Genomic DNA, 56,634 nt, shown 5'->3' with positions numbered 1-56,634 from the left:
GCTGGCGGTGGACACCGGACTCGTGGAGATCGAGGAGACCACCGACGGCGAGGACGGCGCCGACCTCCCCGACGACGCCGCGGCCGGTACCGCCACCCCCGGCGACGAGCTGGGCCTGCTCACCTCCGGCAGCCCGCAGGACATCCTCGACATCTGGCTCGGCGGCATGGAGACCGTGCTCGCCGACGCGGCCGCCCCCGATCTCGCCGACCTCGCCGACCAGCTCACCGAGGGCGGCGAACTGGACCTGGACGCGATCGACTGGAACCCGGAGGAAGAGGCCGAGCTGCTCGACGGCATCCTCGGCAACCTCTACCTGCTCACCGCCCTGAACGAGGGCCCCGACCAGCAGGTTCCGCTGCCCGCGCTGGCCGCCTCCATGATCGTCCCGGACGATATGGACGAGCCCACCGACGACATCCTCGAAGAGGTCTCCGAGGCGATGATGCGCCTGGACGACCAGTTCCGGGTGCTGGAGCCGATCGGTCTGGTCGCCTACCAGCCCGTCGACGAGGCGCTCATCGAGGAGCTGGACGAGGACGGCGAGACGGTCCTCTCCCCAGGTTCTTCCGGGGAGCCCACCGCCGAGCCGCTCACCGACGAGGACGTCTCCCGCTACGGCCTGGTCCGCCTCACCCCGCTCGGCGTCTACGCCGTACGCGCCCGGATGCTGGATGCCGGGGTGCACGCCCCGGCGGTCGGCGACCTCACCGACAAGGGCGCCGATGTCCTCCTGGACGCGCTGCCCGACTACCCCGAGGCGCTCGCCCAGGCCGAGTCCGAGCTGTGGCTCACCGCCCGTACGCCCCTGGACGCCGCCCGGGACCTGCTCACGGCCGCCCGCGGTGACGACGAGCGCGCCCCGCAGCGCCGGCTCGCCGCCCAGCAGACCCTCTCGCTGGTCTCGCCGGACGCCGAGGCCGCGCTGCGCGACGTGCTCGACGACCGGCAGCTCGGCGGCCTGGCCCGGGTCTGGCTCGCCGAGCGCGCGCTGCCCGGTATCCCCGAGCCGTCCCAGGAGATGATCTTCTGGCTGACGGTGGACACCATCGCGGCGCAGCTGGACAGCGCCGACGAGGACGCCACGGGCGAGCTGCGCGACCTGGTGCAGGGCCTGACCGATCAGCACAGCGGGTTCTTCGACACGGCCTGGCGGGTGGATCACCCGGGCACCGCCGACGTCCTGGAGGCCATGGGCCGGCTGCACCCGGACAAGAAGGCCGCCAAGGAGGCCCGCAAGGCCGCGTTCAAGGCGCGCTCGCGGCAGTCCGGCTGACGGGACACCGGACACGGCAGGGGCGGATCACGTACGCCCGGGGCCGGTCCGGCGGATCAGGACCGGTCCGGTCCCGGTCCGCCGGACCGGCCCCAACTGCTTCCTGGATGTCGCGCCGCGTTCAACTGGAGTTCGACGACGCACGAGAGCGTGTGCGACGCAGGCACAGGGGAGAAGAAACCGGCCCTCCAGGAGATGACCATGCCGCTCACCCGCAGAGACTTCGCCAAGCGTTCCGCCCTCGCCGGCGCGGGCGTCACGCTGGCCGGCAGCGTCGGGGTGCTGGCCACCGCGCCCGGAGCCCTCGCCGAGGAGGTGCCGGACGCCGGCCGGGACGGCGCGGCGGACGGCCACGGCATCGGCTACGGCCCGCTGGTCCCGGACCCGGACGGCATCCTCGCGCTGCCCGCAGGGTTCTCGTACAAGATCATTACCCGGACCGGGGTCACCACGCTCGACAGCGGTGAGTCCACCCCCTCCAACCACGACGGCACCGGCACCTTCGAGGGCCACCGCGGCACCACCCTCCTCGTCAACAACCACGAGCTGAAGGGCCCGCGCGCCGACTGGCCGCACCCGGTGCCGCTGGCCGAGGGGCTGGTCTACGACCCGGCGGCGGCCGGCGGCTGCACCGTCGTCGAGGTCGCCAAGGACGGCACACCGGTCGGCGAGCGGGTCGGTATCGCCGGTACGTCCACCAACTGCGCGGGCGGCACCACCCCTTGGGGCACCTGGCTCACCTGCGAGGAGAACGAGGACAAGGCCGGCCAGCACGGCATGACCAAGGACCACGGTTATGCCTTCGAGGTCGACCCGCACGACCTGCGGGCCGGCCGCGACCCCAGGCCCGTCAAGGCGCTGGGGCGCTACGCCCACGAGGCGGTGGTCGTCGACCCCAAGCGCGGCCACCTCTTCCTGACCGAGGACGCCGACACCCCCAACGGCCTGTTCTACCGCTGGACCCCGCCGCACGGATTCCGGCACGGCCGCGGGCAGCTGCGCACGCTGGCCGAGGACGCGGGTGTGCTCGAGGCCTTCAAGTGCTTCGACTCCGGTGGCCGGTTCGTCGACGACCTCTCGCGTGCCACCAAGGCCGGCACCGTCTACGGCGTCGACTGGGTCGAGGTCCCCGACCGTGACGCCCGCAAGGTCTCGGTGCGCAAGCAGTTCAAGGACGGTCAGGTCACCCGCGCCCGCAAGCTGGAGGGCCTGTGGTGGGCGGACGGCGGCGCGTACGTGGTGTCCTCGTACGCCCGGGACGAGAGCCCGGTCCAGCACGACGGGCAGGTCTGGTTCCACGACCCGCGGCGGCGGACCCTGACCCTGAAGGTGCTGCTGGGCGTCAACCAGGACCCTGCGAAGGACGGTGCGCTGGACGGCCCCGACAACATCACCGTCTCGCCCTACGGCGGGCTGATCATCGCCGAGGACGGCGAGGGCGTACAGCACCTCTTCGGGGCCACCGACGACGGACGGACCTACCCGATCGCCCGCAACGACCTCAACATCGGCACCGCGGACGAGCCGGAGTTCAGCGAGTTCACCGGGCCGGTGTTCTCCCCGGACGGACGGACGCTGTTCGCCAACATCCAGGAGCCCGGCATCATGCTGGCCATCACCGGACCCTGGAAGCGGCAGCGCCGTCAGAAGTAGCCGGCAGAAGTAGCCGTACCCCGGCGGCGGGGCGGGTGCCTCAGCCCGCTCCCGCCGTCAGCAGGTAGTAGTCCAGCAGCCCGGTCTCATATGCCGTCAGATAGCGGCGCGGCCAGTCGTCGCGGAGCTCCGGCTGCTGGGCCATATAGCGGTCGTAGTACTCCCAGACCCCGTCGCCGACCGACTGCACCCGGACCTCGCGCAGACCCGCCGCGGTCAGCGTCCCGGCGACCTCGTCCACCACATGCGGGACGTCCAGGCCGTCGGCGTACGGGGGCAGCAGCGCGGGCAGCTCCCGGGCGGCCGACCGCGTGCGCGCGAAGAAGGTCGTCAGCGCCAGCCGGCCGCCGGGGCGCAGCACCCGCGCCGCCTCCCGGGCGAAACCGGCCAGATCGCGGAAGTGCTGCGCCGCCTCGACGGAGAAGAGGCAGTCGACACCGTCGTCGGGGAGCGGGATGCGCTGGGCCGCGCCCTGGACGAACTCCAGCCGCCCGGAAGCCGTTGCGGACGCGGTGAGCAGCGCCGCGTTCGCCTCCCGGGCACGGGCGATCTGGTCGGGGTGCGCGTCCAGCCCGATGACCGTCCCCAGGCCGAATTCCCGCAGCGCCAGCGCACAGCCCAGCCCGCGTCCGCAGCCGACGTCCAGGGCGGTGCGGCCCTGCGGCCGGTCGAAGGTGCCGAGCACCAGACGGTAGAGATCCTCTTCGCTGCGCACCCGGTCGGACTCGGTCAGCAGCCGGCCCGCGGGACCGGGCAGGCCCGACCAGTAGCCGAAATTGATGAAGCCGCCGGCGAAGGCGGGGACGGTACTGAGGTCGAGTTCGCCGTAGATCCTCACCACCCGGTCGGGAAGGTCCGGGAGTGCTGGGCCGTCCGGGGGGTCCGCGGGGCCGGCCGGCGGCTGCTGCGTCATCGAACGCTCCTCGTGCGTGCCGTGGGGGATGCGCCGCGACGGGCTGGGCCCGTGACGGGGCGGGGCTGAAGGGCGTGGCGGAGAGGGGGAACGGCGGGGGCGGGCGGACGGGGAGGGAGCGGGGGTGAGCTCGACGGATACGGACGACACAATTTTCGGTCCTGGACCCTTTGCGCACCAGGGCAGGCCGTCCGGCGGGGGCGGCGCGGCGGGACGCCGTGGACCTGAGGCGGCGGTGGGACGGTCCGTGGGCGGGGCCGCCGCCGCGCGGCCCCGGCCCGTCCCTGACGGGCCCGAGGGGCCGTCAGGGACGGGGGCGTCAGCGGCTCACAGGGTCTTTGCGGCCGGTTTGACCATGCCGCGTACCGTGCGGGAGTCGACGAACTCGCCGAGCGCGGTCATTTCCCACTCGCCGGAGAACTGGCGGATGAGCTTCGCCATCATCACGCCCGTACGCGGCTCCGCGTGGGTGAGGTCGAAGCGGACCAGCTCCTCGCCGCTCTGGGCGTCCAGCAGGCGGCAGTACGCCTTGGCGACGTCGGAGAACTTCTGGCCGGTGAAGGAGTTCACCACGAAGACCAGGCCCGTCACCTCCGGGGGCAGCCCGCCGAGGTGGACGGTGATCGCCTCGTCGTCGCCGGCGCCCTCGCCGGTGAGGTTGTCGCCGGAGTGCTGGATCGCGCCGCCCAGGATCATCAGCTTGCCGAAGAAGCAGTTGTCGATCTTCTTGCGGTCCGGGCCGTAGGCGATGACCGAGGCGTCCAGGTCGATGCTCTTCCCGCGGAAGGCGGGCTCCCAGCCGAGGCCCATCTTGACCGAGCTGAGCAGCGGACTGCCGCCCTTGACCAGCGAGACGGTCTGGTTCTTCTGGAGGCTGACGCGGCCCTTGTCGAGGTTGATCTTGCCGGAGCCGGGGGCCGGGGCGGCGGCCGCGGCCGGTGCGGCCGGTGCCGGGGGAGCGGCGGCCGGCGGCGGGGCGACCGGGGACGGTGCGCCGGCGGGCGGTCCCCACTGGCCGGCGGGCGCCGGGGGAGCGGGGGGTGCCTGCGGGACGGCGGCGGGGGCGGCCGGCTCCTCCACGCTGACGCCGAAGTCGGTGGCGATCCCCGCCAGGCCGTTGGCGTAGCCCTGGCCGACCGCGCGGACCTTCCAGGCGCCGTTGCGGCGGTAGATCTCGACGACCACCAGCGCGGTCTCGGAGCCGAGCTGCGGCGGGGTGAAGGTGGCGATGACGCTGCCGTCGTCGGCGTTACGGACCGTGCCGGTCGGTTCCGTGCCGGCGAAGGTCGCGCCGGGGGCGTCCGGGCTCGCGGTGACCACGATCTTCTCGATGCCGTCGGGGACCGCGGCGGTGTCCACCGTGATGGTGTCGCCGCCGCCGGCCGCCGCGGAGTGTGTCACGCCCGGTCCGCTGGGCTGGTTGTAGAACACGAAGTCGTCGTCGGAGCGCACCTTGCCGTTGGCGGCGAGCAGCAGGCCCGATACGTCCAGCCGCACGGGGGCGGTGACGTCCACCGCCACCCGCACGGCGCTGAGCGGGAGGTTCGAGCCAGGAGTCATAGCGGTCATGCCGGGCTCAACGATCGGCTCGCCTTTGCGGTTCCATTACCTGTGGCCTCTTGGCCGCCCGGCCCGGTCACCGGCGTTCGCGGGAGTTGCCGAAGAGCAGCCGGTAGGCGATCAGCAGGACCAGGGCGCCGGCGATCGAGGCGATCCACATGGAGGGTTCGCCGAAGTCCTTCGGGATCGGGCGGTGCAGGATCTTGGTGGAGAGCCAGCCGCCGAGGAAGGACCCCACGATGCCGATCAGGGTCGTGCCGACGATGCCGCCCGGGTCCCGTCCCGGCAGCAGGACCTTCGCGATGATGCCCGCGATCAGCCCGAGTACGAGCCAGCTGACGATGCCCATGATGCGTTCCTCGTTCCTGCGCGGTAGGTGGGTACACAGAGCAGGACGCCGGCCGGGCGGCGGGGGTTCCGCGGCGTGGCGGGAGCCATGCCCCTTACGGCCGCGGGGGCAGCCGCCAGGGCCGTCCCGTCAGTGCGGCCACCGGGGCGGGTCGGTGCAGAAGGCGCCGCCGAGATGCCCGTGTTCGGGGTTGCCGGGGTCCAGTGCGCCGTGCGCGGCGAGCAGCGCCGCCGCGTACGGCTCGGAGTCGTCCTGCGGTTCGTACCCCAGGGCGCGGGCGGTCGACAGGTCCCACCACAGGCGGGTGTTGGCGGAGGAGCCGTAGACGACGGTGTGGCCGACGTCCGGCGCGGTGAGTGCGGCGTGCAGCAGCCGTGCGCAGTCGGCCGGGCTCAGCCAGATGGACAGCATCCGGACCGAGGTCGGCTCGGGGAAGCAGGAGCCGATGCGGACCGAGACGGTCTCGATGCCGTGCAGATCCCAGTACAGCGAGGCGAGATCCTCGCCGAACCCCTTGGACAGCCCGTAGTAGGTGTCGGGGCGGCGGGGTGTGCCGACGGGGATGGCGCCGGAGCCGTCCGGGGGACGCGGGGTGAAGCCGACGGCGTGGTTGGAGGAGGCGAAGACGACCCGGCGGACGCCTGCCTCGCGCGCCGCCTCGTACAGGTGGTGGGTGCCCTCGATGTTGGCGCGCAGGATCTGCGCGAAGTCGGCCTCCAGGGAGATGCCGGCGAGATGGATGATGGCGTCGACCCCGCGCACCGCCTCGCGCAGCGCCTCCGTGTCGGCCAGCTCGGCGGTGATCGCGTCCGGTTCGCCGCCCGTGGTGTCGACGGGCCGCTGGTCGAAGAGGCGCAGCCGGTACCCGTAGGGCGGCAGCAGCTCGCGCATCAGGGTGCCGAGCCCGCCGGCTGCGCCGGTGAGCAGGACGGTGCGGGGTGCGGTCATGGGCGGTGACTCCTCCGGCTGAACTCCAAGGCTGTATGCGCGGAGCATTCATATGTGTGGACACGCGAGAGAGCTGGATCTTGTCCGGTCAAGACGCTTGACGGGCCCGGTAAATCCGCTTGCGGCACGGCAGTTGTGGACCCTTGACCGGTCCAGGACGGCTACTCTAGCGTGGCCACGTTCAGAAACGTGGACGTTGATCAGAGACATGCACATGCATGCCAGGGAGAGCCCGTGACCCCAGAATCTCCGCTCGCCGACCGCCTCGACGGACTGCTGTTCTTCCCCGTGACCGCGTACGCGCCGGACGGCGCCCTGGACCTGGCGGCCTTCCGCGCCCATGTGCGCGCCGGCATCGACGCGGGCGCGGCCGCCGTCTTCGCCTGCTGCGGCACCGGGGAATTCCATGCGCTCACCCCCGAGGAGTTCACCGACTGCGTCGCGGCCGCGGTCGAGGAGGCCGAGGGCCGGGTGCCGGTCGTCGCCGGTGCGGGCTACGGCACCGCGCTCGCCGCCCGGTTCGCCCGTCTCGCCCACGACGCGGGCGCCGACGGGCTGCTCGCCCTGCCGCCCTACCTCGTCGTCGCCGACCAGCAGGGACTGCTGCGGCACTACACCGAACTCGCCGCCGCCACCCCGCTCCCCGTCATCGTCTACCAGCGTGACAACGCCGTCTTCACACCGGCCACCGTCGCCGCCCTGGCCCGGACCGAGGGCATCATCGGCCTCAAGGACGGCGTGGGCGACCTGGATCTGCTCCAGCGCATCATCAGCACCGTCCGCACCGAGTCCCCCGACGAGGACTTCCTCTACTTCAACGGGCTGCCCACCGCCGAACTCACCGGCCCCGCCTACCTGGGCCTGGGTGTCCGCCTCTACTCCTCCGCCGTCTTCGCCTTCGCCCCCGAGATCGCCCTCGCCTTCCACCGGGCGCTGACCCGCGGCGACGACCACACCGTCCAGCGGCTGACGGACGGCTTCTACCGCCCGCTGGTCGAACTGCGCAACCAAGGCCGCGGCTATGCCGTTTCGCTGGTCAAGGCGGGCGTACGGCTGCGCGGCCTGGAGGTCGGCGAGGTCCGGCCGCCGCTCAGCGAACCGGCCCCCGCGCACGTCGAGGAGCTGGCCGGGCTGATCGAACAGGGCCTGGCCCTGGTCGCGGACGGGCCGGGGGCCGGCGTCTGATGCGCACCGCCGCGTTCCTCTACCCCTGGGACGTGGTCGGCGACCCGGCCGCCGCGGACCGTCTCGCCGGCCTCGGCATCCAGCAGGTCACCCTGGCCTCCGCCTATCACTCCACCCGCGCCCTCACCCCGCGCCACCCCCGCCACCGCATCGTCACCGCCCGGCACGCCGCCGTCCTGTATCCACCGGACCCCGCCCGCTGGGCCGGCCGGGCGCTGCGCCCCGCCACCCAGGACTGGACGGCCGGACCGGACCCGTTCGGCGCGGCCGCGCGGGCGCTGGCCGACGCCGGTCTGGAGGTGCACACCTGGGTCGTCCTGGCGCACAACTCCCGCCTGGGCGCGGAGCATCCGGCCGCCGTCGTACGCAATGCCTACGGCGACCCGTACCCGTGGGCACCGTGCATCGCCCGGCCCGAGGTGCGCGAGTACCTCGTCGACCTGGCGGCCGAGGCGGCCGTACGGCCCGGAGCTCTGGGCACCGAGCTGGAGTCCTGCGGCTGGTACGGACTGGCCCATCTGCACGCCCACGACAAGACCGGCGGAGTGCCGCTGACCGGCGCCGCGCAGTATCTGATGTCGGTGTGCTTCTGCACGGTGTGCGCCGCGGGGTACACGCGGCTGGGCGTGCCCGCACGGGAGGTGCGGGCCGCCGTGGTGCGGGCCCTGGAGCCGCAGTGGTCCGCCGGCCGGGCCGGACCGGGGGGACGGGAGGGGGAGTGGGCCGCGGTCGAGGAGCTGCTCGGCGCGGAGCTCGCGCGGCTGCTGCGCAGCTGGCGGGACGGGGCCGCCCGTACGTTGCAGCGGGCGGCGGTCCGTGCGGTACGGGACGCCGCGGCGGACAGGTTCCGGGTACTGCTGCATGCCGACCCCGCCGCACACCGCTGTGGCGCCAACGTCGGTGTCGACCCGGCGGACGTACTGGCGCACGCCGACGGAGTGGTGCTGCCGTGCACCGGCGACGCCGCCGCCCGCGCGGACGTACTCGGCCCGTTCGCCGACCGCTGGGCCGGGGGTGCTGACTGCCTGGCCGGGGGCGCTGACCGCCTGGGCGGGGGCGCCGATTGTCCGGCCGGGGCCGCCGCGGCCGCCGGGGCTTCCGTGACCGCGCCCGGGGCCTCCGCCTCAACGATCGCTGCCAATGTCACCGTGGTCTCCGGCCTGGGCGGCAGCCCCGGCACCCTCGCCGCCGACGCCGCGCACGCCGCCTCCCTGGGCGCGACGGAACTGCGGCTCTACCACGCGGGCCTGGCGAGCGACCGCGATCTGGCGGCCGTAGGGGACGCGCTGCGCGAGATCGGGGACAACTCCGGGCAGCGGACCGCCTGCTGCCCCGCCCCGACGGGCAGGCCGGATACCGGGGGCCCGGTCACCCCGTAGGGGCACCCCGTACGGGCCGTACGGGACCGCCCCGGTGCTCCCTCCGGCGCTCCCTCGGCGCTCAGCCCGGCCGGACGAACCCGCACTCGTACGCGGCGATCACCGCCTGGGTCCGGTCCCGCACCCCGAGCTTGGCCAGCACCCCCGCCACATGCGTCTTGACCGTGGCCGGGCCCACCCCCAGCCGTTGCGCGATTTCGGCGTTGGTCAGCCCGGCCGTCATCAGCCGCAGCACCGCACGCTCCCGCTCGGACAGCCGGGCCCGCAGGGTCCGGGCCGCGTCCGCCGCGGCCCGCTCCCCGGCGTGCCGGGCGGCCAGCCGGCGCACCGCCGCCGGGAACAGCAGCGAGTCGCTGCGCGCCACCAGCCGTACGGCCCGGATCAGGTCCTCCGCGCCGGACCGCTTGAGCAGGAACCCGCTGGCGCCGGCCCGCAGCGCGTCGTAGACGTAGGCGTCGTTCTCGAAGGTCGTCACCACGATGATGCGCGGCGGCTCGTCCATCCCGGCGAGCACCTGCTCGGTCGCGCGGATCCCGTCGATCTCCGGCATCCGGACGTCCATCAGCACGATGTCCGGGCGCAGTTCACGGATCAGCGGCACCGCCTCGGCGCCGGTCGACGCCTCGCCGACGACCTCCATGTCCGCCTCGGCGCCCAGGATCACGCGCAGCGCGGTGCGCACCATCCGTTCGTCGTCGGCGAGCACGATGCGCAGGGGGCGCGGGACGTCCCCGTCGTGGGTCCGGTGGTCGTCGTCCTGCTTCGTGGTCATGCCCCGCTCACCCGGTCTCCGCTCACCCTGTCACCTGTCACCTGTCCCGGTCTCCGGTCACCCTGTCCCGGGCTTTCGGTTCCGTGCCATCCGTCGGCCCCGATCAAGGGCCGCTCATCGGGCCGCTCGTCGCGCCCTCAACGCCCCGCTCCTCGCCCCCGTAGTTCCCCCGGGCGGCAGCCGGACCATCAGCCGCCATGCGCCGTCATCGGCCGCGGCCGTCGCCTCGCCGCCCAGCAGCCGTGCCCGCTCGGCGATCCCCCGCAGCCCGCGCCCCCCGCCCGTACGGGCCGTCGCCGCGGGGGAGCCGCCCGCGGGACCGGTCACAGGATTCTCCAGAAGGATCGTCAACTCCCCCTCCTTCAGCCGGAGATGGAGTCGGACCGGCACCGGACCGGCATGCCGCAGTGCGTTGCTGAGGCCTTCCTGCACGATCCGGTAGGCCTCCCGCGAGACCACCGGCGCCAGCGTCGCGCACGGCCCCTCGACCGTCGCCTCCACCGCCACGCCCGCCGCCCGGGTCCGGCCGAGCAGGGCTTCCAGGCCGTCCAGGGTCGGTGCGGGCGCGGCCGGATCGGCGCCGTCCTCCTCGCGCAACAGGCCCAGTACGGTGTCCAGTTCGGCGACCGCCTCGCGGGTGGTCTCCTCGATGGCGGCCAGTGCCTGGCGGGCGAACTCCGGGTCCGCGTCCAGGACCCGGCGGGCCGCGCTCGCCTGGAGGGTGACTGCGCTCAGCGCATGTCCGACGGCATCGTGCAGTTCGCGGGCCAGGCGGTTGCGGGACGCCAGATCGGCCGCCCGGCGTTCGGCGGCGGCCAGCCGGTCGGCGGGCGTCGGCCCCAGCAGCACCGGGGCCCAGCGGCCCAGCAGTGCCCCGGCCCCCCAGGCGGTGCCAGTCACCAGGGCCAGCAGCGCGAGCCCGGCGAGCGGCCCCAGCACGCCGTGGAAGGCGTCCGGCCACCCCAGCGCGGTGTGCCGCAAAGGGCCGGAGAACGGCAGCACCAGCAGCAGGACCGCGGCCGGCGGCGCGGACAGCGTCATCCCGCTGACGATCCCCCCGGCCAGCAGATGCGCCACGAACCACAGCGCCGTACGCCGCCGGGCCGCCCACGAGACGGCCGGTCCCTCGGCCAGCCGCTCCGCGGGCACCCCGCACAGCGACCGCACGGCGGCCACCTCCAGCGGCCGCAGCAGCGGGAAGAGCAGTGCGGTCAGGGCGGCCGGCGGCAGCGCACAGCCGAACGCGACGAACTGCCAGCCCACTTGGCGCAGCGGGTCGGCACCGTCCGCGAAGAGCGGGAGAACGACCGACGCCAGCAGGAAGAACGGCATCAACAGCGCACCGCCCAGCACCAGATGGACCCAGCGCCGACCCGTCAGTCGCACCGGACGGCCTCGCGTTCGGCGAAGGACTCGGCGAAGAAAAAGGCCCCGGCCACGACCACGTCCACCATCGTCCCGACGGTCATCCGGACAGCGTAGATGAGGCTCATCAGCGGTGTGGGCGGCTTCGGGCAGGTCTCATGACTCACGGCGACCAGCCTTGCCGCGGCCGCCCCTGCGCGCCTCGGCCGCGACGACGATCCCCCTCCGCCGTACGGGGGAGGGGGTACTCAGCCGGACCGACGGGGGAGGAGACGCTCAGCCGGACCGGTGGAGGTGTCTCACAGCCGCCGGGTGGCCAGCGTCAGCCGGTCGCGGGCGTCGAACAGGGTGTCCTTGATCATCTGCTCATGGGCCGGGGTCAGCCGGGCCACCGGCACCGAGCAGCTGATCGCGTCGCGCGCCGGGGTGCGGTAGGGGATCGCGACGCCGAAGCAGCGCAGGCCCAGGGTGTTCTCCTCGCGGTCGACCGCATAACCCTGCTCGCGCACCGTATGCAGCTCCTCGATGAGCTGCTCGCGGTCGGTGAGGGTGTGCTCGGTCAGCTGCGCGAGGGCCGGCGGCAGCATCGCCCGCACCTGGTCGTCGGTGTACGTGGCGAGCAGCGCCTTGCCCAGCGAGGTGGAGTGCGCGGGCAGCCGCCGGCCGACGCGGGTGAAGGGCCGCAGATAGTGCTGCGACTGACGGGTGGCGAGGTAGACGACGTTGGTGCCGTCCAGGCGGGCGAGGTGGATGGTCTCGGTGGTGTCGTCGGAGAGCCGGTCCAGCGTCGGCCGGGCCGCGGCCACCACCTCGTCGCCGTCGATGTAGGACGTGCCGACCAGGAGCGCGCGGACGCCGATACCGTAGCGGGTGCCCGTGGCGTCGGTCTCGACCCAGCCCAGGTCGACCAGGGTGCGCAGCAGCATGTAGAGGCTGGATTTCGGGTAGCCGACAGCTTCCTGGACGGAGGCCAGACTGTGCATACCGGGACGGCCCGCGAAGTACTCGAGCAATTCCACCGTCCGCACCGCGGACTTGACCTGAGATCCACCGGTCTCGGCAGCTGACATCGCCCTTGACCCCTCTGTTCGGACAGCCATAGAGTCCCAGTTGTTCACTATCTGGGACAACGTTCAGCATATCGAACGCGCTCCGAAGTGCGGCAGGACTCGGAAAGACCCGGCAGGCATCGTCCGGAAGGAATGCACGGTGGCAGCAGCACCAGTCTGGAGTGTCGACCCCCGAACCGGGAAGCAGCGGGAACAGGTTGCGGTGGAGGCCACAGCCGACGAGGTGGATACCGTCGTCCGCGCGGCACACGCCGCCCGCGGCACGCTCGCCGACCGTGCCGTACGCACCGCCCTGTTGCGCCGCGCCGCCGATCTGCTCGACGAGGCGGGCGAGGCGGTCATCGAGGCCGCCGACGCCGAGACCGCGCTCGGCCCCGGCCGGCTCACCGGCGAACTCGGCCGCACCACCTACCAGTTGCGGGCCTTCGCCGACCTCGTGCAGGAGGGCGCGTTCCTCGACGTACGGATCGACCACGCCGATCCCGGCCTCGCCCCGCCCCGCCCCGACCTGCGCCGTTACAAGATCCCGCTGGGCCCCGTCGCGGTCTACTCCGCCAGCAACTTCCCGCTCGCCTTCTCGGTGCCGGGCGGCGACACCGCCAGTGCCCTCGCGGCCGGCTGCCCCGTCGTGGTCAAGGCGCACCCCGACCACCCGGCCACCTCCGAGCTGTGCGCCGCACTGCTGCGCCGCGCCGCCGCCGAGGTCGGCCTGCCGGAGGGCGTGCTGAACCTGGTCCACGGCTTCCAGGCCGGTATCGACCTGGTGCGCCACCCACTGATCACCGCGGCCGGGTTCACCGGCTCGGTGCGCGGCGGCCGTGCCCTGTACGACGCGGCCGCGGCCCGCCCGCACCCCATCCCCTTCCACGGCGAGCTGGGCAGCCTCAACCCCGTCGTGGTCACCGAGGCCGCGGCCGGGGAGCGCGCCGAGCAGATCGGCGCCGGGCTGGCCGGTGCGATGACGCTCGGCGTCGGCCAGTTCTGCGTCAAGCCGGGCCTGGTCCTGGCGCCCGCGGGCGCCGGCGGCGACCGGCTGCTGAAGTCGCTGACCGACGCGGTCAGCAACACCGAGGCCGGGGTGCTGCTCGACCACCGGATGCGGGAGGCGTTCCTCGACGGGGTCCGTACCCGCGCGGCCCTCCCCGACGTCGAGGCGCCGGTGACGCCGGGCGCGGGCGGCGAGCACACCGTCAGCGCCGGCTTCCTCGCCGTCCCCGCCGCCCGCCTCGCCGCCGAAGGGCCGCACGACCTCCTGCTGGAGGAGTGCTTCGGCCCGGTCACCGTCGTCGCCCGCTACACCGACGAGGCCGAGATCGGCGCCGTACTCGCCCGCCTGCCCGGCAACCTCTCCGCGACCGTGCACCTCGGCGACGCGGAGGGCGCCGGCACCGACGACGAGGGCCGCGGTGCCCGGCTGCTGGCCGAGGTCACCCCGCTCGCCGGACGGGTGGTCGTCAACGGCTGGCCGACCGGTGTCGCGGTCGCTCCCGCCCAGCACCACGGCGGCCCCTACCCGGCCACGACGTCCACCTCCACCTCCGTCGGCGGCACCGCCGTCGAACGCTGGCTGCGCCCGGTCGCCTACCAGGACACCCCGCCCGCGCTGCTGCCGCCCGAGCTGCGCGAGGACAACCCGCTCGGCCTGCCACGCCGGGTCGACGGCCGGCCCGAGGGCGCCCACGACCGGCCCGAGGACGCCTAGGACCCGTGCACCCCACCACCGACGAGGCCTCCGTCCAGGTCCGTGCGGCAACCCGCGCGGACCTGGCGGCGATCGCCGCCCTGCACACCGGTGCCCGTGCCGCCTCGCACCGCGCGCGGTTCCCGGACACGCCCTTCGACGTCCCGGCCGAGCACGCCCGCGAGCACGAGGCCTGGTCGCGCGTCCTGGAGCGGGACGACACCCCCGCGCTCTGCGCCGCCCGGCACGGCACGGTCGTCGGCGCGGCCTCGTACCGGCACCGTGACGGACACCGCCGGCCGGCCGTCACGCTCCACCAGCTCCATGTCGACCCCCGCCACTGGGGCACCGGCATCGGCCGCGCCCTGCACACCGCCTGTCTCGGGGCCTGGCGCACGGCCGGTTTCTCCCGGGCGGTCCTCGACGTCCGCTGGTACAACCACCGCGCCCGTGCCTTCTACGACGCCCTGGGCTGGCGCCCCGACCCGGAGCGCCGCCCCGCCCCCGACGCCACCCACCTCACCCTGACGCTGGACCTGGCGGCGACTGCGGCGCCGCCGGCTCCCTGCGGGCGATGAGCTGAAGCCGCTCCGCCGTCCGCCCGTCCAGCGTGCCCACCACACCCACCCGTTCCTTTTGCACCGAGAAGCCCGCCTCCCGCAGCAGCCCCCGCAGTCGCTCCGGCGGATGGTGCCGGAACACCCCGCCATCGGGCGTCTCGAACACCCCGTACGTCCCGTAGCGCTCCGCGAACCGCGCATACCGCTCCCGGTTGAGCGCATCGTTCTGCAAGGGCACATCGCTCAGATACAGCACCCCGCCGGGCCGCACCAGCCGCCCCAGCTCCCCGACGATCGCCGTCTGGTCCGCGTCCCCGGGAACGCAGGTGAGCACCGCGAAGAGCAGCGCCGCGTCGAAGGCGCCGTCCTCGAAGGGCAGCGGCAACCCGGGGCACCGCATCAGCTCCAGCCCCGGATGCTCCCGACGCCCCCGCGCGATCAGCGCCGCCGAGACATCCACCCCGCGGACCGCGCCGTACCCGAGCCCGGCCAGTTCGGCGGTCAGCCGCCCGTAGCCGCAGCCGTAGTCCAGAAGCCGCGCGCCCCGCGGTACGTAGGCATCCAACAGCGCCGGATCGAGTGGATGGGTGAAGGTCTTGGCGGACCCGGTCGTCTCCCAGAAGCCGAGGAATCCCTGTGGCGAGGTCATGCCCGGACCGTACCCACGGGACAGCCGGCCATCCTGAGTTGCCGGGTCACTCGGGCGGGGTGCTGTACTGCGCCAGCGCGGCCTTGCCGGTCGAGCGGTCCACCAGGCGCAGTTCCCAAGGACCGGTGTTCACGTCGAATTCCTTGCCGAAGCCGACCCACTTGCCGGTCATGCGGCGGCCGGTCGGCTCGACCAGCATCTGAACGGCGCCGTGGTAGCGCGCGCCGTTGTAGTAGCCGTCGGCGGCCGTCTGCTCCACCCAGGAACCGGTGATGACGTTCCGGTCCACGGTGAGGTCCAGCGTGAGCGGGCTGTCCGGATTGCTGCTCGCACCGGGCAGGCTCTGCGCGGTCAGCCGGTTTCCGTGCTGGACGATCACTACGTAGTGTCGGCCCTCGTACGCGGCATGCCGGCTGGAGGAGTAGAACTCGTACCGGCTGAGCCACACGCCCATGAACGTCACCTCGCCCGCACGCTGCGTGGCCTTCTGCGGGCCCACGACCGCAGCGGTAACACCTTCCGCCCCGGCATCCATGTCATGCCCTCCTGTCCCATCTGTGTGAACCCGTGCCATCGGTAGCGGCAGGGAGAATCCGAGGGCTTCCACCGGGCGGCCTGTGACCCGCTCCAAGGCTCGCGCGTACACGCCCCGCGGCGTCCTGCTGACACCGGATTCCCAGCGCTGCACCAGGCGCTTTGATGCCTCGTTGGGCTCTCCCAGCTCGATGCCCGCGCGCCGTAATGCGGTTGCGAACTCGTCCTGACTCAGGCGCAGCCCCAGTCGTACGGCCCGCAGCACATCATTCGGCACAACAGTGGTCGTCGTCATGACGTCAAAACTAGACCGAACCACCTCCGAATGACACCGCTTTGACGCCCACTCAGGTGTCTTTGACGCCTTCCCGAGTGACGCCCTGGCGACGCCTGAAGCGTCGTCGTTATCTCCCTCCTGCGCCGAGAACATCGAAGCACCGAGGAGACAGCCAGGGAGAGAGGCGGAGCACATGGCCAAACGCAATGAGGGGGCACCTGGAGGCGGTGTCGGCGCAGCGGTCTCCCTTTCGCTGCCGGAGCTGCAACCCACCCCGTGGAGGGCTGTGCCGTCTGCGCCGACCTCGCCGTGCAGCGCCAGGAAGCTCGCGAACGCGGTGACCTGTCCGCCGCAACGGACGCGAACGTGCGACTCCGGAACCACCGCTTCCACGTGGGGAACCGCCCATGACCATGACTGTGCGTGTCTCGCGTGACTCCGGCAAGACGTGGGAGGCCACGGTCACGTACCTGGGCAGCAGCGCTGACAAACCTCTCAGCCCGGAGACATCCGGAGCCTGGCCCCCGTGCAGGTGCCCCCGCTGCATGCGGGCTCAAGAAGTCCTGCCGCCTTCATCCCCCGGTCCGCCTTCACTGACGTGCCGCCTGGGATGAGGGCTGTTCCACGGCACCAGGGCGAGCCGGAGCGCACAGAGACTCCCGTTCCGAGTGGGCACGGGCGCGCCGGACGATCACGCACCACCCAACCGGAAGGCAATGACATGACGATCACCCATGACCGTTCCACGAGGGCTTTCGAGCTGATCGCTCCCGAGATCCGAGGCGACCTGATCGTGACTGTCCGCGAGGAGTGGCCGGAACTCTCCGACGACCTCGGCGATCGGGGCGTGCACCAGATGGTGGTCTTTCTGGCCACCAGCGCCGGCACGGACGCACCGATGACCCCCAGCCGCCGCGTGGACCTCTTCTGGCATGCGTTCGTGCTGCGCACGAAGCTCTACGCGGACTTTTGCACAGCACTAGGGGGCTTCATCCACCACGTACCGGACCGAGGCAGCCGGAACCCTGTGGAGGCGCGGGCCGCCCTCATCCGAACACGGAACGCGATCAGTGCTGCGGGCTACGAGATCGACCCCGCCTTCTGGCCGGGCGAGAACGCCGCGGACTGCTCGGCAGATTGCTCGCAGTGCCACGCCGGGTGCTCCGACAGCCCTGTGAACACGTAGCGTCGCGGCAACGGGACCCGCGCTGAACTGCGGCAGCCGTCCGGTACCGTCCCGGGCGGCTGGCGCGATGACAAGAGACGGACGTACATGACCGACACATGCGTCGCCGCATGGGACACCTACTCGCAGGGCCAGGCTCAGCGGCGCAAGATCAACGCCAGGGGCGAAGCCACCTGGTTCAACTGGACCCAGTACCCCGACCACGGACCCGGAGCCGAACCGCTCTCGCTGCCGCCTGGTGGACGGGTCCTGGACCTGGGGTGCGGAAGCGGGGGGAACCTCGTTCACCTGGCCACCCTTGGCATGCGGGCTGTGGGGGTGGACCTGTCCCCGGCGCAGCTTGCCAAAACTCGCGAGCGCTGGCCCGACACCAGGGGCATGGAACTGCACCGGAGTGAGGCAATGGACTACCTTGCCTCAGCTCAACCCTTCGACGCGATCTACTCGGTTTTCGGGGCCGCCTACTTCACGGACCCCACGCTGATGCTTCCGGCCGTAATCAAGAGGCTGAAGCCAGGGGGAGTATTCGCCATGTCGCAACGTCCTGCGGTTCAGGGGTGCTACGGGTGTCAGGCTTCGTACATCCCGCGGGGCCCCGACGACGATCCGGCCGTGGTGAAGCGATGGGACCACGAACCCGAGACGTGGGAGGCACTCCTCAAGAAACACGGCTTTGCCGACGGTACGGCCGCGGTGCTCCCGGCCCCGGCTGAGGGGAAGCGGCGCATCGGCACGCTCCTCGTCCGTGGCGTTCGACGGGAATAGCCCGCCGCCCCCCGAGGTTGCACCGGGACACCTTCACGACGAGGAAAGTCAGCTCATGCGCGTCGAAATCTGGTCCGACATCGCCTGCCCCTGGTGCTACATCGGCAAGGCCCGCTTCGAGGCGGGGCTCGCCGCCTTCGCGCACCGCGACGGTGTCGAGGTGGTGCACCGCTCCTTCGAGCTGGACCCGAAGGCGCCGGCCGCCACCGACATCCCGGTGCTCGACATGCTCGCCACGAAGTACGGGGTGAGCCGTGAGCAGGCCGAGGCGATGGAGGCCGGGGTGGCCGATGCGGCGGCGGGGGAGGGGCTGGACTACCGCTCCGACCGGATCCACGGCAACACCTTCGACCTGCACCGGCTGCTGCACGCGGCGCGGGCGCACGGCGTCCAGGACGCCCTGCTCGACGCCTTCTACCGTGCCAACTTCGCCGAGGCCAGGACGCTCGGCGATTCCGCCGTGCTCCGCGAGACCGCCGTCGGCGCGGGGCTGCCCGCCGAGGAGGCCGACCGGGTGCTCGCCGATCCCGAGGCGTACGCACAGGAGGTGCGCGCCGACGAGCGCGAGGCCGCGGAGCTGGGCGCCACCGGTGTGCCGTTCTTCGTCATCGACCGCCGTTACGGCATCTCCGGCGGGCAGCCCGCCGAGGTCTTCCGGCAGGCCCTGGAGCGCGCGCACGCCGACGGCGTGGTGCAGATCCCGGCGGACGGCGAGTCCGCGGTGTGCGGTGACGACGGCTGCGCCGTGCCCGGGAAGTGAGTCCGGGCCGGCCTGCCCGCACCCCACGTGACCTGCGCCGATAAGGCACGGTTGCGGCCCGGCCCAGCAGCTTCGCCATGGACGCGGGGTCGATCGCCGAGCACAGTGGGGGCATGTATCGACGTGAGCCACTCGGCGGGGCCGAATTCGCGCCCGAGACGACCTATCTGAACTCCGCCTCCAGCGGACTCCTTCCACGGCGCAGCGCCGACGCCCTGCGCGCGGCCATCGAGGAGTCCGCCTCCCACGGCACGATGGGCCGCGACTACCTCGCCGCCGCCACGGCCTCCCGTGCCGCCTTCGCCCGGCTGCTGGACGTCCCCGCCGAGCGGGTCGCCGTCGGCAGCTCGGTCGCGGTGCAGTCCGCGTTCGTCGCCGCCTCGCTCCCGGCGGGTGCCGAAGTGCTCGCTCCCGAGGGCGACTTCAGCTCCCTGGTCAATCCGCTCGCCGCCCACCCGGGGATCAAGCTGCGCACCGTGCCGCTGGAGGCGCTCGCCGATGCGGTGCGCCCCGGCACCGCGCTGGTCGCCTTCAGCGCCGTGCAGTCACTGGACGGCCGGATCGCCGATATGGCGGCGGTCCGCGAGGCCGCGGCGGCCCACGGAGCGCGTACCTACCTCGACATCACCCAGGCAGCCGGCTGGCTGCCGCTGCGCGCCGCAGACTTCGACTTCGTCGTCGCCGGGGCCTTCAAGTGGCTGCTGTGCCCGCGCGGGACGACCTTCATGGCCTTCGGCGGGGAGTACGGGCGGGGCGAGGAGTGGCCGGCCGCACTCCATGCGGGCTGGGTCGCCGGGGAGGACATCGGCGAGTCCAACTACGGGCTGATCCAGCCCGCGGCCACCGCCCGGCGCTTCGACGAACCGCACGCCCACTACTCCTACGTGGGCGCCGAGCAGTCCCTCGGCCTCCTCGGGGAGCTGGGCGTGGAGGCCGTCCACGCCCACAACACCGCGCTCGCCGACCACTATCGCGCGGGGCTGGCCGAGCGCGGTCTGACACCCCGCCCCGCGCCCGGCTCGGCGATCGTCTCCACCCCCGGGATCGCGGACGCGGAGCACCGGCTGACCGAGGCGGGTGTGCGGATCGCGGTGCGCGGCGGGCTGCTCCGGGCGGCCTTCCACCTCTACAACTCGACGGACGACGTGGACCGGCTGCTGGCCCTGCTGGACTAGGACGCCGGGGGAATACGGGGCGGGGGCGGGGAATACGGGGCGGGGCTCGGGGCGTTGAGGCAACTGATGTAATGGGCAACGACCATGTCCCGAGCAGCAGTTGAGAGGCCCTCAGTGACCACCGCGTTCGACCCCGTAGACCTCGCCGGTATCCCGCTCGCCAACCGCATCGTCATGGCTCCCATGACCCGCAACCGGGCCACCGAGGGCGGCGGGGTGCCGACCGACTCGATGGTCACGTACTACACCCAGCGCGCCTCGGCCGGGCTGATCATCACCGAGGCCAGCCAGACCTGTGTGGTGGGCCAGGGCTACCCCTTCACCCCCGGCCTGCACACGTCCGAGCAGATCGCGGGCTGGCGCCGGGTGACCGACGCGGTGCACACCGCCGGTGGCCGGATCTTTGCGCAGCTGTGGCACGGCGGCCGGATCGGCCACCCGGTGCTGCTGCCGGACGGGCTGATACCGGTCGGCCCGTCCCCGGTGGCCGCGGCCTGCCAGGTCTTCACCGAGGACGGTATGGCGGACTGCGTCACCCCGCACGAGCTCACCGACGCCGAAATCCGCACGACCGTGGCGGAGTTCGCGGCCGCCGCCCGCAACGCCGTCGAAGCGGGCTTCGACGGGGTGGAGATCCACGGCGCCAACGGCTATCTCGTCCACCAGTTCCTGGCCCCCAACAGCAATCTGCGCACCGACGACTGGGGCGGCTCGGCCGAGGGCCGGATCCGCTTCGCCGTCGAGGTCACCCGGGCGGTGGCCGAGGCGGTCGGCGCGCACCGCACCGGTCTGCGGCTCTCCCCGGGCAACCCCTTCAACGGCATCGAGGAGCCCGCCCCCGAGCCGCTCTACACCGCGCTGCTCCAGGCCGTCGAACCCCTCGGACTGGCCTATCTGCATCTGTGCGACGTCCCCGACCACGAGCTGATCGCCCGGCTGCGCAAGCACTTCACCGGCACCTTCCTGCTCAATCCGGCCGACGGCGGGCGCCCCACCGGCCTTGAGGACCTGCCGCTGATCGAGGACGGCACGGCCGATCTGCTGGCCTTCGGGCGGCAGTTCCTCGCCAACCCCGACCTGCCCCGGCGGCTCGCGCGCGGCGGCCCCTTCAACACTCCCGACCGGGCGAGCTTCTACGGCGGCGACGACACCGGCTACCTCGACTACCCGGCGCTGGACGCCTGAACGACCGGCGGCCGGGCGGGCGGAGCGGCCCGTACGAGCGCCCCGCCCGTCCGGCCGCCGGACACACGGCAGCGCGGCCGCCGCACAGACCCTGCTGTGCGGCAGCCGCGCCACCCGTGCTTCGCCGTGACTACTTCACCGGCGTGAAGTCCCGGGCTCCGATGTACTCCGGGCGCCGGACCGGCGCCGCGAACGGCTCCACCGCTTCGTTGTCCACGCTGTTGAAGACGATGAAGACATTGCTGCGCGGGTACGGCGTGATGTTGTCACCCGAGCCGTGCATCGCATTGCAGTCGAACCAGGTCGCCGAGCCGGCGTGGCCGGTGAAGAGACGGATGCTGTGCTTGTCCGCCATCTTCGTCAGCACCTCGTCCGACGGGATGCCCGCGTCCTGCATCTGGAGCGACCGCTTGTAGTTGTCCTTCGGCGTCGCGCCCTCACAGCCCACGAAGTGCTGGTGCGAGCCGGGCATGATCATCAAGCCGCCGTTGGTGTCGTAGTTCTCCGTCAGCGCGATCGAGACCGACACGGTGCGCATGTTCGGCAGACCGTCCTCGGCGTGCCAGGTCTCGAAGTCCGAGTGCCAGTAGAAGCCGGTGGCACCGAACCCGGGCTTCACATTGATCCGCGACTGGTGGACGTAGACGTCCGAGCCGAGGATCTGCCGGGCACGCCCGACCACACGCGGGTCGGCGACCAGCTTGGCGAACACCTCGCTGATCTTGTGCACCTCGAACACGGTCCGTACGTCGCCAGACTTCGGCTCGACGATGGAGCGCGGGTCGGCGCGCATCGTCGGGTCGAGGACGAGACGGTCCAGTTCGGCGCGGTACACCGCGACTTCCTCCGCCGTGAGCAGTTCCCCGATGGCGAAAAAGCCGTCGCGTTCGAAGTCGCTCAGCTCGGACGGCGCGAACGGGCCGGCCGTTCCGGGCTGCGACCACACCACCGGGTCCTTCCGCGGGGTGATGACCTCAGCGGTCCCACGGGTCGGGTACAGGTCGGCGGTGCGCTCGGGTGCGGTGGTCATGGTGTTGCCTTCCTCTCCTCTCGTACGGGTTCTTACTTTCGTGCGTGTGGGCGTGCCTTTCTCAGCTGCCGGACGGGGCAGGCGGGCGATGCCGACGCCTCAGACCGTCTCGGGCTCCGGCTCGGGCTCGGTGAGCAGCGGGTAGACGCCGTTCTCGTCGTGGTCCTCGCGGCCGGTGACCGGCGGGTTGAAGACGCAGACGCAGCGGAAGTCCTTCTTGATCCGCATGGTGTGCTTCTCGTGCCCGTCGAGGAGGTACATCGTGCCCGGCGTGATGGTGTGCTTCTCGCCGTTCTCGTCGTTCGTGAGCTCGGCCTCGCCCTCTACGCAGAGTACGGCTTCGATGTGGTTTGCGTACCACATCGACGTCTCCGTACCGGCGTACAGGGTGGTCTCGTGCAGCGAGAAGCCGACGCGCTCCTTGGCGAGCACGATGCGCTTGCTCTCCCAGGTGCCCGACTTGGCCTTGACGTGGCGGTCGGTGCCTTCGATGTCCTTGAAGGATCGGACGATCACGGTGACTCGGTGCCTTTCTGTGGAACGGTAAGGAGCTCTGGAGTGGTCAGGCGCAGTCGCGGACCGCGCGGGCGAGGACGCGAAGGCCCTCGTCCAGCTCCTCGGGTGTGGTCGTCAGCGCGGGCAGCAGCTTGACGACCTCGCTTTCCGGGCCGGAGGTCTCGATCAGCAGACCCAGCTCGTAGGCGCGCTTGGCGATCTTGTTGGCCAGGGGCTTGTCGATGCACTCCAGGCCCCACACGAGACCGCGGCCGCGGTACTCGGCGATGGCCTGCGGGTGCTCCTCGACGATGGCCTTCAGGTGCGCTTCGACGATCTCACCGCGGGCGAGAGTCTGCTTCTCCATCTGGCCGTCGGCCCAGTAGGTGTCCAGCGCGGCGGCGGCGGTGACGAACGCCGGGTTGTTGCCGCGGAAGGTGCCGTTGTGCTCGCCCGGCTCCCAGATGTCCAGCTCAGGCTTGAACAGGGTGAGCGCGAGCGGCAGGCCGTAGCCGCTGATGGACTTCGAGACGGTGACGATGTCCGGCACGATGCCCGCCTCCTCGAAGGAGAAGAAGGCACCCGTACGGCCGCAACCCATCTGGATGTCGTCGACGATGAGCAGCATGTCCCAGCGCTCGCACAGGTCGGAGAGGGCGCGCAGCCACTCGGGACGGGCGACGTTGATGCCGCCCTCGCCCTGGACCGTCTCGACGATCACGGCGGCGGGGGTGTTGAGGCCGGAGCCCTGGTCCTCGAGCAGCCGCTCGAACCACAGGAAGTCCGGGTAGGTGCCCTCGAGGTAGTTGTCGAACGGCATCGGGGTGCCGTGCACCAGCGGGATACCGGCACCGGCCCGCTTCATGGAGTTACCGGTGACGGCGAGCGCGCCCAGCGACATGCCGTGGAAGGCGTTGGTGAAGGACACGATCGACTCGCGGCCCTTGACCTTACGGGCCAGTTTGAGCGCGGCCTCGACCGAGTTGGCGCCCGTCGGGCCCGGGAACATGACCTTGTAGGGCAGGTCACGCGGCCGCAGGATGATGTTCTGGAACGACTCCAGGAACGCCCGCTTGGCCGTGGTGGACATGTCCAGGCCGTGGGTGACGCCGTCCCGCTCGATGTAGTCGATCAGGGCGCGTTTGAGGGTCGGGTTGTTGTGGCCGTAGTTGAGCGACCCGGCGCCGGCGAAGAAGTCGAGGTAGGTGTGGCCGTCCTCGTCGGTCATGCGGCTGCCCTGCGCGCGGTCGAAGACCGTGGGCCAGCTGCGGCAGTAGCTGCGGACCTCGGACTCCACGGTCTCGAAGACGCTCAGATCGGGCTGGGTGATGGTCACAGCATGCTCCTGGGAGATGAGTGGCGAAAAGGATCAGGAAGTCTTGGGGGGGCTGGGCGGTTGCCGGCGGTGTCACGGGTGTGGTGCCGGGTCCCGCACGGCCGCTGCGGCGCGGTGGCCGAGCGGCCCTGGGAGCGTCAGTGCTCCGGGCGGGCTGGTGGCTCGAACGGGCCGATGAGGTGCAGCACCTCCGGCTCGTGGCCCTGCTCCGGGAACAGCCCTGCGTCGAAGAGCACCTCGCGCTTGAGAGGCACTGAGTGCCGCTCGGCGAAGGACGCGAACAACCGGTTGGATGCGGCGTTGTCGGGGGTGATGGTGGTTTCGACGAAACGCGCGCCCAGCTCGTCCACGGCACGGGCGGTGAGCCCGTCCAGGAGTGCGGCCGCCAGCCCCTGGCCACGGTGCGCGTCGTCGACGGCGACCTGCCAGACGACGAGCGTGTCCGGGCGCTCGGGGCGGATGTATCCGGTGACGAAGGCAGCCGGCTCGCCCTCCGTGTCGCGGGCGACTACGGAGGTGGCGGCGAAGTCGCGACACCACAGGAGGTAGCTGTAGGAGGAGTTGAGGTCCAGTGCCTTCGAGTCGCGGGCGATACGCCAGATCGCGGCTCCGTCCTCCACGCGTGGGGTGTCGAGCTTGAAGCCCTCCGGAAATTCTCTGATATCGCTTCGGGCACCTGCATGGTCTGCTTGTGCGGCGGTCATAGAAATTAAATTTACCCAGGGAAAAGCGAAATTGCATCGCGAGCAGGGGTTACGGAAGCGGCCAAGATGTGTTATCGCGCGGGGGCGCCCGGACGCGCGATGCCACCGCGGGATGACCCGATTTGACCTGGATGTTCGGGGCGAAACGGACACGTTGTGTAGTCGGTCACAGCTCCGTAACGCCTACGAGATCCGTCCGAATTACGGAACTTGCCACTAGCGAAATCGTGGCGTTTGAGGTGCGGAAAAGCGGGCAGAAGAATACGGGAAGCTGTACGCGCAGAGAATTGGGAATTCGCCCCCGGAGGGCTTGGCGTAAGGCCCATCGAAACCTGCGGGGCAAGCCCATGGCAAGGCCCGCAAGAACATGCGCGAGACAATGGCCGGAAGCCTGCGGAGAACGTACGCAGAACCGTACGGAAGCGATACGGAGAGCGATCGGGGCGAATAGCGCGGGCGCCGCGCGGCTTTCCGGGAAACGGCGGGTGAGGCGGTCGCGCAGCGTGTGCGACCGCCGCGTCCGTACGCTGGGTGACGCCGCCTACAGTGCCTGTATGACGTCCATGAGTGAAGGTGCGGTGCTGCACCTCAAGGGGAGGGTCCTCGTCGGGCCGGACGACGTGCGCGACGAGCTGTGGGTCGTCGGCGGCCGGGTCACCTTCGACCGGCCGGCCATGGCACGGGATGCCACCACCGTGACGGGCTGGGCGCTGCCGGGCCTGGTCGATGCCCACTGCCACGTGGGCCTGGACGCACACGGCCCGGTGGACGCCCCCACCAGCGAGAAACAGGCGCTCACCGACCGTGACGCCGGTACGCTGCTGATCCGCGACGCGGGATCCCCCTCCGACACCCGCTGGATCGACGACCGGGAGGATCTGCCGCGGATCATCCGCGCCGGCCGTCACATCGCCCGCACCAAGCGCTACATCCGCAACTACGCCCACGAGATCGAGCCCGAGGACCTGGTCGCCTATGTCGCCCAGGAGGCCCGCCGCGGGGACGGCTGGGTCAAGCTCGTCGGCGACTGGATCGACCGCTCCACGGGCGATCTGGAGGCCTGCTGGCCCCGGGGCGCGGTCGAGGCGGCCATCGCCGAGGCCCACCGGCTGGGCGCCCGGGTGACCGCCCACTGCTTCGCGGAGGACTCCCTCGCCCCGCTCGTCGAGGCCGGGATCGACTGCATCGAGCACGCCACCGGGCTCACCGAGGAGACCATCCCGCTGTTCGCGGAGCGTGGCGTCGCCATCGTCCCCACGCTCGTCAACATCGCCACCTTCCCGCGGCTCGCGGACGGCGGTGCGGGGAAGTTCCCGCGCTGGGCGGACCACATGCGGCGCCTGCACGCGCGCCGCTACGACACCGTACGGGCCGCCTATGACGCGGGTGTGCCCGTCTTCGCCGGTACGGACGCCGGCGGCTCGCTCGCCCACGGTCTGGTCGCCGAGGAGGTCGCCGAGCTGACCAAGGCCGGTCTGTCCGCCGTGGCGGCGCTCTCCGCCACCACCTGGGGCGCCAGGGACTGGCTCGGCCGCCCCGGCCTCACCGAGGGCGCCCCGGCGGACCTGGTGGTCTACGGGAGCGATCCGCGCGAGGACGTCCGGGTGCTGGCCGCGCCGCGGCGGGTGGTGCTGCGCGGGCAGGTCGTGGGGTAGCCGGCAGCCGTTTTCCCGGGCCGCCCCGATGGGGTGACCCGGGGAATCCCGCCCGGTCAACCGGGGTCACCCGAGTGGTGGGGCCGCTGTTGCGTGGGTGGCGCCCAGTGTCACAGGAATCGAATAAATACCCGGAAACCACCCATTGGGGTGAACTGACGTCACGTGGCTGCCCGTTCACCCTCTGTGCGGACACGATGTGCGGGTCGAGGTCGTCGGCCCGCGTGATGTCCCCCATTGGCGCGGCCGGCGGCTCCATTTCTCCTGTGAGGGTTCCACACTCGTGTCCACCAGTCCCACCTGCTCCTTCGGCATGCCCCGACGCCTCGCCGCGACCTTCGTCGCCACCGCACTGACGGCCGGCTCCGCCCTCCTGCTCGGCGCCGTACCCGCGCATGCCACCGGAGACCACGGCCCGGCCCGCGGCACCGCCGACGCGGTCGTGCTGCGCACCGGCCTGAACGTCGGGCTGCTCAACAAGACGCTCGACGTCCCGCTGAACGCCGTCCTGAACGAGGTGCACGCCCCGGCCTCCGCGGACAAGACCGCGCTCACCGTCAACCTCGACGGCATCAACCACGGCAAGCCGTTCAGCGTGCTGCGCGCCGATGCCGCCACCGCACGCGCCACCACCGGGAGCCACGGCACCGAGGGCTACGCGAACCTCGTGAAGGCGAAGGTGCATCTGCCCGGTCTGCCGCTGCTGTCCCTGATCGAGGTCCAGCAGGTGACCGCCAAGGCGGTGTGCGAGGCGGGCAAGCGTCCCCGGGCCGAGTCGAATGTGCTGGGCAGCGTCCTCGTCCTGGGCAAGCGGGTCACGCTCACGGCGGGCGGCACGACGGACGTCAAGGTGCCGGGCGTGGGCGAGGTGCGGCTCGACCTGTCCAAGAAGAACGTCCTGTCCAAGAGCGCCGCGGCCACCGCGCTCGACCTGAAGGTCTCCCTCAACCCGCTGAAGCTGAACGTCGCCGACGTGCAGGGCCGGGTCACGCTGGCCCGGGCCGCCTGCACCGCGCCGGGCGTCAAGGCGCCCGAGCAGCACGACGACGGCCGGACCGGCGGCACCGAGCCGGCCGGCGGCAAGGGCACCGAGGTGACGCAGACGGGCTCGCGGCCCAGCACCCAGAACCTCGCGGAGACCGGCGGCAGTTCGGCCACCCCGTATCTCGCCGGGGGCGCGGCCCTGCTCGTCGCCGTGGGCGCCGGAGCGGTCGGCTTCGCCCGCCGGCGCCGCGGCGCCGCGCAGGGCGGCAACAGCTGACGGACCCCGTACACCGCGCCGGTGCTGTGGGGGCGTCGCGCGCGGTGTACGGCCCGAGGCGCGCTGTACGGGCCGAGCGGCCGGTACGGCGCACCTCACCCTCGCCGGGGACCCATGCGTGGTGTGTCGGGGCCCCGGCGAGGTCTGCCCGTAAGCGGCCTGTGCTACCGGGCGCGTCCGGCTCCTCCCGTCCGGGGGCCCTGTGCAAAGGCGGCCGGCGGTACGGGCCCGGTCAGCCCGCGCTGCCGTGCGGGCACGTCGACGGGGCCGGCGGTGTGGCGTGCGGGCGTGCCGGGTGCAGTGGCCGGAAGTAGTGGGCCAGGGTCCAGCCGCCGATGCGGTGGCCGGCCTCGCACCCGTCGATGTCGGCGGTGCGGAAGTGGATTCCGCCCCAGACACGGGCGTCGATCATGTCCCCGTTGAGCCGGGCGGCCCGGTCGTAGTGCCGTGTGGTGCCGGTGGCCTCGGAGGAAAAGGTGAGGTCGAGGTGCGGGGTGCCGAAGATCCCGGTCAGGGTCCGGACCACGGCGCCGGTGACCGTGGTGTGGCCGCTGAGGTAGTCGGGGTGCGGCGGGGTCACGAGCAGCGGCTGCCACTGCGGGTCGGCCTCGGTCGCGGGGTTGCCGTCGGTGCCGGCCAGCTGGACCGCGGTGATCGGCCGCCAGAAGCCGTAGTGGAGCTTGGCGTCCCATGCCGTGACCACGGCGTCGGTCGCCGACGCGTTCGCCGCGGCGAACATCCGGGCTGTCTCGGCGATGTCCAGGTGGTGCCGGGCGGAGTGGTCCCGGAACGCCGACTGGAGCTGCACCGTCAGGTTGCCCCCGAAGAACAGCGCGGTCTCGGTCTGCCGCGCGGTGCGGGGTGATCCGGTCCTCGCGCCCATGGTCTTCACCTCGTTGACGTCCCGGGCGTAGCGGGCCGAGGGCAGGGCGGGCGGTCCGCCGGGACGGAACTGGGACGGGGAGGCCAGCAGCATGGGGCGCAGTCTGCCGAGCCAGGGGTCGATGAAGGGCTGATGGGCGGGCGGGGTGGGCCGCCAGACACCGGGTGCGGGCGCGGCGGTGAACTCCACCGGGGCGAACCGGCCGTCTCCTTCGCGCAGCGCGACGAGGTGGCCGGCGGCGCGTTCCCCGAAGGCCACGCCCTGCCGCTTCGCGGTGCCGTCGGGGATCCTGGCGAGCGAGGCGGCGTACGCGGTATCGAGCGGGGCCTGCGAGGCGGGGAAGTACGTCAGCAGTACGCGGTGGGCGGCGGTCACGGCCGCCGCCTCGGGCGAGGCGGTGGAGGGCCCGCGTGCCCGCCATTTGTACGGGGCGTAGCGGCCCTGGATGCCGACCACGGCGTTGTAGACGGCGGCCGAGACGAACCCGTGCCAGATGACCGCCTGCCCGGAGGGGCGGGTGGCGCCGACGTGGGCGCTGATGGTGTCGGTGGCGAGGGCGTTCCAGTCGCGCACCGCCTGGGGGTCCGCCGCCGGCGGCGCGTGGCCGACGGCGGTGGCGGTGGCGGCGGGGCCGGTCACGGCTGTGAGGGCGAGGAGCAGGAGGGAAGCGAGGGCGCCGAGGGCGGTCCGTCCACCCGAACGAGGAGTATCCATAACTGACTTAACAGCCAAAAGGGTGAACGGTCACACCGATGCGCTGACGGGAAGGGGTGCGCCGGTGTACTCGGATTCCGGGCCCCGCCCCGTTCCTCGCTCCGCGCGGATCCGCTCGGCACCCCTACACGAGTACCTCGCCCAGCGCCGTCACGAACCGGTCGGTCGTGGCCCGGTCCCGCACCGCCAGGCGCAGCCAGCCGGGGCCCAGTCCGGGGAAGGTGTCACCCCGGCGTACCGCGAAGCCGCGGGCCCGCAGCGCGGCCCGTACCCCGTCCGCGTCCGGCAGCCGGATCAGCACGAACGGGCCCGCTGCCGGGCCGGCCGCCCTGATCTGCGGGAACTCGCCCAGCCCGGCCAGCAGATGAGCCCGGTCCACGGCGATCTCCGCGGCCGCCGCGGCCGCCTCCGCCAGCGCCTCCGGCGCACAGCACGCCTCGGCGGCGGCCAGCGCGGGACTGGAGACCGGCCACAGCGGCTGCGCCCGCTCCAGGGCGGCGACGGTGTCCGCGGCGGCCAGCACATAGCCGATCCGCAGCCCGGCCAGCCCCCAGGTCTTGGTGAGGCTGCGCAGCACGACCAGGCCCGGCAGATCCGTGCGCCCGGCCAGCGCCTCCCGCTCACCGGGCACCGCGTCCATGAAGGCCTCGTCCACCACCAGCGTCCGGCCGGGCCGCGCCAAGCCGGCCAGCACGCCCGCGGGGTGCAGGACGGAGGTGGGGTTGGTGGGGTTGCCGACGACGACCAGATCGGCGTCCGCGGGCACCGCGGCCGGATCCAGCCGGAAGCCGTCCCGCGCATCGAGCAGCACCCGGGTGACGTCGTGCCCGGCGTCCCGCAGCGCCGCCTCGGGCTCGGTGAACTGCGGATGCACCACGACCGGCCGGCGGGCCCGTACGGCGCGCGCGATCAGCACGAACGCCTCCGCGGCCCCCGAGGTCAGCAACACCCGCTCCACGGGCAGACCGTGCCGTGCGGCAACCGCCCGGCGCGCCGCGCGGCCGTCCGGATACGCGGCGAGGCCGTCCAGCGACGCGGCGATCCGTGCCTTGAGCCAGGCCGGGGGAGTGCCGCTGCGGACATTCACCGCAAGATCGGTCAGATCCGTCGATGCGCCTTCCGCGCCCCGTACTTCGGCATCGCCGTGGTGCCGCAGATCGGGCTCGTGCGGCGGGGCGTCCGCGTCGGCGTCCCGCAGCGGTGCGGACCCGGTGTGCGCCGGCATGCTCACCGCTCCCCGCTGTCCGTGGACAGCGGAGCGCTCCGCTCCGGTGCGCCGTCCGTCTCCCGGGCGTCCTCCGCCGCCGCCCGGTCACCGCACGGCCCACCGCTCAGCAGCGGATCGCCCGCCACCGTCGCGTGGTAGCGCTCCATCACCACCGCGGCCACCTCGGCCGCGGGGCCGATCGCCTCCGCGCCGAACACCTCCGTGCCGGGGTGCGCCGCGGCCCAGCCCTCGGCCTGCATGTGCAGCCGCTCCAGCAGGTCGCCGGGGAAGAGGAAGTAGGGCAGGACCACGATCCTGGCCGGCCCGCGGGCCCCCGCCGCCAGCGCCAGGCACCGGTCCAGGCCGGTCGGCACATCGGGCGCCGCCTGCGAGACGAACGCGGTCTCCACGCCCGCGAACCCGCGCCCCTCCCACAGCAGCCGCGCGGCGCGCGCCACCTCGGCGTTGGCGTACGGATCGGCCGCGCCGCGCCCCACCAGCAGCACGGTGGTGCGGGCCCGGTCCTCGGGCCTGCGGGCGCCGGCGGCCAGCGCCTCGTCCAGCCGCCGCTCCAGCACGTCGAGCACCTTGGGGTGCGGCCCCAGCTCGGCGCCGCAGGCATAGCCGAGCCCGGGGTGGCGCTCCGCCGCCCGCTCCAGGGCCACGGGCAGCGCTTCAGGTACCGGCCCGGTCGGGGCCAGCAGCAGCGGTATGACGGCGAGCCGGGTGGCGCCCCGCTCGACGAGCCCGTCCACGGCGTCGCCCAGCGGCAGCGGAGAGGCCGGCACACCGAAGAAGCCGCCGGCGACGGGCACGTCGGGGTGGCGTTCGCCGAGCACACGCACCAGCGCGCGCAGAGCCTCGGCCCCGCCTTCGTCACGGGTGCCGTGACCGGCGATGAGCAATGCGGGAGAGGTGGTCACTGGGTCTCCTTGGTACCGGTGGTTGCGCTCTCGGGCGCCGGGTCGCCGACGACCCCCGTCCGCCGATCCGGGCCACGGCGGGGCGGGTTGGGGGAGGTCATGACGATAACCGCCCCCGTACAGGGCAGGGCGGCCGCTCCCTCCCTACCAGCGGTAAGGGCACCGGAGTCTGTTACTGCCGGCCCGGCGAGCGCACAGGTCGCCCGGGCCGGCGGCGGTGACTTCCGCTTGCCGGCGACCAGTGCGGCACCCGGCCCCGCGGCCAGCAGGGCGGCCGCCTCGGCCACGCTCGGCGTCCCGACGGCCCCCGCCGCGGCCGCGGACGGCTCCGGTACCCGTACGGCCGCCAGCGCCTCCGCAGGGAACGACCGCAACGGCACCCCCAGCTCCCGCGCCGCGCCGGTCAGCCCCGGCTCCGCCGCCTTCGCCGCCACCGTCGCCAGCGCGACGACCCGCGAGGAGGCATATCCCGCCGCCGCGCAGGCGGCCGTGACCAGCTCCAGCACCTCGGACACCGGGACGCCACGGCGCGCCCCCACGCCGGCGACCAGCGGCGCGGACGGGTCGCCGGCCTCCTCGGCCGCCCGGCGTCTCATACCGCGACGGCTCCCCGGCCGAAGGCGACCCGGCCGTGCCGGCCCGCCAGGAAGGCGGGGAGCCCGGTGGGCCCGGCCGTGACCGGCTCACCCGGCCACCGGACGCCGAGCGCCGCCAGCTCGGCGCGGGCCGCCCCCGGGTCGGGGTGCGAAGCGGTGAGTGAGACCAGCGGCAGCACCGGGAGGGCGCTGCCGGACGGGTGCGGGGTATCGCCCCGGTCGAGCAGGAACGGGGCCGGGCCCGCGCCCGTCCCCGGCGGGGTCAGCTGCCAGGCGAGACGGCCGCCGTCGGGGGTGCGCCGGGACATGGCGACGGGGGTGCCGGGGTCGTGGCCGTGCGCCCGCGCCGCGGCCCCCCGGGCCGCGATGCCGGTGACCCGGACCGCCCAGGTGACCAGCTGCGGGGACCCGGCCTCCGGGGACCCGGTCTCCTCGCTGCCGCTCCCGCGGGTCACCGGACGGTGCTCCCGGCCGGTGCGGCCTGCGCCGCGCTCGCCACCAGACGCCCGGCCAGCGACGGCTCGGCGGCCCAGTGCACATGCAGATACGAGGCATGCACCCCGCCGCTGACAAAGCCCTCCAGCCGCCGCTCCGGGTGCGTCAGCCCCCACGCCGGGTCCGCGCCCGCGCCCGGCTCCAGCACCGTGCGGTGGAACTCATGGCCCCGCACCCGGGTGCCGGCCGCCGCCAGCGCGTTGTCCCGCAGGGCCACCGCCTCGCGGTAGCCGAGGGTGAGCCGTTCGGTCATCCGGGACTCGGCGGGCAGCACCCCGCACATCGGCTTCCCGTCGAGCGACCGGGACAGGTAGAGCAGTCCGGCGCATTCGGCGGAGACCGGCGCCCCGGAGGCGGCCAGGGCGGCCACCTCCGCGCGCAGCGGCGCGTTCGCCGACAGGTCCGGGGCGTACATCTCCGGGAAGCCGCCGCCGATCACCAGCCCCTGGGTGCCGGGCGGCAGTTGTTCGTCGCGCAGCGGGTCGAAGGGGGCCACCTCGGCACCCGCCGCGGCCAGCAGCTCGGCGTGCTCGGCGTACGAGAAGGTGAACGCGGCACCGCCCGCGACGGCGATCAGCGGCTTCTCCGGGGCGGCCGCCCCGTCGGCCGGGGCCAGCTCCGCCGCCGGGTCCCAGGCCGCGTCCGGCAGCTCCGGCACCGTATGCGCCAGCGCCAGCAGGGCCTGGAGATCGCATCCCGCGCGGACCCGCGCGGCGAGTTCGCCCACCGACTCCACGGCCTCGGCCCGCCGCTCGGCGACCGGCACCAGGCCCAGGTGACGGGAGGGCGTACCGGCCCGCCCGTCCCGGCGCAGCGCGCCCAGCACCGGCACACCGGAGGAGTCCATCGCCTCCCGCAGCAGCTCCTCGTGACGGTCCGAGCCGACCTTGTTGAGGATCACCCCGGCCAGCCGTACTTCCGGATCCCAGGAGGCGAAACCGTGCACCAGCGCGGCCACCGACCGGGACTGCGAGGACGCGTCCACCACCAGCACCACCGGTGCCCGCAGCAGCTTGGCCACCTGGGCCGTCGAGGACAGTTCGCCCATCCCGGACGCCCCGTCGAACAGCCCCATCACGCCCTCGACGAGCGCGAGATCGGCGCCCGCCGCACCGTGCAGGAACAGCGGCGCGATCCGGTCGGGCCCGCACAGATAGGCGTCCAGATTGCGGCCGGGACGGCCGGTGGCCAGGGAGTGATAGCCCGGATCGATGTAATCGGGTCCCACCTTGTGCGGCGACACCACCAGCCCGGCCTCGGCGAACGCCGCCATCAGGCCGGTGGCCACCGTCGTCTTCCCCGCGCCCGACGACGGGGCGGCGATCACCAGCCGGGGGATCGAGCCACTGCTCATGCCGCGCACCCTCTCGTCACCATTCGATGCCCCGCTGGCCCTTCTGGCCCTCGTCCATCGGGTGCTTGACCTTGGTCATGTCCGTCACCAGATCGGCGAACTCCAGCAGCGGTTCGGGGGCGCCCCGCCCGGTGATGACGACATGCTGCGTACCGGGACGGTCGCGCAGCGCCGCCACCACCTCCTCGGTGTCGATCCAGCCCCACTTCAGCGGGTAGGCGAACTCGTCCAGCACCAGCAGCTTGTACGTCTCCGCCGCCAGATCCCGCTTGACCTGCTCCCAGCCCTCGCGCGCCGCCTCCTCGCTGGAGGAGATGTCGCGCTGCACCCAGGACCAGCCCTCGCCCATCTTGTGCCAGGCGACCGTGCCGCCCTCGCCGGAGTCACCGAGCACCTTCAGCGCCCGTTCCTCGCCGACCTTCCACTTCGCCGACTTCACGAACTGGAACACCCCGACCGGCCAGCCCTGGTTCCAGGCGCGCAGCGCCAGCCCGAAGGCGGCGGTGGACTTGCCCTTGCCCTGGCCGGTGTGGACGAACACCAGCGGGCGGTTGCGGCGCTGGCGGGTGGTGAGCCCGTCGTTCGGTACGACGGACGGCTGTCCCTGCGGCATTACGCGGCCTTCCTGTTGCCTTGCACGGTCCGTACGAGCGCGGAGACGCTGTCCGCGCGCAGTTCGTCGAGGGTGATCGCGGTGCCCTGGAGCTCACGGGCCAGCTCGCCGGCGAGGCCCAGCCGCACCGGACCGGCCTCACAGTCCACGACCACCGAAGCGGTGCCCTCACCGGCCAGCAGACGGGCCGCGCGGGCGGCCCGTCCGACGGGCTCCGGGCCGCCGGTGGCCCGTCCGTCGGTGACGACCACCAGCAGCGGCCGCCGCGAGGCATCCCGCATCCGCTCGACCCGCAGCACCTCATGGGCCCTCAGCAGCCCCTCCGACAGCGGCGTACGGCCGCCCGTCGGCAGCTGCTCCAGCCGTGCCGCACCCGCCTCGACCGAGGACGTCGGGGGCAGTGCCAGCTCGGCGCCGGCGCCACGGAAGGTGATCATGCCGATCTTGTCGCGCCGCTGGTAGGCGTCCAGCAGCAGTGAGAGCACCGCGCCCTTGACCGCGCTCATCCGCTTCCGCGCCGCCATCGAACCGGACGCGTCCACGACGAACAGGACCAGATTGCCCTCCCGCCCCTCGCGTACCGCCTCGCGCAGATCGTCCCGGCGCACCACCAGCCCCCGGCCGCTGCGGCCGCGCGCCCGCTGGTGCGGCGCCGCGGCCTGCACGGTCGCGGCCAGGTGCAGCTTGCCCAGGGCGCCGTGCGGACGCCGGGCACCGGTCGTCCGGCCGTGCGCGGTCCGCGCCCGCGACCTGCGGCCGTCCGCGCCCTCGCCCAGGCCCGGCACATCCAGCCGCCGGGTACGGAACGGCTCGGTGGCGCCGACCGCCGCCTTCTGGCCGCCCGCGCCCGGGGCACCCTCCTGGGACTGCTCGGGAGCGGCCGGCTGCTCCTGCCGCTCGGGGGTCTCCGGCGCCTCGGGGCCGTCGGGGGCCTGGGGAGCCTCCCGCTCCTGCTGGTGCGGGAGTTCGGGGCTCTCCGTCCGGGGAGACTCCTCCGGCCCGCCTTCCTGCGGCGGCTGTCCGCCACCGTCCGGACCGCCCCCGCCGGGGCCGCCGTCCGGCCCGTCCGGGTCCGGATCGTCCTCGCCGTCCGTGGCCTCGTCCGCCCCGCCGAACTCCTCCAGCGTGCGGTCGAGCTTGTCCTCGTCCAGGCCGGGCGCGTCGAAGGGGTTACGGCGCCGGCGGTGCGGCAGCGCCAGCAGCGCCGCCTGCCGCACGTCCTCCTCCAGGACGTCCGTCCGCCCGGCCCATGCGGCCAGCGCCGTGGCGGTACGGGCCATCACGATGTCCGCGCGCATCCCGTCCACCTCGAACGCCGCGCAGGTCGCCGCGATCTGCCGCAGCGCCGCGTCCCCCAGGGTCACGCCCGGCAGCAACTCCCGTGCCGCGGCGATGCGGTGGCGCAGCTCGTCCTCCTCGGCCGCCCAGCGTGCCGCGAAGCCCGCCGGATCGGCGTCGTACGCCAGCCGGCGCCGGACCACCGACACCCGCTGGTCGGGCTCGCGCGAGGCGGCGACCTCGACGGTGAGCCCGAACCGGTCCAGCAACTGCGGCCGCAGCTCGCCCTCTTCGGGGTTCATGGTGCCGACGAGCAGGAACCGGGCCGCATGCCGTACGGACACGCCCTCGCGCTCCACGTACGAGGCGCCCATGGCGGCCGCGTCCAGCAGCAGGTCCACCAGGTGGTCGTGGAGGAGGTTGACCTCGTCGACGTACAGGATGCCGCGGTGCGCATCCGCCAGCAGGCCCGGCTCGAAGGCCTTCACGCCCTCCGACAGCGCCCGCTCGATGTCCAGCGCGCCGACCAGCCGGTCCTCGGAGGCACCGACGGGGAGTTCGACCATCCGCGTCGGGCGGTCCTCGACGGCACCCGTCTCGTGCGGCCCGTCGGGGCAGCCGGGGTCGGGCGCGTCGGGGGCACAGGCGAAGCGGCAGCCGCCGACCACGTCCACATGCGGCATCAGCGCCGACAGCGCCCGCACGGCGGTGCTCTTGGCGGTGCCCTTCTCGCCGCGGACCAGTACACCGCCCACCGCGGGGCTGACCGCGTTCAGCAGCAGCGCCAGCCGCAGATCGTCCATCCCGACCACCGCGGTGAAGGGGTACTGCGGGGTGGTGTTGTGAGCGGTTGTCATGCTGTGTCGTCCTCCAGGTCGTCGGCCGGCTGCTCTGCTGCGTCTTCTGCGTCCGTCGCGGTCCTCCAGTGCGTACCCGTCATGGCGCTCCCGGAGGCACGAACGGCAGCCCCTCCGGCACCCCCTCCTCGATCAGCCGGAGCAGCGCGGCGGTGTCCGCGTGCTCCTCGATCAGATCGCCCAGCCGGTCCAGCTGCTCCTCGCGCAGGGTGGCGAAGCTGGTGTCGGGGGCGGGTACGAACGCCCGGCCCGCGTCCGCCGCGACCCGCCGCAGGAAGGCCCGCCGGAAGCTGTCGCTCTCCAGCGAGCCGTGCCAGTGCGTGCCCCATACGGAGCCGGCCCGGCAGCCGTCCAGGCTGCGTCCCCGGCCATCGGAGATGAACTCCTCGTCCCCGCCGGTCACTTCGGCGACCCCGTGGTGGATCTCGTAGCCCGCCACCGGCTCGCCCAGCGCCTCGCCGACCGGCCGCGCCAGGGTCTTCTCCGCCGCGAACCGCACCCGTACGGGCAGCAGCCCCAGCCCGTCGACCGTGCCCGCCTTCGACTCGATGTCGTCCTCGATGCGCTCGCCCAGCATCTGGTACCCGCCGCAGATGCCCAGCACCGGGCGGCCCTCGGCGGCCCGCCGGGCCACCGCGTCCGCCAGCCCGCGCTCGCGCAGCCACTCCAGCGCCCGGACCGTGCCCCGGGTCCCCGGCAGCACCACCAGGTCCGCGTCGGCCAGTTCCTCGGCCCGGTCCACGAACCGCACCACCACGCCCGGTTCCGCGGCCAGCGCGTCCACGTCCGTGAAGTTCGACATCAGCGGTACGGCGGCGACCGCCACCCGGAGCACCTCCGCGCCGTGCGGCGGCGCCACCACGCTCTCGCGCACCGCGCCGCGCAGCGACACCCCCATCCCGTCCTCCTCGTCGATGCCGAGACCGTGGGAGAAGGGCAGCACCCCCAGCGTCTGCCGTCCGGTGAGGCCGCGCAGCATCGCAAGCCCCGGCTCCAGCAGCGTCACATCGCCCCGGAACTTGTTGACCAGATACCCGGCGACCAGCGCCTGGTCCTCCTTGGACAGCAGCGCGGTGGTGCCGAAGAAGGAGGCGAACACCCCGCCACGGTCGATGTCACCGACCACCATCACCGGAATACGGGCGGCCCGCGCCAGGCCCATGTTCACGATGTCGGTACGCCGCAAATTGATCTCGGCGGGGCTGCCGGCGCCCTCGCAGATCACCGCGTCGTACGTCCGCCGCAGCTCCTGGAGGCAGTCGGTGACCGTGCCGAGCAACTCCTCCCGGCGCCCGGCATACAGCGTCTTCCCGGAGGACGACCCGCCGGCCCCCCCGAAGTACCCCCGGGCGCTGAGCTCACCCACCGGCTTCCCCAGCAGCACCACCTGGCTGCTGCGGTCGCTGCCGGGCTTGAGCAGTACGGGATTCATCAGCGCGGTCGGCTCCACCCGCGCCGCGGCGGCCTGCATCGCCTGGGCCCGTCCGATCTCCGCAGCCTCGCGCGTGACGAACGAATTGAGCGACATGTTCTGCGCCTTGAACGGTGCCACCCGGACGCCCTGCCGGGCCAGCCAGCGGCAGATGCCCGCCGTCACCACGCTCTTGCCGGCGTCGGACGTCGTACCGGCCACCAACAGGCCACCGCCGACGGCCCCTCCGGATGCCTTGAACCGCCCGTTCACCGGGTCCTCCTCATGCGCCGGGACCCCGGCTGTCGTGAACCGTACGCGCCACCGCACCCGCGGCCCTGCGCGTCACTGCATCTGCGGACGGGCGGCCGGTACGCAGCGGGGACCGCCGCGCGGAGCCGAACGCCAGCCGCGCGGCCACCGTCGTCACCAGCGCCAGCGCGCTCACCCGGCGCGAGAGCCGCACCGCCCGTTCGATGTCGGCCACCGCGACCGGCGGCGCCCCCTCGTTGAGCACCGGACGGTGTTCCACCCGCCCGCCGTACGCCAGCGTGCCGCCCAGCCGTACGCCCAGCGCGCCCGCGAACGACGCCTCCACCGGGCCCGCGTTGGGGCTCGGGTGCGCGCCGCCGTCCGCCCGCCAGGCCCGCAGCGCACCGCGCCGGTCGGGGCCCGCGAGCACGGTCAGCGCGGCGGTCAGCCGGGAGCCGGGCCAGCCGGCGAGATCGTCGAGCCGGGCCGAGGCCCAGCCGAAGCGGAGGTGGCGCGGCGACTTGTGCCCCACCATCGCGTCCAGGGTGTTCACCGCCCGGAACGCCACCAGGCCGGGCACCCCGCCCAGCGCGCCCCAGACGAGGGCGCCCACCACCGCGTCGGAGGTGTTCTCGGCGACCGACTCCACCACCGCACGGGCCATCTGCGGCCCGTCCAGCGCCTGCGGATCGCGCCCGCACAGATGCGGCAGCCGCTCCCGCGCCACGTCCAGATCGCCCGCCGTCAGCGCACCGCCGACGGCCCGTGCCTCCCGGCCGAGCGAGGTACCGCCCAGCACGGCCCAGACCGTCGCCGCGGTCAGCGCGACCCGGGCGCCGTTGCGGAGGGGGGACGGGGAAACGGCAGCGCCCTGCACGGCACGCTGAAGCAGCGCGGCACCGGCGGCGGCACCGCCCGCACACACCACGGCATGTGCCGCCCCGTATCCGCGGTGATCACGCCACAGCCGGCGCTCGACGGCGCCCGCGGCCCGGCCGAAGGCGGCCACCGGATGGCCGCGCCGGGGGTCCGCCGCGATCAGGTCGGCGAGAAAGCCGAGGGCCGCGCCGCACGCATATCCCGCGTGTTCGCCGCGCATCGGATCAGACGTCCGTCATGCCTCGAAGGGGCCCTGCGGCAGCGGGCAGTGGAGATCTGGCAGGGCGGCCGGGCATGGCGGTATGTCCTCACTCAGGGTCCGCGCCCTGGCTCGACGTGACGGCGACAAGAGTCTCCTGGCTCCCCGGATCGGCGAGTCCTCCGGCCTTCCAGTCCCGGTGTACGTCATCGGACGTACGCAAGGCGGACCGTGACCTTCGTTGGAGGAACGCTCCCCGGTGACAGTGGCGGGACCGCGCCGGATTCTCACCGGACTTCCTCATCTGTCGCCGAATGGCTCCGGCAGTCCACCACGCCCCGCGAATGCCCGTCAACTCACCCTTGACCTGCGACGCTGCCCTGTGGCACGCGCTGTGGTGCACGCCACAGCGTGGCAGCCACGTCACAGACGGTTGCCCGCGCCCCTGATCTCACGCCACTATCTGGTGCACGGCGGCGACGGGGCCGCCGGAAGGGGGCCGGGGGATGCCGCAGAGCGCTGACCGCCACGAGATCCGCATCAGGATCACGGGCACGAACAATCCTGACCAGGACATCGAGGACCTCAAGGCGTGGCTGGAGCGCGAACCGTGGCTGGACCGGCGCCGGCACGACTGGCTGCTGCGGCCGCGGCCGCAGGACGAGGGCGACGACGGCCCCGGTGACATGGCCGTCGGCGTCGACGACCTGATCCTGGTCATCGTCGGCGCCGTCGCCGCCGAGATGACCAAAAGTCTCACCATCGCCCTTCAGGAGTGGGTGCGACGGCGCCGGGAGGAACGCGACACCGGCGAGCGGCCCACCGTCGCGGTCGGGAGCGGCGACGGGGACCTGCGCGCGCTCGGCGACGCGGGTCCGGGCGCCGTGGCCCCCGAACACCCCGATCCCGGCAGCCCGGCAGACGGGAGCGGCCGCACCGCCGGGGACTGAGCCGGATGTCCGAATACGACGCACGGGGCAAGGTCAACCGGGCGCTGCTGATCTGTGTCGACGACTACCGCACGCTGCGCCCGCTCCCCGCGGTGAAGGACAACGCCCGGGAACTGGAGCGGGCCCTGCTCGCCCCCGGCACCGATCTGTTCACCAAGGGCGAGGTCGTCACCTGCCGGCCCCAGGAGCCCTGGGAGGTGGAACAGGCGCTGGACACCGTCGTCCAGGAGGCGCGCGGGCTGCTGCTGGTGTACTTCTCCGGCCACGGCCGGGTGGGCCGCGACGGCGGCAATCTGCAACTGATGGTCGGCGCCTCGGAACGGCGTCACAAGACCGTCTCCTGGCAGGACACCGTGCTGTCCTATCTGGACAACGCGCGGGCCGACCGGGTCGTGATCGTCCTGGAGTGCTGTTACGCCGGCAATGCGAGCGAGGCCTTCCACTCCTGCCGCAACCCCACCTCGCTGCTGATGGCCGCGCAGCCCAACCGCCGTATCTTCAGCGGCGAGGAGCCCACCGGGGGCAGTGTCTTCACCCGCGCCCTGGTGCAGACCCTGGAACGGGGCATCCCCGGCAAACGGTTCGTCACCTTCGAGGACCTCGTCCGGGCGCTGCGCGAACAACTGGCCGGTGAACGGACGCCGATGGGCGATGTCTGGGAACCGCGCTCGGCGAAGCAGAACACCGTCGACGACGTCATCCTGTCCTTCGCCACTCCCGAGGACCGCCCGCCGACCCCGCTGCGGATCCGCTTACGCCGCTGGCTGAAGTCGTACTTCCGGCACTGGCCCAGACTCCTGCTGATCCTGGCGATCATCTTCGTACCGGCCACCACGGGCGTCGTCCTGCTCCACCTCGCGGACGGCGAGGCGCCCTGCCCACCCGCCCTCGAACTACGGCTGCTCACCGCCCCCGAGGCCGAACCCGCCCTGCGCCAGGCGGCCTTCGACTACGAGATGTCCCAGGCCAACACCCGGCCCCTCAGCGGCGAGGGCGACCTCCCCGACGGCTGCCGGCGCGCCCAGATCACCGTGTACTCCGCCGCCAAGGACCAGGTCGACCAGGGCTTCGCGGCCGCCGACCGCTGGCAGGGCGAGGCACACGGCACCGGCAAGGGACGGCCGGGCGACCAGGGCATCGACCCCCTCCACCGGCCGGGACCGCAGCCCGACATCTGGATCCCGGAATCCACCGCCGACTACTACGGGGCCCGCCGCGGTATGCCCGCCACGGGCTCCCCCGCGACCCTGCACTACGCCGCCCCGGTCGCCTACACCCCCCTGGTCGTCGGCATCCCGGCGCGCCGGCGGCTGGACGACGTCGAACCGGCCGGTGCCTCCTGGCAGGAGCTGCTCACCGGAACCGACAGCACCCACCACGACCTCAAACTCCTGCGGCCGAGCCCCGTACTGTCCGGCACCGGCCTGCTGCACACCATCGGCCTCTACCTCGCCCACGACGGCTCGGGCACCGCAACGGGCGCGCCCGACCTCACCCTCGCCCGGCACGCCGAGGAGCGGCTCGCCGCCCCGGGCAGCCAGTACGCGGGCAGCACCGAACTGCTGTGTTCGCTGCGGCCCGATACCGACGCCGCCGGCTCCGTCGACCGGACCAGGTCCGCGCCCCTGGTGTCGGAGAAGTCCCTCGCCGACTACAACCTGGGCCGTGCCACAGGAAGTTGCCCGGCCCTGGACGCCCCGCTGCCGCTGCGCGACCGCTACGTCGCCTACTACCCCGCGAACGTCCCCGCGCTCGATCACCCCCTGGTCCGCGTCGACTGGCAGGGCGCCACGGACGCGACCCCGCGGCAGGCCGCCGTGGCGGGCTTCGCGCAGTGGCTGCGCGCCCGGGACGGCGGCCAGCGCACCCTGACCGCGCAGGGCTACCGCGGGGTGCGGGAGAGCGGCCCGCGGCAGGGGTCACCGCTGCTCGACAGCCGCGCGGACGTCAGCCCCCTCGCCGCCACGGTCCCCTTCACCGCGGCCCCGGAACAGGTCTCCCGGGTCCTGGACGGCTACGACAAGGCGCAGCGGTCCAGCCAGCTGCTGATCCTCATGGACGCCTCCACCTCCATGGCGGACGGCGGCAAGCTCCCGATCGCGCTGAGCGCGGCCGGACGCGCCGTGGAACTGGTCGGCGCACGGCACACCTATGGCCTGTGGACCTTCCCGGACCGCGCACATCCCGAGGACCGTGACGCGGTACGCGAGCTGGTCCCGCTCGGCAGCGCCGACCCCGCCCCGGGCAAGGCCGCGCTGGACCGGATCGCGGGCAGCCCGGACGGCGAACTGGTCGACCACGGCGCCGCGATGGAGGAGGCGCTGACCCGCGCCGTGCGGAAGATGAAGACGTCCTCGGCCACCAACAAGGCCATCGTGCTCATCCTCGACCAGGACGACGGGGCGGGCGCCGGGCGCGCGGCGGGCATGGAACGCACCCTGAGCGCACTCGTCAAGGAGGGGCCCCGCGTGCCCATCCTGGCACTGGCGATGGGCAGATCGGGCTGTGACACCTTCGCCCTCCAGCAACTGGCCGGCGCCTCCCACGGCCAGTGCGTGCCCAGCGGTCCGCAGGCCGTCGACACCCTGGCCGGGCGGATCGCCTCCATCGGCACGGCCACGAAGGGGGACCGATGACCACCCCGCGCACCAGGGCGGCCGCCACGCTGGTCTGTCTGGCACTGCTGCCGGCGGCCGGCGGCTGTACGCGGGAGGAGCGGACCCTCCCCGAGCAGGGCGCGATCGTCCTTGCCACCGGCAGCGACCTCAGCAGCTCCGGCATCCGTCAGGATCTGATCCACGCCTGGGAGAAGGAGCACGGCCGCGAGGTGCGGATCGTCAGGCTCCCGGACACCGCCGACGGCCAGCGCAGCCAGCTGCTGGCGGCGGGCCAGTCCGGCAACGGCGGCTATGACGTGCTGAACCTCGATGTCGCCTGGACCGCGGAGTTCGCCGAGGCGGGCGTCATCCGTCCCTGGGACACCCAGCTGGACGGTGACTTCCTCGACAGCGTGGCCAAGACGGTGGAGTACGGCGGCAAGGTGTGGGGAGTGCCCTTCAACACCGACGCCGGACTGCTGTACTACCGCAAGGACCTCCTCAAGGAGTTCGGCCGTCCCGTCCCGTCCGACTGGGACGAGCTGGAGAAGACGGCGCAGGACGTGGCGGACGACTACAACCGCAAGGCCGCCGACGAGGCAGGCGGACACCGCAAGAAGCGCCCGACGATGTACGGCATGGTGGCCCAGCTGCGCCCCTACGAAGGGCTGACCGTCAACACCCTGGAGTCGGCCTGGGCCAACGGCGGCGACCCCGACGCCACCAGCTTCACCAAGGACGAGCAGGTCGGCGCGCTCCAGCAGGGCGTCACCGACCTGAAGGGCCGGCTCGACTCGATCATGCCGCACGAGGCCACCGCGATGGACGAGACGGAGAGCCGCCGCTGGTTCGCCGACGGCCGCGCCCTGTTCATGCGCAACTGGCCGGTCGAGTACGCGTCGGTCGCCGAGAAGCTCACGCCCGGCGAGCAGTTCGACGTCACCCAGCTGCCGGCCCGCCGCAGCGACGGCAAACGGATGTCCGTACTGGGCGGCCAGAATCTCGCCATCTCGGCCGGCAGCAAGCGGCCGGCCGGCGCCCGGTCCCTGATCGAGGCGCTGACCGGCCCGCGCAGTGAGCGCTGTCTGCTGGAGCGGGGGTTCGCGGCGACCCGCGAATCGGCGTACCGGGAGAGCGCCGAGGCGCCGCGCTGCCCGCCGCGGGGCGGCGCGGAGCGCGGCGAGCACGGAGCCGCCGGGCAGCCGGAGCCGCGGCCCGACACCCGCACCCTGCACGAGGCGCTGCTGGCGGCCGAACCCCGTCCGCGCAGTGCCCATTACCAGACCTTCAGCAAGGTCGTTCAGCTCGGGGTGTCCGCCTTCCTCAACGGCCGCGGCGGTACGGCCATCGCCGACCGGCTGGCCAGGGAGGCCGATGACGCGCTCGGCGGACGCGGCGTACCAGCGACGAGGCGCCCGGCGGAGGACGGCTGATGCCGTGGTCCGCCGGGCGCCTCGCCCGGTCCGTCGTCGTTGCCCGCTGCCGTCTTTGGACGGGTCAGGCGGCGACGATCAGATAGATGCCATAGGTCACGGCCGCCGCGCACAGGGCGAAGGCGGCCACCGCACCGGCCCGCGCGCCCGCAGCCGGCACGGCGAGCGCGACCGCGCCGCCTTCCTGCTGCGGCTTGCGGGACGTGCCGACGATGCCGACGGTGAACAGGCCCACGATCCCGACCGTCACCACGAGGGTGACGCCGAAGACCTGGCCGAGAGCTGCCCAATCGATGCTCATGGTGTTCCTTCAGGTGATGACAGCTAGCGGGAGACCGTCGCGGCCTTGGCGCGCGGGGCGGATGTCGTGGAGGTTTCGGTGCCGGATGCCGGGGCCGGCACCTCGGCGGTTTCCGGTGCGTCGGTCACCGGGGCCGGCTGGCCTGCCGGGGGAGGGGAGACACTGCGCAGCGCGGTGGTCACCACGCCGGCCGGCTCCACGGCCGGGCCTTCGTTGACGTTGGTGTGGTCGATCGGCTTGCGCCGGGAGGCGGCCCAGATCGCGCCGCAGATGCCCAGCGCGAGGATCGCCACCGCCGCCACGCCCCAGTTGCCCTGGCCGGCGAGGAACGCGGCGCCCGCCGCGACCGCACCCGCGGCCGGCAGCGTCAGGCCCCAGGCGAGGACCATCCGGCCGGCTGTGGACCAGCGCACCACGCCGCCCTTGCGGCCCAGGCCCGAGCCCATCACGGAACCGGAGCAGACCTGGGTGGTGGAGAGCGCGAAACCGAGGTGGGAGGAGGCCAGGATGGTGGCTGCGGCGCCGGTCTGGGCGGCGAAGCCCTGCGGCGGCTGGATGTCGGTGATGCCCTTGCCCATCGTGCGGATGATCCGCCAGCCGCCCAGGTACGTACCGAGCGCGATGGCGAGACCGGCCGAGGCGATGACCCACAGCGGCGGGTCGGCGTGCGGGGCGACCACTCCGCCGGTGATCAGCGCGAGCGTGATCACACCCATCGTCTTCTGGGCGTCGTTGGTGCCGTGGGCGAGGGAGACCAGGGCGGCGGAGGCGATCTGCCCCGCGCGGTAGCCCTTGGCGGTGTCCGCCTCGTCGCGGTTGCGGGTCAGCCGGTAGGTGAGCCGGGTCGCCGCCATCGCGGCCAGACCCGCGACGACCGGGGCGGCCACTGCCGGGATCAGCACCTTCATCACGACGGCGTCGCCGTGCACCCCGTTGGTGCCGACGGACACCAGGGTCGCGCCGATCAGACCGCCGAAGAGAGCGTGGGAGGAACTGGAGGGGAGGCCCGCGAGCCAGGTCAGCAGGTTCCAGACGATCGCGCCGACCAGGCCGGCGAAGATCACTTCAGGTCTGATGCCGGCGCTCTCGTCGATGATCCCCCCGGAGATGGTCTTGGCCACCTCCACGGACAGAAACGCGCCGACGAGGTTGAGCCCTGCCGACATCGCCACCGCGGTCTTGGGTCGCAAGGCCCCGGTGGAGATGGTGGTGGCCATTGCATTGGCCGTGTCGTGGAAGCCGTTCGTAAAGTCGAACACCAAGGCCGTGACGATCACGATCCCGATGAGAAGCGTGATGTGTTCCATTCACCCAGGCAATCAGTTCGAAGGTCAGTGTCGTTGGGACCGTACGGAGAGTGGGTGAACGGAAAGTGAACTGGGCCGGGCGCAGTGGTGACACCCCCGCAGTGTTCACGCGGAGGCGTCTCAGACGTCACTCCCGCATCACCCGTTGGCCAACTGCATACGCTGTGCCGGCGCCCCGTACAGGCGGCCCGGCTGTCGTCGCCGTACCTGGACGACGCTAGCGGACGAGCGGCGCACGACGCCCCAACTCCGGCCAAGCATTCGTAATCGGGCAGATAGCCCTAAATGGCGGATACCGGCCGGGAGGGCCCCCGGCGTACAGTGCCCCGGCCCGCTCGTACGGTGTCGCGCACCACATCCGCTTTTCGCCGCACCGCGCCGGAGGACCCATGAAGGACCACGCCGACCGCCTCGCCGAAGCCTGGGGCGAACTGGTCGCCACCGCCCGCAGAACCGTCGCCGACGGCCTGGTCGTCGGCACTTCGGGCAATGTGTCACGCCGCATCAAGGACCTGGTCCTGGTCACCCCCAGCGGCGTCCCCTACGACCGGCTCGGGCCCGGCGACACCACCGCGGTCGACCTCGAAGGACGCCAGATCATCGGCACGCTCCGGCCGACCAGCGAACTCCCGATGCATCTGGCGGTCTACCGCAGCACCACGGCCACCGCCGTCGTCCACACCCACGCCCCGTACGCCACCGCCGTCTCGACCCTGGTCCCCGAACTCCCGCCGGTCCACTACATGACCGCGGCGCTCGGCGGCCCCGTACGGGTCGCCCCCTATGCCCTGTACGGCAGCGACGAGCTCGCCGCGCACATGCTCGACGCGCTCCGCGACCGCACCGGCTGCCTGTTGCAGAACCACGGCACCCTCACCTGCGGCGACAGCCTCGACCAGGCACTGGACCGCACCGCCCAGCTGGAGTGGATGTGCCGGGTATGGCTCACCGCGAGCTCCGTACCGGGTCATACGCCGAGCCTGTTGTCGGCCGGTCAGCTCGACGCGGCCGCCGCGCAGCTGCGCGGCTACGGCCCGCAGGGCTGACGGCCTGCCCAGGGCCTGTCTGCAAAGCCCCGTCGTCCGCCCGCAGGGCGGTGGCCCGGCCCCCGGCGCCGCCTCGCCGGTCACCCGCCCGTCTGCGCCAAGTGGCCGCCTCCGGCACCGCTGCGCACACTGGTGAGGTGCGCCTGGTTACCGCGGCGGCCGTGGCCGCCACCACCGTGATCGGTGCCGGGGCGGCCGCCGTGGCGGTCGGCCGGTACGCCAGCGACATTGCCCTGAAACCATCGCCCGACGACCCCTTCCCGGGCGACTCCCGTCTCACCGTGCACTCCGCCACCGAGGAGCGCATCGCCCTCACCCGCAGTCTGGCGTCCCTGCGCCCCGGCACCTACGGGCTCACCGGCTCCGGCTGCCATGCGGTGATCGGCGACGTCATCCACGGCGTCCCGCACCCCGCCGATGCGGTCGTACGCCGCCTGGTGCGGGTCACGCACGGCATCCTCAAACCGGGCAACCGGATGCGACTCACCCCGCAGGTGCACCTCGGCAACCCCCGTGACGCCCTCGGCCTCGACTGCGCCGACGTCGACATCCCCGGTGAACTCGACACCCTCCCGGCATGGTTCCTCCCCGGCGTACGCGACACCTGGGTCATCACCGCACACGGGCTGGGCACCACCCGCGAACACCCCATGGTGCTCATGCCGTTCCTGCACCGCCACCAGCTGCCCGTCCTCGACCTGGGCTACCGCAACGACATCGGTGGCCCGCGCACCGCCGACGGCATCAGCCACCTCGGCGACAGCGAGTGGCGCGACCTGGACGCGGCGATCCGCTACGCGGTCCGCTACGGCGCCCAGGACGTCGTCCTCCACGGCTGGTCCACCGGCGCGACCATGGCGCTGCGCGCCGCCGCCCACTCCGCGCTGCGCGCCCGGATCAGCGGCCTGGTCCTGGACTCCCCGGTCCTCGACCGCAACGCCACCATCCGCGCGCTGGCCACCGCCCGGCGCGTCCCGCGCGCCCTGCTGCCGCTGGTCGTACGCGCCGCGGAGGGCTCCACGGGGGTGCCCCTCGACCGGCCCGCCGACGCCGTCGACCCGGACGTGCTGAACGTCCCCATCCTGCTTTTCCACGGCCCGGACGACATGATCGCCCCCTGGACGGCCTCCCGCTCCCTCGCCGCCCGCCGCGCCGACCTGATCACTCTTCAACCGGTCCCGCACGCACCGCACGCCGCGATGTGGAACGCCGATCCGCCGAGCTACGAAGAGGCCCTGCGGCGCTTCCTCACCCCGCTCATGTAGCTTCCGGGCCGGGGCTGCCCCGGCCCGGAAGCAGGGCGGTAACCGGGGCCCACCGGACCGCTGCCGTCCCGCCGGGAGCCGCCGCCCCGATGACGCGTGGCCATACGGGGGGACAACTCCCCTCATCAGGGATGGGTCGGCAAGGTGGCGCGGCCCCGGAAGATCGCAAGCCGGGTTCCGATTGGGCTTTCGGGCCGACAGCGGCAACACTGCTCCTGTGACGTCCCGTACCCCGCGCGACTCCCGGCTCCGACTCGTCCCCCGTCAACCGGTTGCGGCCGCCCGCCAGGCGGTGACAACCCGGACCAAGCGTCCGGCGCCCCGCCCGCCCGAGGGCACGCCGCCGCCCGCGGAACTGGCCCGGCAGGCCCGTGCCGTACTGGCCGGCGCGGCGCGCCTCGCCCGCTGGGCCGACGGTGCCGCCCTGCGTGCCGGCCCGGACGGGGCGCTGCCGAAGGCCGCGGCGGAACGTGCCGCCGAGGCCCTGGGTCTGACGCCGCAGCAGGTCCGGGCCGACTGGGACCGGGCCCGGCTCGCCGGACTCGTCGAACTCCATGACGGCCTCGCCCGCCCCGGCTGGCGGCTGCGCGCCTGGGACCGCGACGACACGGCCGTGCTGCGCGGCTGGGTCGCGCTCTTCGACGCCTGGTCGCTGGCCCGCCCCGCACCGCCCGGCGCCGGCCCCGCCATAGTCGCCGAAGTCGTCGAGGCGCTGCCGCAGTTGCTGTCCCTGCTGCATCTGTCGGCCGGCCCGGTCCGGCTGCCGCAGCTGCTCGACATGCTGGACCAGCGCGTCGCCGAGCTGCGGACGGAACGCTGCGAGGTCCCCTACGGCCAGGACCCGGCCCCGGGCAGCACGGACGATGCCGCGGTGGCGGCCGACGACGCCGCGGGGGCGTCGCTGGCCGAACTGCTGGGCTGGGCGCTGAACGCGCTGCTGACCGTCGGCGCGCTGGTGCCGCCGGACGGTGCGCACGACGGCGGCTACGCGGCCGCCCATGACGCGTCCGAGGCGCAGCTGACGCCGCTCGGCAACTGGTCGGTGTGGGTCAAGCTGGAGCAGATCTGTGTCGCCGCGCAGGGCCCGGCCGGCCATATCGAACAGTCCGCGGAGGCGATGCTGCGCGGCTGCGCCCGGCTCACCCCCGGCCCGGCCCGCGCCGAATACCGCGCCTGGCTCGCCGCCCGCTCCGTCGGCGCCGCCGTCGAGGAGCTGCTGACCGTGGCCCGCGGTGAGGACGCGCTGCTGCGCGGCCTGGCCTTCGAGGCGCTGCGGGCGGTCGGCGCCCCGGCCGAGCCCGCCGTGCGGGCCGCGGCCGACGAGCCGGGCCTGCGGCCGTACGCCCTGCTGTGGCTGGTCGAACACGAGGGCGGCGACCCGGAGACGGCGCCCGATGTGCTCACCCGCGAGGAGTCGACCTGGCTGTGGGTGGACACCGCGGCGGCCGTCGCCGACCACGGCGAGACCCAACTGCTGGTGCGGCACCTCGATTCGGCGGTCCAGGGCTCGGTGCCGCGCCTCCTGGCGGAGGTACGCGCCATCGGACACCCCCGTACCGTCCAGGTGCTGGTGGCGCTGGCCGCGGCCCACCCCGATCCGGCGCTCGCCAAGGCCGTCCGGCGTGCGGCGTTCCAGGTCCACACGGGCGGCGTCTGAGCGTCGCGCCGGGCGGCGGGGAAACCCTTCCCGCGGCGCGGACCGCGGCGTCCTCATGAGACCTGCCTCACAGTCTCGCGGCAGGTCCGGTGCGGCGTCCGCCACCGCTTCGCCCCGCCCGCCGCAGCTCGGTGCGCCCTGGCGCGGAATGCGGTGAACGGGCGGCCGCGCGGCGCACCCCAGGGGCCGGGCGCCGTCGGCCGTCGCCCGGAAAAGTATTTGCACAGGGCCGTTAGACTGCCTCCCATGGCAGTTCTCCCTTGGGTTCATTAGACGGCGCAGCCCGCTCTCGGACCGTCCGTCCAATCCGCCGTCTTCCTGCCCTGGAGCTTTTTCCGTGATCACCGCCTCCGGCCTCGAGCTGCGCGCCGGCGCCCGCATCCTCATCGAGTCCGCTTCCTTCCGTATCGCCAAGGGCGACCGCATCGGCCTGGTCGGCCGCAACGGCGCCGGCAAGACCACCCTCACCAAGGTGCTGGCGGGCGAGGGCATCCCCGCCGCCGGCACGGTCACCCGCTCCGGCGACGTCGGCTATCTGCCGCAGGACCCGCGCACCGGCGACCTGGACGTGCTCGCCCGCGACGGCATCCTGTCCGCCCGTGATCTGGACTCCGTGCTCCGCAAGATGCGCGAGAACGAGGACCGGATGGCCAACGGCAAGGGCGCCACCCGCGACAAGGCGATGAAGAAGTACGAGCGCCTGGAGACCGAGTTCCTGACCAAGGGCGGATACGCAGCCGAGGCGGAGGCCGCGACCATCGCCGCCAGCCTCGGTCTGCCCGACCGCATCCTCGGCCAGCCCCTCCATACGCTCTCCGGCGGTCAGCGCCGCCGCGTCGAGCTGGCCCGGATCCTCTTCTCGGACTCCGACACCCTGCTGCTCGACGAGCCGACCAACCACCTCGACGCGGACTCGATCGTCTGGCTGCGCGACTACCTCAAGACCTACCGCGGCGGCTTCATCGTGATCTCGCACGATGTCGACCTGGTCGAGACCGTCGTGAACAAGGTGTTCTACCTCGACGCCAACCGCTCGAACATCGACATCTACAACATGGGCTGGAAGCTCTACCAGCAGCAGCGCGAGGCCGACGAGAAGCGCCGCAAGCGCGAGCGGCAGAACGCCGAGAAGAAGGCCGCGGCCCTCAACAGCCAGGCCGACAAGATGCGGGCCAAGGCCACCAAGACCGTCGCCGCGCAGAACATGGCCAAGCGCGCCGACAAGCTGCTCGCCGGCCTGGAGGCGGTGCGCGCCTCGGACAAGGTCGCCAAGCTGCGCTTCCCGGACCCGGCGCCGTGCGGCAAGACCCCGCTCACCGCCGAGGGCCTGTCGAAGTCCTACGGCTCCCTGGAGATCTTCACCGACGTCGACCTGGCCATCGACAAGGGCTCCCGGGTCGTCATCCTCGGCCTGAACGGTGCAGGCAAGACCACCCTGCTGCGCCTGCTGGCGGGTGTCGAGACGCCGGACACCGGCGAGGTCCGCCCCGGGCACGGCCTCAAGCTCGGCTACTACGCCCAGGAGCACGAGACCCTGGACCCGGACCGCACGGTCCTGGAGAACATGCGCTCGGCCGCCCCGGACATGGACCTGGTCGCCATCCGCAAGACGCTGGGTTCCTTCCTCTTCTCCGGCGACGACGTCGACAAGCCCGCCGGGGTGCTCTCCGGCGGCGAGAAGACCCGCCTCGCCCTGGCGACGCTGGTCGTCTCGTCCGCCAATGTGCTGCTGCTCGACGAGCCCACCAACAACCTCGACCCGGCCAGCCGCGAGGAGATCCTCGGCGCGCTGCACACCTTCACGGGCGCGGTGGTCCTGGTGTCGCACGACGAGGGCGCGGTGGACGCGCTGGAGCCGGAGCGCATCATCCTGCTGCCCGACGGCGTCGAGGACCTGTGGGGCCAGGACTACGCGGACCTGGTCGCGCTGGCCTGATCACGGCGGATGGATCATGCCGTATGGATCATTCGGCCGATGTGTGATCCATCATCTGAGTGAGAACGGCTCGTACACCGGCGAGTCTGCGGCATACGGCCGGGTCCTTGGGGCCCGGCCGTCACCATTTCGGCGGCACGCCCCCTGACCTGCCGCTTCTTGCGAAAAGTCGGCCTCGGACGGTCTTCCGACGGTGCGGAATGGGGGATTCCGGCCCTCGTGAGCGGACGCCGGGCGGCAAAGGATGTCGTACTGACCTTGCGGAATGGGTGGCCAGGAAGCCGGGGAGGGGTGATCATGAGAGTCCAGAGCGCACTTCCCACGAGGAGGCACGGGTGGCCGAGACTCTGAAGAAGGGCAGCCGGGTAACCGGCGCCGCGCGCGAGAAGCTCGCGGCAGACCTGAAGAAGAAGTACGACTCCGGTGCGAGCATCCGGGCGCTGGCCGAGGAAACCGGCCGCTCCTACGGATTCGTGCACCGGATGCTCAGCGAATCCGGTGTGGTCCTGCGCGGTCGTGGCGGAGCCACTAGGGGCAAGAAGGCCGCATCGGCCTGACGGCTGCGATTCCGGGTGCAGCGGTGTCCCCCCGGTCGGCCGAGCAGCCGGCCGGGAGGTTACCGTTCGGTCACTTACGCACGCAGGTGCGGCTGGCTGACTCGGAGGCGCTCATGACTCTGCTCGACAAGGACGGTGTGCGACTCACCGTTGACGGTGCGATCGCCACAGTGACCCTCGCCAACGGGGCGAAGCGCAATGCGCAGTCGCCGGCCATGTGGCGGGCGCTCGCCGAGGCGGGTTCGCTGCTGCCCGGAACGGTGCGGGTCGCCGTGCTGCGTGGTGAGGGCCAGTCCTTCTCCGCGGGCCTCGACCGTCAGGCGTTCACGCCCGAAGGCTTCGACGGCGAGCCGTCGTTCATCGATCTGGCGCGCGGTACGGACAGCGAGCTGGATGCCACGATCGCCGAGTACCAGGAAGCGTTCACCTGGTGGCGGCGCAATGATCTGGTGTCCATCGCCGCCGTGCAGGGCCATGCCATCGGCGCGGGCTTCCAGCTCGCCCTGGCCTGCGATCTGCGGGTGGTCGCGCCGGACGTCCAGTTCGCCATGCGCGAGACCAGCCTGGGACTCGTACCGGACCTGACCGGTACCCACCCCCTGGTCGGGCTGGTGGGCTACGCCCGGGCGCTGGAGATCTGCGCCACCGGGCGCTTTGTGCATGCAGAGGAGGCCGAGCGGATCGGCCTCGCCAACCTCGTGGTGCCCGCGGACGAACTCGATGCCGCGGTGACCGACCTGGCCGCCGCGCTCACCGCCCCGCCGCGTGACGCCGTCATCGAGACCAAGGCCCTGCTGGCCGGTGCCGCGGGCCGTACGTACGAGGAGCAGCGACGCGCCGAACGGGCCGCCCAGGCGCGCCGGCTGCGCGACCTCGCGGGCGTGGGGGAATAGCGCCCGGCGCACCCCGGCACTGACGGGCGTCCCCGGCCGGGGACGCCCGTCATTCCTGTTCCACGGCGGTGACCAGCACGGCAACCGTCGACGGCGCCGCCGGTGTGGCCGCCACCGCCCGCCGCACCGCGCACGAGACATCCAGTGCCCGATAGCCGGGCGCGGTCGCCAGCTGGATCAGCACATGCCCGTCACTGAACCGCAGCGGACGGGACAGCCCGCCGAGCACCGGCGCCAGCCGGGCCACACCCGCAACGTCCCGTGCGACGGCGGCGACCCCCGCCGGGCCCTCCCGTGTCGCACCCGTCCGGTCGCCCGTCGCGGGGGTGGCCGAGGGGCCTCCCGTAGGGGCGGCCGGTGGCGGTGCCGCGGCGGCCTCGTCCCCTTCCAGTAGCCCGCTGACCCGCAGATCCACCACGCCCACCACCAGCCCCAGCTCCCGGACCGCCGCCTCCAGCAGCGCGGTGCGCACCTGGTCGGCAAGGGCGGGCAGCGGCCGGTCGGCGACCGCGGTGAAGTCCGCCTCGATCCGCAGCGGGCCGGGCGGCAGTGCGCTCGGCGGTGCCGGCACCGTGGGCTCGGGGGCATGGGCGGGGTCGGCGACGGACAGCCGCAGTGTGCCGATGCGGACACCGGCCGGCGTCCCGGCGGCCGCCCGCAGCGCCCCGGCGGCCGCCTGCTCGGTGATCCATGAACCGTCCGCGGGTCCGCCGAGCGGCAGCACCCGGCCGATCCCGAGCTGAGCCCGCACCGTCTGTGCCAACTGGTTCGCGGCCACCGCGTCACCCCTTTCCCGGCAGGTCCCCGGACCTGTTCCCGGACACATCCCGGACAACTCCCCCAGACTGCCGCACACCGGCCCGCACGGCAGGGCGGTGTGCCGGACGGCGCCGTAGGGAGCACTCCGCTGCCGCACCCCCGGAGCGAACCGGATAAAACGGACCTACTGTGGGCAACGGAGCGGGCGGACCGCTTCTCCTCGCGGAAAGGGACGTACGGCCATGAGCGAGAGCCAGCAGCATGCGGAGGGACCCCGGACTCCCGCCAAGCGGGGTGGCGGCGACCCCGCGACCCGCGGGCGGACCACCATCGCCGACGGTGTCGTGGAGAAGATCGCCGGTCTGGCGGCCCGGGACGTCGTCGGCGTGCATGCCATGGGCAGCGGTCTCGCCCGTACGCTCGGCGCCGTACGCGACCGGGTGCCCGGCGGCGGCAGGTCGGCGAACGCGACCCGAGGGGTCAAGGCCGAGGTCGGCGAGGTGCAGACCGCGCTGGACCTGGAGATCGTGGTCGACTACGGCGTCGCCATCGCCGATATCGCGCGCTCCGTCCGGGAGAACGTCATCTCCGCCGTGGAGCGGATGACGGGCCTGGAGGTCGTCGAGGTCAATATCGCGGTCAGCGACGTCAAGCTGCCCGACGAGGAAGATGAAGAAGAGGGAGCGGAGCCCCGGCTCCAGTGACCGGGCCCGTCCACGAAGGGGTAGCGAAGGAGCGCACGATGAACATGGCCTTGGCCGGCCTCTTGGCCGGAATGGCGCTGGGCTTCGCCGGATACTTCGGCGGTTTTGGGGCCTTCGTGCTGGTGGCGGCGCTGGGCGCCGTCGGCTTCGTGGTCGGCAGATTGCTGGACGGGGATCTCCAGGCCGGTGAATTCTTCCATCCGCGCAGCGACCGCGACGACCGGCGGCGGTGAAGCCGGGTGGCGACGGTGTCCCCGGCCGCCGCTGCCGCCGGCGTGGCAGCGGGTGAGCGCGGCCAGACCAGAATCGCGGACCGGGTGGTGGCGAAGATCGCCGCGCAGGCGGCCCGGGAGGCACTGCGCGGCCAGTCCCCGCACGCCTCCACGGACGCGCATGCGACGGTGACGGTGCACCGGCGCGAGGATCGCGGGCAGTTCGGCGAGGCACGGGTGCGGATCGCCGTGGAGCTGGGCTACCCCTCCGACATCGGCGCACAGTGCCGGGTGGTGCGCCGTCAGGTCGCCGAGCGCGTGAAGGCGTTGGCGAGCATGGAGGTCCCCGAGGTCGCGGTGGAGGTCGAACGGCTGCACTCCCCGCTGCTGGAGGGTACGCGCGGGAGGGTGCGATGAGCGACGACGATGCGGAGCTGCCGGACACCCGGCGGCTGCCCACCCTCGACAAAACGCCGGACGCACCGGCCGGGACGGCGCCGTCCGCCCCGGACACGGCCGCCACGAGCACCGCGGACGACGACCGGACCGGGCGCTTCTGGTCGGACCGGCGCGTTCCGGCCACGGTGGTCGCACTGCTGCTGCTGGCCGCCGCGGGCCTGCTGCTCTACGACGTGGCCGCGGTGCGCGCCGACCGCTCCGCGATGGCCTGGCGCCGGCGGCTCGCCCATGAACTGGCCACCCGTCATCTCGACAACCCCTGGGTGCTGGGCGCCGCCGCGGTCGCGGTGGTGCTCGGTGTCTGGCTGATCGTGCTGGCCGTCACCCCCGGCCTGCGTCAGGTGCTGCCGATGCGGCAAGTGGCGCCGGACGTCCGCTCCGGGCTGGACCGGGCGGCCGCCGCGCTGGTGCTGCGCGACCGTGCCATGGAGGTCGCCGGTGTCCAGTCCGTACGGGTGAAAGTCAGCCGTCGCAAGGCCAAGGCGCACGCCGTCTCCCACTTCCGTGAGCTGGACGAGGTCCGCGCCGACCTCGACGCCGCGCTCGGCGAGGGCCTGCGGCAGCTGGGGCCGGCCCGCCGGCTCGGCCTGACCGTGCACGTCCGGCGCCCGAAGAAGAGGTGAGCGAGCGATGCGCAGGGTCCGCAGAACGATCAACCGGGTACTGCTCGGCCTGACCGGTGTGGTGCTGCTCGGCACCGGCGGCCTGGTGCTGTTCGGCGGCCTCGGCCTGCCCGCGAAATGGCATCTGCACCTGCCCGCCCACTGGCCCTGGTCCCGCCCCGACGACGTGCTTCTCCCCGCGCACCAACGCACCCACTGGACCGGCCAGGGCTGGTTCTGGCCCGTTGTCATCCTCGTACTGGCCGTCTTCGTGCTGCTGGTGCTGTGGTGGCTGCTGACCCAGTTCCGGCGCCACCGGCTGGACGAGATCCTCGTCGACAGCGGAGACGGCGAGGGCGCCCTGCTGCGCGGCCGCGCGCTGAAGGACGTCCTCGCGGCCGAAACGGAGGCGCTGGACGGCGTCGACCGGGCCGGTGTGCTGCTGACCGGCCGCCGGAGCACACCGCGGATCCGGGCCGTGCTGGCCCTCGCCCCGCACGCCGACCCGGGGACCGTGGTCCGGCGTCTGTCGGACGAGGCGCTGGACCGTGCCCGCCGCTCGGCCGGGCTCG

54 protein-coding genes and 1 riboswitch (2 of these 55 only partly in view) are annotated in these 56,634 nt (G+C 73.0%); of the genes, 27 read left to right on the top strand and 27 right to left on the bottom strand.

The genetic code is table 11. From position 1 onward, the window contains the following. On the top strand, positions 1-1,276 hold the 3' portion of the coding sequence (locus tag IF67_RS0122775) for a hypothetical protein (protein WP_030988480.1). 239 nt of this gene lie to the left of the window's left edge; only the last 1,276 of its 1,515 coding nucleotides appear in the window; its start codon lies beyond the left edge, outside the window; the stop codon is at positions 1,274-1,276. Between the two features lie 201 nt (positions 1,277-1,477). Continuing rightward, entirely contained in the window at positions 1,478-2,929 is a 1,452-nt protein-coding gene (locus tag IF67_RS0122770) for an alkaline phosphatase PhoX (protein WP_030988478.1), read from the top strand. Between the two features lie 40 nt (positions 2,930-2,969). Here the strand turns inward: IF67_RS0122770 and IF67_RS0122765 are convergent, their stop codons facing one another. From IF67_RS0122765 to IF67_RS0122750, 4 genes are all read right to left on the bottom strand, one after another. Continuing rightward, on the bottom strand, positions 2,970-3,842 hold the full coding sequence (locus IF67_RS0122765) for a class I SAM-dependent methyltransferase (RefSeq protein ID WP_030988476.1): 873 nt from the start codon (positions 3,840-3,842) through the stop codon (positions 2,970-2,972). A 327-nt stretch (positions 3,843-4,169) separates the two neighbouring features. Beyond that, entirely contained in the window at positions 4,170-5,402 is a 1,233-nt protein-coding gene (locus IF67_RS0122760) for a TerD family protein (protein WP_030988474.1), read from the bottom strand. Positions 5,403-5,478: 76 nt separating this feature from the next. Then, positions 5,479-5,751: a GlsB/YeaQ/YmgE family stress response membrane protein gene (locus IF67_RS0122755; RefSeq protein ID WP_030988473.1), complete on the bottom strand. Its 273-nt coding sequence runs from the start codon at positions 5,749-5,751 to the stop codon at positions 5,479-5,481. Positions 5,752-5,880: 129 nt separating this feature from the next. Further along, positions 5,881-6,699: an NAD-dependent epimerase/dehydratase family protein gene (locus IF67_RS0122750; protein ID WP_030988472.1), complete on the bottom strand. Its 819-nt coding sequence runs from the start codon at positions 6,697-6,699 to the stop codon at positions 5,881-5,883. 234 nt (positions 6,700-6,933) lie between these two features. On the opposite strand from IF67_RS0122750, the gene IF67_RS0122745 reads away from it, so the two are divergent. Next, positions 6,934-7,884 (top strand): 5-dehydro-4-deoxyglucarate dehydratase, encoded by a 951-nt coding sequence (locus IF67_RS0122745; RefSeq protein WP_030988470.1) that lies wholly within the window; start codon positions 6,934-6,936, stop codon positions 7,882-7,884. After that, positions 7,884-9,263: a hypothetical protein gene (locus IF67_RS0122740; protein ID WP_051818453.1), complete on the top strand. Its 1,380-nt coding sequence runs from the start codon at positions 7,884-7,886 to the stop codon at positions 9,261-9,263. Before IF67_RS0122745 ends, IF67_RS0122740 begins: the two co-directional genes overlap by 1 nt. Before the next feature lie 61 nt (positions 9,264-9,324). On the opposite strand, the gene IF67_RS0122735 is transcribed toward IF67_RS0122740, so the two are convergent. From IF67_RS0122735 to IF67_RS0122720, 4 genes are all read right to left on the bottom strand, one after another. Beyond that, positions 9,325-10,035 (bottom strand): response regulator transcription factor, encoded by a 711-nt coding sequence (locus IF67_RS0122735; RefSeq protein WP_051818451.1) that lies wholly within the window; start codon positions 10,033-10,035, stop codon positions 9,325-9,327. Between the two features lie 114 nt (positions 10,036-10,149). Further along, positions 10,150-11,367, bottom strand: coding sequence for a sensor histidine kinase (locus tag IF67_RS0122730; RefSeq protein ID WP_078889577.1), 1,218 nt, complete (start codon positions 11,365-11,367; stop codon positions 10,150-10,152). Between the two features lie 44 nt (positions 11,368-11,411). Then, positions 11,412-11,567, bottom strand: coding sequence for a hypothetical protein (locus IF67_RS43830; RefSeq protein WP_158713145.1), 156 nt, complete (start codon positions 11,565-11,567; stop codon positions 11,412-11,414). A 132-nt stretch (positions 11,568-11,699) separates the two neighbouring features. Further along, positions 11,700-12,470 carry an IclR family transcriptional regulator gene (locus IF67_RS0122720; RefSeq protein WP_030988463.1) on the bottom strand — a complete coding sequence of 257 codons (771 nt, stop codon included), beginning with the start codon at positions 12,468-12,470 and terminating at the stop codon, positions 11,700-11,702. 139 nt (positions 12,471-12,609) lie between these two features. Between IF67_RS0122720 and IF67_RS0122715 the strand changes: the two genes are divergently transcribed. After that, complete coding sequence (locus IF67_RS0122715; protein ID WP_037839714.1) at positions 12,610-14,172, top strand: aldehyde dehydrogenase (NADP(+)); 1,563 nt, start codon at positions 12,610-12,612, stop codon at positions 14,170-14,172. A gap of 5 nt (positions 14,173-14,177) precedes the next feature. Next, positions 14,178-14,729, top strand: coding sequence for a GNAT family N-acetyltransferase (locus IF67_RS0122710; RefSeq protein WP_030988459.1), 552 nt, complete (start codon positions 14,178-14,180; stop codon positions 14,727-14,729). Here the strand turns inward: IF67_RS0122710 and IF67_RS0122705 are convergent. Then, complete coding sequence (locus tag IF67_RS0122705; protein ID WP_030988457.1) at positions 14,671-15,360, bottom strand: class I SAM-dependent methyltransferase; 690 nt, start codon at positions 15,358-15,360, stop codon at positions 14,671-14,673. The genes IF67_RS0122710 and IF67_RS0122705 overlap by 59 nt on opposite strands. A gap of 46 nt (positions 15,361-15,406) precedes the next feature. Then, complete coding sequence (locus tag IF67_RS0122700; protein ID WP_030988455.1) at positions 15,407-16,189, bottom strand: helix-turn-helix domain-containing protein; 783 nt, start codon at positions 16,187-16,189, stop codon at positions 15,407-15,409. 703 nt (positions 16,190-16,892) lie between these two features. Between IF67_RS0122700 and IF67_RS0122695 the strand changes: the two genes are divergently transcribed. The 5 genes from IF67_RS0122695 to IF67_RS0122675 all read left to right on the top strand — a co-directional run bounded on the left by IF67_RS0122695 (position 16,893) and on the right by IF67_RS0122675 (position 21,242). After that, entirely contained in the window at positions 16,893-17,357 is a 465-nt protein-coding gene (locus IF67_RS0122695) for a glycine-rich domain-containing protein (RefSeq protein ID WP_030988453.1), read from the top strand. Between the two features lie 87 nt (positions 17,358-17,444). Next, on the top strand, positions 17,445-18,122 hold the full coding sequence (locus IF67_RS0122690; protein WP_030988452.1) for a class I SAM-dependent methyltransferase: 678 nt from the start codon (positions 17,445-17,447) through the stop codon (positions 18,120-18,122). 55 nt (positions 18,123-18,177) lie between these two features. Next, a complete protein-coding gene (locus IF67_RS0122685; RefSeq protein ID WP_030988450.1) occupies positions 18,178-18,882 on the top strand; it encodes a DsbA family oxidoreductase in 705 nt (234 codons plus the stop codon). Between the two features lie 113 nt (positions 18,883-18,995). Beyond that, positions 18,996-20,057, top strand: coding sequence for an aminotransferase class V-fold PLP-dependent enzyme (locus IF67_RS0122680; protein WP_030988448.1), 1,062 nt, complete (start codon positions 18,996-18,998; stop codon positions 20,055-20,057). Positions 20,058-20,171: 114 nt separating this feature from the next. Next, positions 20,172-21,242 carry an alkene reductase gene (locus IF67_RS0122675; RefSeq protein WP_030988446.1) on the top strand — a complete coding sequence of 357 codons (1,071 nt, stop codon included), beginning with the start codon at positions 20,172-20,174 and terminating at the stop codon, positions 21,240-21,242. Between the two features lie 130 nt (positions 21,243-21,372). Here the strand turns inward: IF67_RS0122675 and thpD are convergent, their stop codons facing one another. From thpD to ectA, 4 genes are all read right to left on the bottom strand, one after another. Further along, positions 21,373-22,272 (bottom strand): ectoine hydroxylase, encoded by a 900-nt coding sequence (thpD, locus tag IF67_RS0122670; RefSeq protein ID WP_030988444.1) that lies wholly within the window; start codon positions 22,270-22,272, stop codon positions 21,373-21,375. Between the two features lie 99 nt (positions 22,273-22,371). After that, positions 22,372-22,788, bottom strand: a complete 417-nt coding sequence (locus tag IF67_RS0122665) for an ectoine synthase (protein WP_030988441.1) — start codon at positions 22,786-22,788, stop codon at positions 22,372-22,374. Between the two features lie 46 nt (positions 22,789-22,834). Then, entirely contained in the window at positions 22,835-24,103 is a 1,269-nt protein-coding gene (gene ectB / locus IF67_RS0122660; protein WP_030988439.1) for a diaminobutyrate--2-oxoglutarate transaminase, read from the bottom strand. Positions 24,104-24,240: 137 nt separating this feature from the next. Beyond that, positions 24,241-24,807, bottom strand: a complete 567-nt coding sequence (gene ectA / locus IF67_RS0122655) for a diaminobutyrate acetyltransferase (protein ID WP_030988437.1) — start codon at positions 24,805-24,807, stop codon at positions 24,241-24,243. A gap of 563 nt (positions 24,808-25,370) precedes the next feature. Between ectA and IF67_RS0122650 the strand changes: the two genes are divergently transcribed. Both IF67_RS0122650 and IF67_RS0122645 read left to right on the top strand, forming a co-directional pair. Next, positions 25,371-26,462, top strand: a complete 1,092-nt coding sequence (locus IF67_RS0122650; protein WP_030988434.1) for an amidohydrolase family protein — start codon at positions 25,371-25,373, stop codon at positions 26,460-26,462. A 313-nt stretch (positions 26,463-26,775) separates the two neighbouring features. Further along, on the top strand, positions 26,776-27,723 hold the full coding sequence (locus IF67_RS0122645; protein WP_030988432.1) for an SCO1860 family LAETG-anchored protein: 948 nt from the start codon (positions 26,776-26,778) through the stop codon (positions 27,721-27,723). 232 nt (positions 27,724-27,955) lie between these two features. On the opposite strand, the gene IF67_RS0122640 is transcribed toward IF67_RS0122645, so the two are convergent. The 10 genes from IF67_RS0122640 to IF67_RS0122595 all read right to left on the bottom strand — a co-directional run bounded on the left by IF67_RS0122640 (position 27,956) and on the right by IF67_RS0122595 (position 39,405). Next, the gene (locus tag IF67_RS0122640) at positions 27,956-29,245 is read right to left on the bottom strand and encodes a vanadium-dependent haloperoxidase (protein WP_234341251.1); all 1,290 of its coding nucleotides are present in this window, start codon (positions 29,243-29,245) and stop codon (positions 27,956-27,958) included. A gap of 199 nt (positions 29,246-29,444) precedes the next feature. Continuing rightward, the gene (gene cobC / locus IF67_RS0122635) at positions 29,445-30,545 is read right to left on the bottom strand and encodes an Rv2231c family pyridoxal phosphate-dependent protein CobC (protein ID WP_030988427.1); all 1,101 of its coding nucleotides are present in this window, start codon (positions 30,543-30,545) and stop codon (positions 29,445-29,447) included. A 2-nt stretch (positions 30,546-30,547) separates the two neighbouring features. Then, positions 30,548-31,450: a sirohydrochlorin chelatase gene (locus tag IF67_RS0122630; protein ID WP_030988426.1), complete on the bottom strand. Its 903-nt coding sequence runs from the start codon at positions 31,448-31,450 to the stop codon at positions 30,548-30,550. Continuing rightward, positions 31,447-32,046, bottom strand: coding sequence for a cobalamin biosynthesis protein (locus IF67_RS0122625; RefSeq protein WP_063754380.1), 600 nt, complete (start codon positions 32,044-32,046; stop codon positions 31,447-31,449). Before IF67_RS0122625 ends, IF67_RS0122630 begins: the two co-directional genes overlap by 4 nt. Further along, positions 32,043-32,501, bottom strand: coding sequence for a VOC family protein (locus IF67_RS0122620; RefSeq protein ID WP_051818449.1), 459 nt, complete (start codon positions 32,499-32,501; stop codon positions 32,043-32,045). The genes IF67_RS0122625 and IF67_RS0122620 overlap by 4 nt, the downstream gene beginning before the upstream one ends. Continuing rightward, positions 32,498-33,895: a cobyrinate a,c-diamide synthase gene (locus IF67_RS0122615; RefSeq protein ID WP_030988421.1), complete on the bottom strand. Its 1,398-nt coding sequence runs from the start codon at positions 33,893-33,895 to the stop codon at positions 32,498-32,500. Before IF67_RS0122615 ends, IF67_RS0122620 begins: the two co-directional genes overlap by 4 nt. 16 nt (positions 33,896-33,911) lie before the next feature. After that, positions 33,912-34,508 (bottom strand): cob(I)yrinic acid a,c-diamide adenosyltransferase, encoded by a 597-nt coding sequence (gene cobO / locus IF67_RS0122610; protein ID WP_030085021.1) that lies wholly within the window; start codon positions 34,506-34,508, stop codon positions 33,912-33,914. After that, complete coding sequence (locus IF67_RS0122605) at positions 34,508-36,643, bottom strand: putative cobaltochelatase (protein ID WP_030988419.1); 2,136 nt, start codon at positions 36,641-36,643, stop codon at positions 34,508-34,510. The genes cobO and IF67_RS0122605 overlap by 1 nt, the downstream gene beginning before the upstream one ends. Before the next feature lie 79 nt (positions 36,644-36,722). Then, positions 36,723-38,327, bottom strand: a complete 1,605-nt coding sequence (locus tag IF67_RS0122600) for a cobyric acid synthase (protein WP_030988418.1) — start codon at positions 38,325-38,327, stop codon at positions 36,723-36,725. Positions 38,328-38,337: 10 nt separating this feature from the next. Then, positions 38,338-39,405 carry a cobalamin biosynthesis protein gene (locus tag IF67_RS0122595; RefSeq protein WP_030988416.1) on the bottom strand — a complete coding sequence of 356 codons (1,068 nt, stop codon included), beginning with the start codon at positions 39,403-39,405 and terminating at the stop codon, positions 38,338-38,340. A 129-nt stretch (positions 39,406-39,534) separates the two neighbouring features. Then, positions 39,535-39,688: riboswitch (cobalamin riboswitch) on the bottom strand. Between the two features lie 202 nt (positions 39,689-39,890). Between IF67_RS0122595 and IF67_RS0122590 the strand changes: the two genes are divergently transcribed. Genes IF67_RS0122590 through IF67_RS0122580 form a run of 3 tightly spaced genes read left to right on the top strand, consistent with a single transcriptional unit; the run spans position 39,891 to position 44,364 of the window. Beyond that, on the top strand, positions 39,891-40,334 hold the full coding sequence (locus IF67_RS0122590; RefSeq protein ID WP_030988413.1) for a hypothetical protein: 444 nt from the start codon (positions 39,891-39,893) through the stop codon (positions 40,332-40,334). A gap of 5 nt (positions 40,335-40,339) precedes the next feature. Then, positions 40,340-42,970: a VWA domain-containing protein gene (locus tag IF67_RS0122585; RefSeq protein WP_030988410.1), complete on the top strand. Its 2,631-nt coding sequence runs from the start codon at positions 40,340-40,342 to the stop codon at positions 42,968-42,970. Continuing rightward, complete coding sequence (locus tag IF67_RS0122580; protein WP_030988408.1) at positions 42,967-44,364, top strand: extracellular solute-binding protein; 1,398 nt, start codon at positions 42,967-42,969, stop codon at positions 44,362-44,364. The genes IF67_RS0122585 and IF67_RS0122580 overlap by 4 nt, the downstream gene beginning before the upstream one ends. Before the next feature lie 64 nt (positions 44,365-44,428). Here the strand turns inward: IF67_RS0122580 and IF67_RS0122575 are convergent, their stop codons facing one another. Together IF67_RS0122575 and IF67_RS0122570 are read right to left on the bottom strand one after the other, a co-directional pair. Further along, entirely contained in the window at positions 44,429-44,665 is a 237-nt protein-coding gene (locus tag IF67_RS0122575; RefSeq protein ID WP_030988406.1) for a hypothetical protein, read from the bottom strand. 23 nt (positions 44,666-44,688) lie between these two features. Next, entirely contained in the window at positions 44,689-45,972 is a 1,284-nt protein-coding gene (locus IF67_RS0122570; RefSeq protein ID WP_030988403.1) for an inorganic phosphate transporter, read from the bottom strand. A gap of 389 nt (positions 45,973-46,361) precedes the next feature. Here IF67_RS0122570 and IF67_RS0122565 point away from each other — a divergent pair, with 389 nt between their 5' ends. The 6 genes from IF67_RS0122565 to IF67_RS0122540 all read left to right on the top strand — a co-directional run bounded on the left by IF67_RS0122565 (position 46,362) and on the right by IF67_RS0122540 (position 53,326). After that, positions 46,362-47,018 carry a class II aldolase/adducin family protein gene (locus tag IF67_RS0122565; RefSeq protein ID WP_030988401.1) on the top strand — a complete coding sequence of 219 codons (657 nt, stop codon included), beginning with the start codon at positions 46,362-46,364 and terminating at the stop codon, positions 47,016-47,018. A 137-nt stretch (positions 47,019-47,155) separates the two neighbouring features. Beyond that, positions 47,156-48,283 (top strand): alpha/beta hydrolase, encoded by a 1,128-nt coding sequence (locus IF67_RS0122560; protein ID WP_030988399.1) that lies wholly within the window; start codon positions 47,156-47,158, stop codon positions 48,281-48,283. A 217-nt stretch (positions 48,284-48,500) separates the two neighbouring features. After that, entirely contained in the window at positions 48,501-49,940 is a 1,440-nt protein-coding gene (locus IF67_RS0122555) for a hypothetical protein (RefSeq protein ID WP_078889570.1), read from the top strand. Positions 49,941-50,277: 337 nt separating this feature from the next. Beyond that, positions 50,278-51,876 carry a ribosomal protection-like ABC-F family protein gene (abc-f, locus tag IF67_RS0122550; RefSeq protein ID WP_030988396.1) on the top strand — a complete coding sequence of 533 codons (1,599 nt, stop codon included), beginning with the start codon at positions 50,278-50,280 and terminating at the stop codon, positions 51,874-51,876. Positions 51,877-52,211: 335 nt separating this feature from the next. Next, positions 52,212-52,433 carry a helix-turn-helix domain-containing protein gene (locus IF67_RS0122545; RefSeq protein WP_006606369.1) on the top strand — a complete coding sequence of 74 codons (222 nt, stop codon included), beginning with the start codon at positions 52,212-52,214 and terminating at the stop codon, positions 52,431-52,433. Positions 52,434-52,546: 113 nt separating this feature from the next. Continuing rightward, the gene (locus IF67_RS0122540) at positions 52,547-53,326 is read left to right on the top strand and encodes an enoyl-CoA hydratase/isomerase family protein (protein WP_030988393.1); all 780 of its coding nucleotides are present in this window, start codon (positions 52,547-52,549) and stop codon (positions 53,324-53,326) included. A 49-nt stretch (positions 53,327-53,375) separates the two neighbouring features. On the opposite strand, the gene IF67_RS0122535 is transcribed toward IF67_RS0122540, so the two are convergent. Beyond that, complete coding sequence (locus IF67_RS0122535; RefSeq protein ID WP_030988392.1) at positions 53,376-54,104, bottom strand: hypothetical protein; 729 nt, start codon at positions 54,102-54,104, stop codon at positions 53,376-53,378. A gap of 223 nt (positions 54,105-54,327) precedes the next feature. Between IF67_RS0122535 and IF67_RS0122530 the strand changes: the two genes are divergently transcribed. The 5 genes in view from IF67_RS0122530 to amaP are tightly spaced (at most 38 nt apart) and all read left to right on the top strand, a layout consistent with a single transcriptional unit that may run on beyond the window. Continuing rightward, positions 54,328-54,789, top strand: a complete 462-nt coding sequence (locus IF67_RS0122530) for an Asp23/Gls24 family envelope stress response protein (protein ID WP_030988390.1) — start codon at positions 54,328-54,330, stop codon at positions 54,787-54,789. A 38-nt stretch (positions 54,790-54,827) separates the two neighbouring features. Next, positions 54,828-55,022 (top strand): hypothetical protein, encoded by a 195-nt coding sequence (locus tag IF67_RS0122525; protein ID WP_030988388.1) that lies wholly within the window; start codon positions 54,828-54,830, stop codon positions 55,020-55,022. A 6-nt stretch (positions 55,023-55,028) separates the two neighbouring features. Continuing rightward, positions 55,029-55,418 carry an Asp23/Gls24 family envelope stress response protein gene (locus IF67_RS0122520; RefSeq protein ID WP_199812768.1) on the top strand — a complete coding sequence of 130 codons (390 nt, stop codon included), beginning with the start codon at positions 55,029-55,031 and terminating at the stop codon, positions 55,416-55,418. After that, a complete protein-coding gene (locus IF67_RS0122515; protein ID WP_030988384.1) occupies positions 55,415-56,083 on the top strand; it encodes a DUF6286 domain-containing protein in 669 nt (222 codons plus the stop codon). The genes IF67_RS0122520 and IF67_RS0122515 overlap by 4 nt, the downstream gene beginning before the upstream one ends. Positions 56,084-56,090: 7 nt before the next feature. Beyond that, positions 56,091-56,634, top strand: the 5' portion of a protein-coding gene (gene amaP, locus IF67_RS0122510; RefSeq protein ID WP_030988382.1) for an alkaline shock response membrane anchor protein AmaP. It continues 62 nt past the right edge of the window; the window shows 544 of its 606 coding nt (coding positions 1-544); its start codon is at positions 56,091-56,093; the stop codon falls past the right edge of the window.

The sequence above is a fragment of the Streptomyces sp. NRRL S-1813 genome (genome assembly GCF_000719605.1).
In the GTDB taxonomy this organism is placed as follows: Bacteria; Actinomycetota; Actinomycetes; order Streptomycetales; family Streptomycetaceae; genus Streptomyces; species Streptomyces decoyicus.
The sequence above is the reverse complement of the archived record's forward strand: the minus strand, read 5'-3'. Positions and strand labels throughout refer to the sequence as shown.

Coding starts and splice junctions, on each gene's coding strand:
- IF67_RS0122770 (WP_030988478.1), top strand. CDS start 1,478: ATGCCGCTCACCCGCAGAGACTTCGCCAAGCGTTCCGCCCTCGCCGGC.
- IF67_RS0122595 (WP_030988416.1), bottom strand. CDS start 39,405: ATGCGCGGCGAACACGCGGGATATGCGTGCGGCGCGGCCCTCGGCTTT.
- IF67_RS0122570 (WP_030988403.1), bottom strand. CDS start 45,972: ATGGAACACATCACGCTTCTCATCGGGATCGTGATCGTCACGGCCTTG.
- IF67_RS0122690 (WP_030988452.1), top strand. CDS start 17,445: ATGACCGACACATGCGTCGCCGCATGGGACACCTACTCGCAGGGCCAG.
- IF67_RS0122685 (WP_030988450.1), top strand. CDS start 18,178: ATGCGCGTCGAAATCTGGTCCGACATCGCCTGCCCCTGGTGCTACATC.
- IF67_RS0122680 (WP_030988448.1), top strand. CDS start 18,996: ATGTATCGACGTGAGCCACTCGGCGGGGCCGAATTCGCGCCCGAGACG.
- IF67_RS0122540 (WP_030988393.1), top strand. CDS start 52,547: ATGACTCTGCTCGACAAGGACGGTGTGCGACTCACCGTTGACGGTGCG.
- cobC (WP_030988427.1), bottom strand. CDS start 30,545: ATGCCGGCGCACACCGGGTCCGCACCGCTGCGGGACGCCGACGCGGAC.
- IF67_RS0122695 (WP_030988453.1), top strand. CDS start 16,893: ATGACGATCACCCATGACCGTTCCACGAGGGCTTTCGAGCTGATCGCT.
- IF67_RS0122530 (WP_030988390.1), top strand. CDS start 54,328: ATGAGCGAGAGCCAGCAGCATGCGGAGGGACCCCGGACTCCCGCCAAG.
- IF67_RS0122625 (WP_063754380.1), bottom strand. CDS start 32,046: ATGAGACGCCGGGCGGCCGAGGAGGCCGGCGACCCGTCCGCGCCGCTG.
- cobO (WP_030085021.1), bottom strand. CDS start 34,508: ATGCCGCAGGGACAGCCGTCCGTCGTACCGAACGACGGGCTCACCACC.
- IF67_RS0122740 (WP_051818453.1), top strand. CDS start 7,884: ATGCGCACCGCCGCGTTCCTCTACCCCTGGGACGTGGTCGGCGACCCG.
- IF67_RS0122580 (WP_030988408.1), top strand. CDS start 42,967: ATGACCACCCCGCGCACCAGGGCGGCCGCCACGCTGGTCTGTCTGGCA.
- IF67_RS0122650 (WP_030988434.1), top strand. CDS start 25,371: ATGAGTGAAGGTGCGGTGCTGCACCTCAAGGGGAGGGTCCTCGTCGGG.
- IF67_RS0122730 (WP_078889577.1), bottom strand. CDS start 11,367: ATGCCGTTCTTCCTGCTGGCGTCGGTCGTTCTCCCGCTCTTCGCGGAC.
- IF67_RS0122565 (WP_030988401.1), top strand. CDS start 46,362: ATGAAGGACCACGCCGACCGCCTCGCCGAAGCCTGGGGCGAACTGGTC.
- IF67_RS0122605 (WP_030988419.1), bottom strand. CDS start 36,643: ATGACAACCGCTCACAACACCACCCCGCAGTACCCCTTCACCGCGGTG.
- IF67_RS0122765 (WP_030988476.1), bottom strand. CDS start 3,842: ATGACGCAGCAGCCGCCGGCCGGCCCCGCGGACCCCCCGGACGGCCCA.
- IF67_RS0122645 (WP_030988432.1), top strand. CDS start 26,776: ATGCCCCGACGCCTCGCCGCGACCTTCGTCGCCACCGCACTGACGGCC.
- IF67_RS0122720 (WP_030988463.1), bottom strand. CDS start 12,470: ATGTCAGCTGCCGAGACCGGTGGATCTCAGGTCAAGTCCGCGGTGCGG.
- IF67_RS0122590 (WP_030988413.1), top strand. CDS start 39,891: ATGCCGCAGAGCGCTGACCGCCACGAGATCCGCATCAGGATCACGGGC.
- IF67_RS0122705 (WP_030988457.1), bottom strand. CDS start 15,360: ATGACCTCGCCACAGGGATTCCTCGGCTTCTGGGAGACGACCGGGTCC.
- IF67_RS0122750 (WP_030988472.1), bottom strand. CDS start 6,699: ATGACCGCACCCCGCACCGTCCTGCTCACCGGCGCAGCCGGCGGGCTC.
- IF67_RS0122760 (WP_030988474.1), bottom strand. CDS start 5,402: ATGACTCCTGGCTCGAACCTCCCGCTCAGCGCCGTGCGGGTGGCGGTG.
- ectA (WP_030988437.1), bottom strand. CDS start 24,807: ATGACCGCCGCACAAGCAGACCATGCAGGTGCCCGAAGCGATATCAGA.
- IF67_RS0122525 (WP_030988388.1), top strand. CDS start 54,828: ATGAACATGGCCTTGGCCGGCCTCTTGGCCGGAATGGCGCTGGGCTTC.
- IF67_RS0122575 (WP_030988406.1), bottom strand. CDS start 44,665: ATGAGCATCGATTGGGCAGCTCTCGGCCAGGTCTTCGGCGTCACCCTC.
- IF67_RS0122615 (WP_030988421.1), bottom strand. CDS start 33,895: ATGAGCAGTGGCTCGATCCCCCGGCTGGTGATCGCCGCCCCGTCGTCG.
- IF67_RS0122735 (WP_051818451.1), bottom strand. CDS start 10,035: ATGACCACGAAGCAGGACGACGACCACCGGACCCACGACGGGGACGTC.
- IF67_RS0122700 (WP_030988455.1), bottom strand. CDS start 16,189: ATGACGACGACCACTGTTGTGCCGAATGATGTGCTGCGGGCCGTACGA.
- thpD (WP_030988444.1), bottom strand. CDS start 22,272: ATGACCACCGCACCCGAGCGCACCGCCGACCTGTACCCGACCCGTGGG.
- IF67_RS0122515 (WP_030988384.1), top strand. CDS start 55,415: ATGAGCGACGACGATGCGGAGCTGCCGGACACCCGGCGGCTGCCCACC.
- IF67_RS0122585 (WP_030988410.1), top strand. CDS start 40,340: ATGTCCGAATACGACGCACGGGGCAAGGTCAACCGGGCGCTGCTGATC.
- IF67_RS0122755 (WP_030988473.1), bottom strand. CDS start 5,751: ATGGGCATCGTCAGCTGGCTCGTACTCGGGCTGATCGCGGGCATCATC.